We start from the raw sequence: 57,671 nt of genomic DNA, 5'->3' as shown, positions 1-57,671 counted from the left end.
GCCGGAATATCTCGATCCGCTCAAGGACGAGACCCCGGAGGGCTGGATCGTCACCGGCTACCCCTGGTATTCGATCAAGACGCCCGAGCACGACGCGTTCCTGAAGGCCTATCAGGCCAAGTACAACGACTATCCGCGGCTCGGCTCGATCGTCGGCTACCAGACCATCAAGGCGGCAGCGGCGATCCTTGCGAAAGCCGGCTCGACCGATCCGGAGAAGCTGATCGCTGCGGCTGAGGGCATCTCGATGCCGTCGCCATTCGGCGAGATCACCTTCCGCAAGATCGATCATCAGTCGACGCTCGGCGCCTTCACCGGCAAGACCGCGCTGAAAGACGGCAAGGGCATCATGGTCGACAGCGCCTATCGCAAGGGCTCGGACTATCTGCCTGGTGATGCCGAAATCGAGAAGCTGCGGCCGAAGGATTGATCTCTCTTCTCCCTCGCCCCGCTCTTGCGGGGAGAGGGCGTAGGCGGCCTACGGCCGCCGTCTAGAATGAACGCCGATGCGAAGCATCGGCTCTGGTGAGGGGCTGTCTCCACGAGTCCTGCTCGCGGAGAGTCCCCCTCACCCGAATTCAAGCTGGCGCTTGAATTCGACCTTTCCCCGCAAGCGGGGCGAGGTGAACGGAAACTCCAACGCGGACCGCCCATGGCCTTTTATATCGTCCAGTTCCTGACCGGTCTTGCCAGCGCGGCGTCGCTGTTCCTGGTCGCTTCGGGTCTGTCGATCATCTTCGGCGTGACGCGGATCGTGAATTTCGCGCATGGCGCGTTCTATATGCTCGGCGCCTATGTCGCGTTCACGCTGACCGAACGTTTCTCGGGCGCGCTGGGCTTCTGGGGCGGCATCGTCGTCGCGGCGCTGGCGGTTGCTGCGATCGGCGTGCTGGTCGAGATGGTGTTGCTGCGCCGGATCTATCACTCGCCCGAGCTGTTCCAGCTGCTCGCCACTTTCGGCCTGACGCTGATGGTCGAAGACCTCGTGGTGTTGATCTGGGGTCCGGACGATCTGGTCGGCCGCCGCGCGCCGGGCTTCAAGGGCGCGGTCGATTTCTTCGGCCAGAACATTCCAAGCTACGACCTGTTCCTGATCGTGCTCGGGCCGGTCGTGCTTGGCGTCCTCTGGCTCTTGTTCCAGCGCACCCGCTGGGGGGTCCTGGTGCGGGCGGCGACGCAGGATCGCGACATGGTCGCAGCGCTCGGCGTCAATCAGAAATGGCTGTTCACCAGCGTGTTCGCGGTCGGCGTCTTCCTCGCCGCGCTCGGCGGCGCACTGCAGATTCCGCGCGATGCCGTGCATCACGCGATGGACCTGCGTATCATCGTCGAGGTCTTCGTCGTGGTCGTGATCGGCGGCCTCGGCAGCATCATCGGCGCCTTTGTCGCGGCGGTGCTGGTGTCGGAGCTCAACGCCTTCGGCATCCTGATCTTCCCGAAGATCTCCATCATCCTGGTGTTCCTGGTGATGGCGGTGGTGCTGATCGTCCGTCCCTGGGGCCTGTTCGGCAAGCCGGAGGCGCCGGCGCGGCGCACGCCCGGCCTCACCGTCAATCCGTGGCGGCCTTTGACCACCAACGAACGCTTGGCCGCGATCGCGGCCCTGGTCGTCGCCGCCGCGCTGCCATTCGTCGCCGGCAATTACGTGCTCACGGTCGGCTCGGAGATCGCGATCTTCGTGATCTTCGCGGTCAGCCTGCATTTCCTGATGTCGGTCGGCGGGCTCGCCTCGTTCGGCCATGCCGCTTATTTCGGCCTCGGCGCCTATGGCGTGGCGCTGCTCGCCAAGATGGCGGGCTTGCCGATGATCGTCTGCCTGCTGCTCGGCCCGCTCCTTGGGCTGCTCGGCGCGGCCGTGTTCGGCTTCTTCGCGGTGCAGCTCTCCGGGGTCTATTTCGCGATGCTGACGCTGGCCTTTGCCCAGATCGTGTGGTCGATCGCGTTCCAGTGGGTGTCGGTGACCGGCGGCGACAATGGCATTCTCGGGGTCTGGCCTTCGAGCTGGGCGGCGAGCCCGGTGCACTTCTACTGGCTGTCGCTCGGCATCGCCGCGCTCGCGGTCGTGATCCTCCGCATCATCGTGTTCTCGCCGTTCGGCTTCGCGCTGCGCGCCACGCGCGACTCTCCGCTGCGCAGCGAAGCGATCGGCATCAACGGCAAGCGCGTCCAGTGGACCGCCTTCGTGATCGCGGGCACGGTCGCCGGGCTCGCCGGCGCGCTGTTCGCCTACCTCAAGGGCAGCGTGTTCCCCGACAACATGGGCATCTCGCTGTCGGTCGACGCGCTGGTCATGGTGCTGCTCGGCGGCGTCGAGACCGTGTCGGGCGCAGTGGTCGGGGCGATCGTCTACAAGGCGCTCAATATCTGGCTGGTCAGCCAGACCGATCTCTCCAAGCTCGTGCTCGGCGGCTTTGTCGTGCTGATCGTGGTCGCCTTCCCTAAGGGTATCGTCGGCACGCTGGAAGCATTGCTGCATCGCCGGCGCAAATCCGGATCGTCGTCGTCACCGCTGCTCACCTCCCGCATCGAGACCGCCGAATGAGCATGGCCCCCATATTGCTGTCGGTCGAAGGGCTGACGAAGTCCTATGGCGGCGTGCATGCCGTGCGCGGCGTCTCCTTCGAATTGCGCGCCGGCGAGATTCTGGCGCTGATCGGGCCGAACGGCGCGGGCAAGAGCACCTGCTTCGACATGCTCAACGGTCAGAACATTCCCGACTCCGGGCGCATCCGCGTGCTGGGGGCGGAGACCACCGGCAAGAAGCCGCGCGTGATCTGGCGCATGGGCGTCGGCCGCACCTTCCAGATCGCGGCGACGTTCCCGACCATGACGGTGCGCGAGAACGTGCAGGTCGCGCTGGTGTCGTATGGCGGGCAATTGTTCAATCTCTGGGCCTCGACCGCGGGCCAGGCGCGCGACGAGGCGGGACGGCTGCTCGATCTGGTCGGCATGGGCGCCTATGCGGAGCGACCCTGCGGCGAGCTCGCCTATGGCGACGTCAAGCGGCTCGAGCTTGCGATCGCGCTCGCCAACCAGCCGAAGCTGCTGCTGATGGACGAGCCGACCGCCGGCATGGCGCCGCGCGAGCGCGTCGAGCTGATGCGGCTGACCGCACGGATCGCGCGCGAGCAGTCGATTGGCGTTCTCTTCACCGAGCACGACATGGATGTGGTGTTCGAGCATGCCGACCGCATCCTGGTGCTCAACCGCGGCAGCCTGATCGCCGAAGGCTCGCCGGAAGAGGTGCGCGGCAATGCCCAAGTGCGGGCGATCTATCTCGGCGAAGGCTTGCTTTACGATGCGCGGCATCGCGAGGGAGCATCCGCATGAAGCTCACGGTGAAGGACCTCAACAGCTTCTACGGTCCGGCGCACATCCTGTTCGATATCGCGCTCGAGGTCGGCGAGGGCGAGGTGGTGGCATTGCTCGGGCGCAACGGCGCCGGCAAGTCGACCACGTTCCGCTCCATCGTCGGCCTGGTCGAGAACCGCTCCGGCCGCATCATGTTCGAGGGCAGGGATGTCTCGGTGCTGCCGACGCACGCGATCGTGCGCGGCGGCCTCGGCTATGTGCCGGAAGAGCGGCGCATCTTCACCGATCTGACGGTCGAGGAAAATCTCGAGGTCGGCCGCCAGCCGAAGCGGGCCGGCGCGCCGCAATGGGATCGCGACAAACTGTTCAAGCTGTTTCCGAACCTCGGCGAGATGCGGGGACAGCCCGGCGGCCGCATGAGCGGCGGCGAGCAGCAGATGCTGACGATTGCGCGCACGCTGATGGGCAATCCGTCGCTGGTGCTGCTCGATGAGCCCTCGGAAGGCCTGTCGCCGAAGATCGTCGAGCAGATGGTCGATGCGATCCTGGCGATGAAGCAAGAGGGCGTCAGCATCGTCGTCTCCGAGCAGAATCTGCATTTCGCCCGGCTGATCTCGGATCGCGCCTACATTATCGAGCGCGGTCGGATCTGTTTCGGCGGCACCATGGCGGAGCTCGATGCGCGTCCGGATGTCCGCGACGCGCATCTGTCGCTGTAAGGGCGGGGTAAAACAATGGCGAGGAGTGCTGCACAGAAGCGAAACGGGAAGGCGGCGAAGCCGGGTTACGTGCTGGACGAGCAGATCGGCTTCATCCTGCGTCAGGTGTCGCAGCGCCACGCCACGATCTTCGCCCGCGAGATCGGCATCAACCTGACGCCGACGCAATGGGCCGCGCTCTCGAAGCTGTCGGAGGTCGGCGCCTGCTCGCAGAACCAATTGGGGCGGCTGACCTCCATGGACGTTGCGACCATCAAGGGCGTGATCGATCGCCTGACCGCGCGCGGCCTGACCGAGACCTCGCCCGATCCCGACGACGGCCGCCGGCTGATGGTCAGTTTGACGCGCGCGGGCCAGCAGATGGCCGACAAGGCCGCGCCGAACGCGTTTACGATCTCCAAGGAGACGCTAGCGCCGCTCGACGCCAAGGAGCGCGAGACGCTGATGGCGCTGCTCGGCAAGTTGCGGTGATCTATCTATCACCGTCACCCCCGCGCAAAGGCTTCGCCTTTGTCGCTGGAGGAGCCGCGCGGAGCGCGGCGTCTCGAAGGGGCGACGGCCCGGCTGTTTGCCATGGGCCGTGCATCCTTCGAGGCTCGCCCAGCGGCGCAAGTGCGCCGCAAGGCTCGCACCTCCAGCGACAACGGCAGAGCCGTTGCGCGGGGATGACGGGTCATCTATCGCGCCTACGTCGCCACAACCTCCGCCACCTTGCTTGCTGACGGGCGCATCACGCGAGAATTATCTCGCAACACCAAGCGCCAGCGCGACGGCGCCGACCAGCACCAGGCTGAGCGCCCAAACCGTGTCCAGATTGAACCAGCTCCGCGCCACGAATTTGAGACCCAAATAGCGGTAGACCAGCCACGCCAGGCTTCCGCCGGCGGCGATCATCGCGCCGGCATGGACGAGGGAGACCAGCACGGCCATCGTGAGGCTGGTGTCGATCAGGCTGTTGGCGGCCGCGTGGCCCTGGTCCGGCTCAGCCTCGCGGCATAGCCCCAGATAGATCGGCACCAGCATCAGCGCCGCGCCGTGGGCGATCGCCACCGCGAAGGACCACAACCCGAGTTGCGTCGGTGGTATCCGCGCCAGGGCGCGCGGATGGCGCCGGTCGATCAGCCGATAGAGGCCGAACAAGATCACAAGCAGGCTGGCGCCGATCCGGATCGTGCGCTGCCATTCGACAAGAGTGACGAGCAATGCAAAGGGCAGGATCACGAGCAGCATCGCCAGCAGGTGGCCGATTGCGAGCGGGCCAAGCGCGGCCAGCAGCGCGCGCGAACTCCTTTGCATCAAACCCGCTGAAACCGCGAGCGGCCAGCCCATGCCCGGGTTGATCCCGTGGTAGAGGCCGCTCGCGATGACCGCCAGCCACAGCCAGGCCGGTGTCCAGTGGGCTGCACTCACATTCAGGCCGACGGATAGCAGAACGAATCCGTCGAGCAGTCGCCGCCGTCGAGCCGGATCTGGTGGGCGCGGTAGCCGTCGGGGAAGGTGACCCAGTAGTTCTTTGCCAGTTCAAGGCCGCCGCCTGGGCTCGCATTCGCCATCACCTGGGCGCCGGGAATGCCTTGCGGATAGAACTGGTCGTCCCAGGTCGAGTAGAGCGAATTGGTCCAGTAGACCCGCTTGCCGTCGCGGCTGATCTCGACCATTTGCGGACCGCCGGCAAATGCCTGGCCGTTGGGGTGCGGGGTGCGGCTGACGATACCGCCGACGCGGACCGATCCGGCGAGCTTCGGCTTGCGCGGATTGCTGACATCGTATTGGCGCATCTCGCCGGTCGCCCAGCAGGCGACATAAAGGAATTTGTCGTCCATCGACAGATCGATGTCGGTCACCAGCGGCGGCACGGCGCCGAAGCCCTGCAATAGCGGCGGCAGCTGCTCCTTCGGTGCGGGCTCGGGCGGTATCGTCACCGTCTTCTCGATGTGAAACTTGCCGCCCTCGCGCCACCAGGTCCAGATCGAACCCTCGAGGTTGGTGGTATCGACCACGACGCCGACGAAGCCGTATTCGCGAACCGGATCGTGCGCGGGACGCACTTCCAGCGCCATTTGATGGTTGGCGCCAAGATCGATGGTCTGGACATTGCGCCGCGCGCGCAGATCCCAGAAGTGGAGGCGATGGCCGTATTCGTTCGAGAGCAGGTCCTCCGGGACGATCCCGTTCTCGAATTGCGGCGGCAGCGCCCATTCGCTGCTCACCATGTAGTCGCGCGGCAGGTTCCACCAGAAGTCATAATGCTTGGTCTGGGGACCGCGATCGATCTCCCAGCGTCCGAGCACCTCGAATGTCTCGCAGTCCATGATGAAGACGCCGGGCGGCCCATCGGTGCCGTCCTTGCCGCCGCCGCCGAGCGTGGAGACGTAAATGCCGTCCGGTCCGCAGTGGATCGTATGCGGCCGCGAATAGCCGGTCTTCCTGAACACCTCCTCGGGCTCGATGATCTTGTGGATCTTGGCCTGCGTCGGATCCGGCTTGGTGTCGATGATGTAGATCCGCGACGACCGCATGCCGGGGACGATGAGATAGCGGCGCTCGATGAAGGCATGTCCCGCAAGCGGGGACAACGCCGACGAACACGCGTTCCAGCCGAAATGGTGAAACTCGTCGCCCTTGTTGGGCATCGTCACGGTGTGGACGATCTTGCTGTAGGTCGGCGAGCCCGGCTTGACGTCGATGACGGCGAGCGCGTCGGGCTTTGAAAAGTCCGGGCTGAGCAGCACGGTGTAGGCGAAGTTCTCTGCCGGAGCTTCCATCGCAAGCTTCGGCGACGCGTGAAACGTGGGATCTGGCCTCATCGTCATCGTGCTGCCTCCTGTTTGTCTGGTGTGGACCAACACGGCGCGGCGGCATGCGGCAGGAACTAATCCGGATCGTCGCGTGTCTCTTGTGAGTGCCGCCGGCTAGGTTCGCGTGCGGGCACGATACACCCCAATGGTGACAGGTGAAAGCAACGTCCCGGTGCGGTAAGATGGCACATAATGCACGGGTCACGTCATTCCGGGCGCGACGAAGTCGCGAACCCGGAATCCGGAAATTGTCGGTGGGAAATTCCGGGTCGGATTACTTCGCCACGATCTCCGGCACCTTGCCGGCGGGCGGGGTGTTGCGGCTGCGCTGGGTGCGGACGATGCCGTCGATGATGGTCATGCCGATGCCCGGGAGATCGCCGAGCTGAACGCTCTCCAGGATGTTCCTGCCCGGCGAGTGCTGGGCCTTGTCCATCAGCACGAAATCGGCGGAGCGGCCGACCTCGATCAGGCCGCAATCGAGCTCGCGCATCCGCGCGGTGTTGCCGGTGGCGAGGCAGAACGCCAGCTCGGCGGGCAGTTCCCCCAGCGAGGATAGCAGCGAGACCATCCGCAAAATGCCGAGCGGCTGCACGCCGGAGCCGGCCGGCGCATCGGTGCCGAGGATGACGCGGTGCAGGTCGCCCATCTCGCGCGCGATGCGCAGCGTGAACAGCGCCGAGCGCTCATTGCCGTTATGCACCAGCTCGAGCCCGCGCTTGCAGCCCTCGCAGATGCAGCGGATCTGGTCGTCGGGCAGCGCGGTGTGGCCGCCATTGATGTGACCGACCACGTCGGTGTCGGCTTCCAGAACCACGTCCTTGTCGATCAGGCCGGAGCCCGGAATCGAGGGGCCGCCGGTGTGGATCGTGCTCTGGATGCCGTATTTGCGCGCCCAGCCGACCATCTTGCGCGCGGTGGGACCATCCTTGACGCCGCCGAGCCCGACCTCGCCGAGCAGCTTGACGCCGGCGGCGGCCAATTCCTTGAAATCGTCTTCCACCATCTCGCATTCGATCACCGGCGCGCCGGCATGCACCTTCACGCCGCCCGGCCGCAGCGTCCAGAACGCGCGCTGCGCGAAGATCGCCATCGCCTTCAGTCCGACCACGTCGCGCGGCCGCCCGGGCATGTGCACCTCGCCGGCGGAGATCATGGTGGTGACGCCGCCATGCAGGTAGCTGTCGATCCAGTTGATCTGGTTCTGCCGCGGCGTCCAGTCGCCGGCGACCGGATGGACATGGCTGTCGATCAGGCCGGGCGCGACCGTCGTGCCATTGGCATCGACGATGGTGGTGGCGCCTTCGGTGTCGACGTCCTTGAGACGGCCGATCGCAGTGATCCTGCCGTTCTCGGCGACGATGGTATCGGCGTCCAGGATAGGCCTTTCCAGGGCTCCCGACAGCAGTAGCCCGATATTGCGGATCACCAGCTTGCTGGGGCCGGTGGCCTGGGGCGCGTCGTGAGCCATGGGTGTTTTCCTTCTGCTTCTGCCGAAATTGCCCGGGAATTTGAGCCCGGCTTGACTTTCGGATCAAGCCGGATTATTCGTTTGTATACGAATGATCGTATACAAACGATCCGGCCGGTCAACGGGGTTCAAGTCCCCAACCCGCCGCAGCACAGATCAGGGATTGGTGCGATGAGCAATTTCAACCAGGAAAGCGTCCTCAGCGTTCATCACTGGACCGACACGCTGTTCTCCTTCACCACCACCCGCAACCCGTCGTTCCGCTTCCGCAACGGCGAGTTCACCATGATCGGGCTCAAGGTCGGCGAGAAGCCGCTGCTGCGGGCCTACAGCGTCGCCAGCGCGAATTACGAGGACACGCTCGAGTTCTTCTCGATCAAGGTTCCGGACGGCCCGCTGACCTCGCGCCTGCAGCACCTCAAGGAAGGCGACGAGATCATTGTCAGCCGCAAGGCCACCGGCACGCTTGTCATCGACAACCTTGAGGACGGCCGCAACCTCTATCTGGTCGGCACCGGCACCGGCCTCGCCCCGTTCCTCAGCGTGATCAAGGATCCCGAGACCTATGACCGCTTCGAGAAGGTCGTGCTGCTGCACGGCTGCCGCCGTGTCAAGGAGCTCGCCTATGGCGAGATGATCACCGAGCGGCTGCCGCAGGACGAACTGATCGGCGATCTGGTGCGCGACCAGCTGATCTACTACCTGACCGTGACGCGCGATCCGTTCCGCAACCGCGGCCGCATCACCGACCTCATCACCTCGGGCAAGCTGTTCGCCGACATCGGCCTGCCAGCGCTCGATCCCGCGCATGACCGCGTCATGATCTGCGGCTCGCCGGCGCTGGTCGCCGACACCCGCACGCTGCTGAATGGCCGCGGCTTCGTCGAGGGCAATCACGGCGAGCCCGCGCAGTTCGTGGTCGAGAAAGCGTTCGCCGAGCGCTGATCTTCGCACTGATCTCCAGCCCCGTCATTGCGAAGAGTTCGCGACAAAATTGCAATGCAATTTTGCGCTGAAGCGACGAAGCAATCCATCTTCCGGTACAGCCGGAAGCAATGGATTGCTTCGCTCCGCTTGACAAAGCTGATGCGGCTTACGGCCGGACCGCCGGCGCTTCGATCGGCATGCCGCGCGCCCGCGACATCAGGTAGAGCTCGAGCTCGACGAGCTCCGGCGAACCATAGTCGTAGGCCTGCGCGCGGATGCCGGTGATGCAGGCGCGCAGCCGCCGCTGCAGCGACCCGAGCGACTGCCATTCCAGCCGATAGAGCGGATAGCCGGTCGGCTGCGCCTGCGTGATCGCGCTGCCCGCGAGCTTCTTGTCCCAACTATCGTCGTGGCAGTTGGTGCAGCCGAGATTGAGCTGGCCCTGCCGCTGCATGAACAGCGCGTGGCCCTTCTCGATAAACGGCGCGAGCTCCGGATCGTCGCCGGTTGCGATCGGCACACCACGCGACTGCTGCGCGACATAGGCTGATAGCGCTAGCAGCTCGCGGCTTTCATAGGCGAATGGCGACGCCTGCTGGTGGTTAGTGCGGCAGAGGTTGATCCGCCCTTCGAGGTCAACCGGCTTTCCCAACGCCTTCTCGAACGCCGGATAGTGTGCCGCGACGCCTTTCATGCTGACGCGGGCATCGTTGTGGCAATCGGCGCAGGCCTTGTCCGCGCTGCCGGCCTTGCGCTTCCACAGCGCCTCGCCGTCGAGCACAAAGAGCATGCCGGGATTGGCGGTGTCTTCGTCCTGCATCGCCCTGGTGTCCGCGCTCATGAAGCTATAGCCGGACCGGCGCTCGGATAGCGGAATCTCCGCGGCGAGCGCTGTGCCCGCCATCGCCGTCAGCAGCGCGATGCAGACCGCAATCTTCATTCGACCGTGATCGAAGCCTGCGCGGTCTCCGAAAATCCCTTGTCACCGATCCACTCGAATTCGAACTTGCCGCTCTCGGTCACCGTCGTGAAGAAGGTGATGAACGGATTGGCGGCGATCGCAGGATAAAGATCGGCGCGGAAGATCTCGGTGCCGTTGAAGCGGCAAATGAAGCTCGTGATGATGTCGCGCGGCACCACGTCGCCCGACGCGGTGTGGCGATAGCCGGTCTCCATGATGTGCGACATCAGCGTCTTGATCTCGATGACGCTGCCGCGCCTGGCCTTGGCCGGCACGTTGATCAAAGCCGACGGCATCAGATCGCCTCCTCGGTGCAGGCGGCGAGTGTCACCACGACGTCCGCGGTCGCCGACCAGAACGTGTCGTCGGAGAGCCGCGCAATGGCCGTGACCTTCTGGCTGTCGGCGAGGCGGATGCGGGCCGACACCTGAGCGCGGCCGGCGCGCGGTGTGAGATAGAAATTGCCGATGTTCGGCTGCGGGTTCTTCTCGTTGAAGATATGGATGCTCTTCACATACTCGTCTGCCGTCATCGGGCTCGCGACGCTGACCGTCATCGGCACGGTGTTGCCGTTCTCGACCAGCGGCGGGATGTCGAGCTTCACCTTGCCGGTCCGCACATCGGCTTCGCCGACGACATTGCGGATCGCGGACTGCAGCATCGCGGGCGTGGCGTCGGCCGGCCGCACGATCACCAGCACCGCGGCACCGCCGGTGAGGCTCAGGAACGTGCGACGTGTGGTGTGGTCCGAATTCGTCATTCCTAGGTCCTAGTTCCGCAGTGTTGCCAGGTAGGCCACGATATCCTCGATCTGCTCCGCCGACTGGATCGGCTTGTCACGCCATGAGGTGCCGACGCGCGTGAGCCCATCGACGCGATAGTAGGACGGCATGATCGTCGCCGCATTGAGATGCGCCGCATCGACCAGCCGGAGCCGCAACTGTCCTTCCGACCAACGGGCGCCGCTCCCAGTGAGGTTCGGCGCGAGGTCGCCCTGGAACGCCTGCTCCGCAAATGGGCCGCTGTGGCAGAGGATGCAAGTCGAGGAACGCTCGACGATCAGCGCACGGCCGCGCGTTGCGTCGCCTTTGGCTCCGGTCAGCGTTTGCGGGATCGCATCGCCGACCACGGTATAGGGGCGCAAGGCCTCGGCGCCGGCAGACACGTTAGCTGCGAACGCGGCTACCGCGAGCAACGCCATGAGGGAGAGCCTAGCCAAAGGCCTCTCCTGTGATGGTCCTGAACCAGTCGAGCGCCTGATCGGCCTCGCGTTGGCGCACCTCGCGCGAGGCGTCGACCGGGCTCGTGGTCACCTCGGCCTCGCCATATTGATCTTCCTTCGGCTGATAGATGCCCTTCAGGGAGAAGGCATAGCCCGGCGCGACTGTGTTGTAGCAGGCGCCATCGAGCCGCGGTGTCTCCGGCGCCTTGCCCGCAAGTGAATTGACGATCGCGGCTGCACAGGCCCGGCTTGCGCGGCCGCCGCGGAAGCGGATTTCGGAATCCCGCCGGCGATCGCGGCATCACCGATCACATGGATGTTGGGTACGAGCTTCGAGGCAAAGCTGACCGGATCGATCGGGCACCAGCCGGTGTGGTCGGCGGCACCGGCGATCTCGGGATGCGGCCGGCTCGCTGCGGCGGGATCACATTGGCGACCGCGGCGGTGTAGTTGCCGAAGTCGGTGACGATCGCGTTCGTCGCCGGATCGACCGCCGTCACCCGTCCACCCTGTGACAAGGCAATTCGTTCAATCATGCCGGGATAGAGTTCCGCCCAGGCCCTCTCGAACAGCTTTTGCTGCGAATAATTGTCCTTGGCGTCGAGCAGCAGGATTTTTGAGCGAGGCTTCTTCGCTTTCAGATAATGCGCGATCAGGCTGGCGCGCTCGTAGGGCGCCGGCGGACAGCGTAGCGGTGCGGCGGGAACGGCGATCACGACGAGGCCGCCATCGTCCATGGCTTCGAGCTGCCCGAGCAGCAGCATGGTCTGCGCGCCGGCCTTCCAGGCGTGGGGCATCTTCTCCGCCGCCGCTTCGTCATAGCCGGAGAGCGCGTCGAAGCGCATGTCGATGCCGGGGGCGAGGACAAGCCGGTCATAGGAGAGCGTTGTGCCATCAGAGAGAGCGATGGTGCGCGCCTGCGCATCGACCTTGGTGGCTGCCTGCGCGGCAACCGCGATGCCGTCGGCCGCAACCTTGCTATAGGTGAATTGCTGCGCGGAAAGCTCGCGCAGGCCTGCGATCACCTCGTTGCTGAACGGGCAGGCGGTGAAAATCTTGTTCGGTTCGACCAGCGTAACCTGAAGTTTTGCGTCGAGTCGCCGCAGCGCCCGCGCACAGGCCGCGCCGCCGAAGCCGCCGCCGATCACCGCGATCCGCGGCGCGCCTTGCGCCAACGACGGATGCGCCAACGCGGCCGCCGCTACGATAGTAGCGGCGCCACGGACGACATCCCTGCGCGTCTGAAGACGCGAGACGGCCATGCACGATAATCCTGGGGAGGGGGCGGCGGCCGCTCGGGCCGCCGCTTCTGGTTTGATCAGGCGAAGCTGATGTTCTGGTTGCGCAGCGGGAAGCTGCGGATGCGTTTTCCCGTCGCCGCGAAATAGGCGTTGAGCACTGCCGGCGCCGCGACGTCGATGGTCGGTTCGCCGACGCCGCCCCAGAACCCGCCGCTCGGCACCATCACCGATTCCACCTTCGGCATTTCGTTGATGCGCATCGAGTTGTAGGTGTCGAAGTTGGTCTGCTCGATGCGGCCGTCCTTCACGGTGCAGCCGCCGTAGAACAGCGCGCTGAGGCCGTAGACGAAGGAGCCCGCGATCTGCCGTTCCACCTGCGCCGGATTGACGACATAGCCGGGATCGGTGGAGGCGACGATGCGATGCACCTTGATCTTGCTGCCGTCGGTCACCGAGATCTCGGCGGCGCCGGCAACATAGCTGCCATAGCCCATCACCTGCGCGATGCCGCGATAGACGCCCTGCGGCGCCGGCGTGCTCCAGCCGATCTTCTCGGCCACGGCGTTGAGCACCGCGAGATGCTTGGGGTTCTTGCCCATCAGCTTGCGGCGGAATTCGAGCGGGTCCTGGCCGGCAGCCAGCGCCAGCTCATCCATGAAGCATTCCATGTAGATCGCGTTGTGATTGACGTTGACGCCGCGCCAGAAGCCGGGCGGGACGTGCGGGTTGCGCATCGAATGCTCGACCAGCAGGTTCGGCACCGAATAGCCGATCGCGGCCTCGCCGGCTTGCGCGACGCCCTGGAACGCGGCGGGGTCCATGCCGTTCTGCAGCGCTTCCGGGCGCACCGAGAACAGGATGGATTGGCCCGACAGCCGGTAGTGCAGCGCGACCAGATTGTTGTCGGCATCGAACGCGCCGGTCAGCTTGCACTGCGTGATCGGGTGATACTTGCCGTGCTGCATGTCCTCTTCGCGCGACCACAGCAGCTTGATCGGCGTGCCCGGCATCTGCTTGGCGATCGCCACCGCCTGCCGCACATAGTCGGTCATGCCGCGCCGGCCGAAGCCGCCGCCGAGCATCAGCTTGTGCACGTCGACCTTGTCCGCCGGCAGGCCGGAGGCCTCGAGCGCTGCGGCGAACGCCGCCTCGCCATTCTGAGTGCCGCACCACACCTCGCATCTATCAGGTGTGTACAGCACGGTGGCGTTCATCGGCTCCATCGTGGCGTGGTTCTGGTAGGGATAGCTGTAGACCGCCTCGACCTTCTTGGCTGCGGTGGCGATGGCCGCCTTGGCATCGCCGTTCTGGTTGCCGACATAGGCCGGCTGCGCATTGTCGAGACCTTCGGCGAGCCAATTTGCGATCGTCTCGCTGGAGACCTTTGCATTGGGGCCTTCATCCCAGACGATCGGCAGCGCATCCAGCGCGGTCTTGGCGTGCCACCAGGTGTCAGCGACGACGGCTACGGCACTGTCGCCGACCGGCACCACCTTCTTGACGCCCTTCATGTTGGCGATCTTGGCTTCGTCGAAGCTTTTCACCTTGCCGCCGAACACCGGGCAGTCCTTGATCGCGGCGTTCAGCATGCCCGGCAGCTTGACATCGATGCCGTAGGTCATCTTGCCGGTGGTCTTGTCGACGGTGTCGAGCCGCTTCAGACCCTTGCCGGCGATGGTCCAGTCCTTCGGGTCCTTCAGCTTGACGTCGGCCGGCGGCTCGAGCTTCGCTGCGGCCTCCGCGACCTTGCCGTAGGTCGTGGTCTTGCCCGAGGGCGTGTGAGTGATGACGCTGTTCGCCGCCTTGCATTCGGAAGCAGGCACTTTCCACTCATTGGCCGCCGCCTGGATCAGCATCACGCGTGCGATGGCGCCGCCCTTGCGGACATAGTCCTGCGAGGTGCGGATGCCGCGGCTGCCGCCGGTCGAGAAATCGCCCCAGGCGCGCTTGCGGGCGACGCTCTGGCCGGGCGTCGGATATTCGGTGGTGACCTTCGACCAGTCGCACTGCAATTCCTCGGCGACGAGTTGGGCGAGGCCGGTGAGCGTGCCCTGGCCCATCTCGGAGCGGGCGATGCGGATCACCACGGTGTCGTCGGGCCGGATCACGACCCAAGCGTTGATTTCGGGTGTGCCGTCGGCCGCGCGCACCACGGAGGGGCCGCCGAACGGAAGATCGAGGCCGAGCGCGAGACCGGCGCCGGCGGTTGCCGTGCCGATCACGAAGGCGCGGCGATTGAGCCGAGAAGAATGATTTGGCATGACGTGCTGATTCATTGCTGCTTCCTCATGCGTTCGCGGCAGCATGAATCGCCTCGCGCACCTGCTGGAAGGTGCCGCAGCGGCAGATATTGGTGATGGCGTCGTTGATGTCGTCGTCTGATGGCTTCGGGTTCTCCTTCAGCAGCGCCGCCACGGCCATGATCATGCCGCTCTGGCAATAGCCGCATTGCGGCACGTCGTCGGCGATCCAGGCGAGCTGCACCTTGTGCATGACGCCGTTGGCCGCGAGGCCCTCGATGGTGGTGATGTCCTTGCCGGCGGCTTCGCTCACCGTGACGCCGCAGGAGCGCATCGCGACGCCGTCGATATGAACGGTGCAGGCGCCGCATTGCGCGATGCCGCAGCCGTATTTGGTCCCTGTCAGTCCGACATTCTCGCGAATCGCCCACAGCAGTGGCGTGTCGTCCTCGACGTCTACATTGATTGTTTTGCCGTTTATTTTGAGATTTGCCATCGCTTTTCCCTGAATAGTCCAATCCACCGATTGGACTGCAGCGCGATGGTGGCCTTGAAACTGGAACGGTTCAAATCAAGAAAATGCGCTCGCAGCGCGGAAGAAAGTTGATGGCGCGGTGTTTGGTCGCGCATCGCGCTTTGCATGCCTGTTATGTCTTTTGCGACGAGGCGACCGCCAGGCGCAGGAAACTCATGACACTGCCGAGCGCGGCAAATCCGGCACCCAGTGCCAGCGCGACGGTGGCGCCCTCGCGGTCGGCCAGCGCAAAGCAGAGTGCGGCGAGTGCGGCACCCGTGGTCTGCCCGGTCAGCCTCGCGGTTGCGACAATGCCGCTGGCGCTGCCGCTGCGATGTGACGGGGCGCTCGACATGATCGCCTTCATGTTCGGGGTCTGGAAGAAACCGAAGCCGATGCCGCAGATCATCGTGCGCCAGACGATGTTGGCGACGCTGGGCTCGGCCGGCAGGGTCGCGAGCAGCACCATGCCAAGCCCGAGCAGCAGCATGCCGATGCCGCCGAGGATGCCGGCCGGATAGCGGTCGGACAGCCGGCCCCCGATCGGCGCCATGAAGGCGACCACCAGCGGCCACGGCGTCATGAAGAAGCCGGTCTCGACCTGCGAGCGGTGCAGTATGTCCTCGAAGTAGAACGGCAGCGAGACGAAGGCGAGTCCCTGCACAGCAAACGAGCAGACGGCGGTCGCGGCCGACAGCGCGAAAATCGGCCGGCGAAACAGGTCGATCGGCAGCATCGGCGCCGGATGATCGGCATGCCGCCGGGTCAGGATCCAGCCGAACAGGATCGCGCCGACAAGCTCGGCGATGACAAGCGCAGGCGCCGTCTTGTGGGCGGCGCTGCCGATGCCGATGATGAAGAGGCCGAGGCAGGCGCAGGCAAGCGCGGCGCCGGCGAAGTCGAAGGCGTGGGTGGCGCGCGGTGTCTTGGGCAGCGTCTTCATGCCGATCAGCAACGCTGTGATGCCGAAGGGAATGTTGACGGCGAACAGCCAGGGCCACGGGCCAAGCGCGAGGATTCCGGAGGCGATGGTCGGCCCGAGCGTAAAGGCGGTCGCGACCACGAGCGCATTGTGGCCGAAGCCGCGGCCGAGCATCCGACTTGGATAAACGAAGCGCACCAGCGCGGTGTTGACGCTCATCAGGCCGCTGGTGCCGAGCCCCTGCAAGGTGCGCGCGACCAACAGGCTCGGCAGCGACCACGCCAGCGCGCAGCCGAGCGACGCCAATGTGAACAGCAGGAGGCCGCCGAGATAGATCCGCTGGTGGCCGACGATTTCGCCGAGCGCGCCGAGCGGCAGCAGCGTCGCGACCAGCGCGATCTGATAGACGTTGACCACCCATACCACTTCGGCGGGGCTGACATGCAGATCGTTGGCGATCGCGGGCAGTGCGATGTTGGCGATCGCGGTATCGAGTGAGGCCATCGCCAGCGCCGTGAAGATCGCCGCCACCGCCCAGCGTCGGGTTTCCCACGGCAATCCATCGGTGATCGGCGCCGCAGCCGCGCCGGTGGTGGGGGTCTTTTCGAGCATGTCTGAAATAGTCTCCGGGGCGCCATGTACTACGCCGGCACCCCGTTCCCCAGCCGCGCCGCTGCATGATGCGTATGCGAAGCGGCCGGGCGCGGTCAGTGGTCCCGGTGCGGCCCGAACAGATAACCCTCGATCGCGCGCAGGACCCGGCGGTTCGCGGCGGCATGTGACAGGTCCTGTTGCAAGGCATGGTCGACCATGGCGCGGCTGATCACGATCAGGTCCTCGATGATTTCGTCGTCGACGGGCCTTGCGATCTGGCGACGGTGCCGGGCGAGCAGGGCGGCGACCAGCTCCTTCAATTCGCTGGCCGCCGAAGAGTCTGATGACGCCGGACGCAGGCGATCCTCCTCGGTCTCCAGGATGCGGTTGAGCCCGGCCCGCTCGGCATGCGCCTCGAGCTGGGCGCGAATGATGAGGTTGAGCGATGCGGTCAGGCTCTTGCCCTCGGACGCTGTGACCGCGTCCCGCACCTTGGCCAGCAGCGCGTCCTCGAACCTGGCGATCAGGGCCAGCGTCAGCGCGTCCTTGTTGGGGAAGTACTGGTAGACCGAGCCGACACTGATGCCGCCGCGCTCGGCGACTGCATTGGTGTTGTAACCCTCAAGCCCGCGTTGCTCCAAAACGCGAGCCGCCGCCTCCAGAATGACCGCCACGGTTTCCCGCGAACGCTGCTGCAGCGGCTGTTTCCGAGCCTTCATGCGCCGCTTCGCCGGCATGGAGAGCCGCTCCTGGAACGCGAGTTGTGGAATATGAGTAATTGCTCACATTATGGACGCGAAAGGAGAACCGATCAATGGTTACACTGCAAACGACGTCGTCCCCCGTGCTTCCCGAGCACGAGGACGATCCGCACAATTTTCACATCTTCGTCATGGTCAAGACCACGCGGCATTGGCTCGATCTGAAGACCGAGCAGCGCCTCGCCTTCCTGCACGAGGAGGTCATTCCGCTGCTCCGGCGCCGTCCCGAGCTGAAGGTGCGCTGGTTCGAGCCGGAGGCCTTCTCGACCAGGGCGACCGACGTCATGATCTGCGAAACAAGCGACCTCTCGGCCTGGGCCTGGTTCTGCGACCATTTGCGCGAGACGAGGTTTTGGGATCATTACTTCGAAGTGCTCGACATCATGCCGGCGCTCGAAGGCAATTATCTCGCCTAGGAGCTTGTCTGGATAGTCGCTGTTCAAATCTGGTCGGGTCTGATTCAACATTGGGCGATGAGCAAGTATTTTCGGCCTTGGAACATCGATCAGACGCTGCTTCTGCCGCCGAATGTGCAGGACTTCGTGCCGAAAGGCCATGTCTCGCGGTTTATGGTTGATCTGGTGCGGGAGAGCCTCGATCTCAGGGAGATCATGGGCAGCTATGTGAGCGGGCTTGGGCAGCCGCCGTTTGATCCGCGGATGATGGTGGCGCTGCTGCTGCATAGCTATGCGAGTGGGCTGTATTCGTCGCGTCGGATTGCCAAGGCCTGCCGGGAGCGGAACGATTTTGTGATGATCGTGGCGCTGGATGCGCCGGATTTTCGGACGATCAGCGACTTTCGCAAGCGACATTTGAAGGCGCTCGGCGCGCTATTCGTGCAGGTTCTGAAGTTGTGCGAGACGGCCGGGCTGGTCAAGCTCGGTCATGTCGCGCTGGATGGTACGAAGATCAAGGCGAACGCGTCGAAACACAAGGCGATGAGTTATGAGCGCATGAAGAAGCGCGAGGCGGAATTGAAGGCCGAGGTCGCTCGCATGCTGGCGGCCGCCGAGGCGGCGGATGCCTCGGAGGATGAGACTTTCGGCAACAGCGACGAACTGCCGGACTGGACCGTCGACAAGCAGAAACGGCTGGCGAAGATCCAGCAAGCGATGGCGGCGCTGGAAGCGGACGCCAAACTGGCGGCGGAGGAAGAGCGCCGCATCGAGGCCGAAAAGGAACAGCAGCGCCAGGCCGAAGGCCGCAAGAAGCCGGGCAAACCGGCGGCGCTGCCATCGGAGGAACCCAATCCCAAGGCGCAACGCAACTTCACCGATCCGGAAAGCCGCATCATGAAGTCGAAGGATGGCTTCGTTCAGGCCTATAATGCCCAGGCGGCCGTCGATGCACATGCCCAGATCATTGTCGCGCAAGAACTGACCCAGCACGGCAGCGATCAGGGCCAGTTGGTGCCCCTGATCGAGGCCATCGAGAGCAATCTTGGCCGCAAGCCGCGGCAGGCCTCAGCGGATTCCGGCTACTGCAGCGAAGCCAATCTCGAAGCGCTCGACACACGCAGCATCGATGGCTATGTCGCGCCCGGACGCGCCAAGCACCCGACAGTAGCGAACGGAAAAGTCGGCGGCCCGCTGACACAGGCCATGCGAAAGAAGATCGACGATGGCGGCTTCGAAACACCCTACCGATTGCGAAAGCAAGTGGTGGAGCCGGTGTTCGGGCAGATCAAACAGGCAAGAGGCTTCCGCCAGTTCCTGTTGCGGGGCATCGAGAAAGTGCGCGCCGAGTGGACAATGATCTGCACCGTCCATAACCTCCTCAAGCTGTTCAACCTCGCAAACGCAGCCTGAGCCTGCTACTCTACAACAAATGCCCGTCACGAAAACATATCTGGACGGGCTCCTAGAGCCGAACGCCGGCCCGGATCGTTTCGGGCCGGCGCGTCGGCAGGGGGCGGCCGAGAGCAGTCTTGCGGTGAAGCCTCTTCGCTTTTACAGAATTATCCCTCTGATCGAGAGAGGGTGAAACGAGAAGCAAACCTCGGACAAATCATGTCGCGAGAATGCGAAGCTCCGTCCCCACCAACACCGTCATCGCCCGGCTTGACCGGGCGATCCAGTACGCCGCGGCCTCTCGGCTCAGGCACCGGCGTAAGGAACACTGGATCACCCGCATGCGCGGGTGATGACACCGAACTAGCTGGTTGACAGTCGAATCAGAAAAGGCTGGACGGCCCCGCCGGTGGCCGTCGATCCTTCGAGGGCCGCCGAAGAAGCGGCCACCTCAGGATGACGGGTCCGATGGTCGCGTGTGCTGGGCGATAACCATGCCAGTGTCGTCCCCGCGAAAGCAAGGCCGCGCCCCCGCTGCGTCACAGAATCGCGCCGAGACGACTTTCGGATAGCTTGCGTCACAGTCGCGATCGACTACCCTTGGTATGCAAGCAGGCGCGACGTCAGATCGCGCCGCAAGAGGGGACGCGCGCATTGCACGGACAGGCCGACGGGCGCAGCGATGCCATGCGAAGCGCCGGCGAGGGAACTCGGCGCCGCGCATTCACCGGCCTTTGGGTCGCAACACTGCTGGCGATTCTCACCTTCCTGGTGATCTATCCCGTTTTCATGCTGCTGCTCGGCGCGCTCACCGACACCAATCCGGTGGTCGACGGCATCCGGCTCAGCCTGAGCCATCTGTCGATCGCCAATTTCCTCGCCGTGCTGGCCAATCCGAACGTCGCCGAAGCGCTGCTCAACACGCTGATCGCCTGCGGCGGCGGCACCGTGATCGCGGTCGCGATCGGGCTGTTGTTCTCCTGGATCGTGGTCCGCACCAACACGCCTTTCAAGGGCTTCATCGCCGCGGCCAGCATCCTGCCGCTGTTTGCGCCGCCGCTGGTCGCCGGCGTGGCCTGGGCCATCCTCGGCTCGCCAAAGACCGGGCTGATCAACACGATGTTCAAGTGGATGGGCTCCGACCTGCGCATCGATCTCTATTCGATGTGGGGCCTGGTGTTCGTGTTCGGCATCTACTACGCGCCCTATGTCTACATGTTCACGTCCTCGGCGCTGCGCAACATGGACCCGAGCCTGGAGGAGGCCGCGGAGATTTCCGGCGCCAGCGCGTTCGCCACCCTGTTCACGGTGACGTTCCCGCTGATCATGCCGGCGATCGTCTCGGGCATGCTGCTGTCGTTCATCGTGATGCTCGGCATCTACGGCATCCCGGCCGTGCTCGGCGCGCCGACCAACCTGAACGTGCTCACGACCTACATCTTCAAGCTCACCAACTGGTCGCCGCCGCTCTACAACACCGCAGCCGCCGTGGCGATCATCCTGATGGTGGTCACGGGCCTCCTGGTCTATCTCCAGCAGAAATTGCTGAGCGGACGCAGCTACACGACCGTGGCGGGCAAGGCGTTCCGGCCGCGCAGCCTCGATCTCGGGCCGTGGCGCTGGCTGACCTTCGCGCTCGGGATCGGTTATCTCCTCATCGTCGTGGTGCTGCCGTCGCTGGCGCTGATCGTCGCGGCGTTCCGCAAGTTCATGTTCATCCGCGACGCCGCGAGCCTGTTCGACATGCGGCAGTATTCGCTGGTGCATTTCGAGAGCATCTTCGACAATCCGCTGACGATGCGGTCGATCTACAACGCGGTCGAGGTCGGCGTCATCACGGCGGTGGTCGGCGGAGCGCTCGCCTTTGCGATCGGCTATACCATCCATCGCACCCGCGTCACCGGCCGCAGCGCCATCGATCTGATCTCGACGGTGCCGGTCGCGATCCCCGGGCTCGTGGTCGGCGTCGCCTATCTCTGGGCCTGGATCGGCGTGCCCGGCGGGCTCTACGGCACGATCTGGATTCTCGCGCTGGCCTTCATCGCGCGCTTCATGCCCGACACCGTGAAGGCGCTGTCGACCTCGTTCCTGCAGATCCATCGCGAGCTCGAGGAGGCCGCCTGGGTCTGCGGCCGGGGCATGCTCGGTACCATCAGGACGATCGTGCTGCCGCTGGCGCGGCCGGGCGTGCTGGCGTCGATGACGCTGCTGTTCGTGCTGGCGATCCGCGAGCTCGGCTCGTCGCTGTTCCTTTACACCAGCAACACCATGGTGATGTCGGTGCTGCTGCTCGACTATTACGAGGGCGGCAATATCGGAAAGACCGCGGCCTTCAGCCTGGTGCAGACGGTGCTGCTCGGTGTCCTGATCGGCGGCGCCAACTGGCTGTCGCGCGGTGCCGCACAGGGCAATGTGGCGCGGACCGGATAACAACAAGAAGAGGGAAGGATTGGCGATGGATAGACGGACCTTCACCACACTGGCCACTATACTCGCCTTGGCGGGCGTCGCGACATTCGCGCCGGCGCCGGCCGCATCGGCGCAGGAGTTCGGGTCGCCGGAATTGATCGCAGCCGCGAAGGCCGAAGGCAAGCTCGTCTTCTACACCGCGAACTTCGCCGAGATCGAGCAGCAGGTGATCAAGGCCTTCAACAAGCGCTTTCCGGAGATCAAGGTCGAGATGGTGCGCGCCCCCGGCGGCCAGCTCATCACCCGCGTGAAGACGGAGGCCGCCGCCGGCAAGCTGATCGCCGATGTCGTCGACCACTCCGATCGCGCGCTGATGCAGCCGCTGGACGATCTGTTCCAGGATTACGCACCGCCGAATGCGGCCGATTACGATCCGCATGCGCTGATCTCGCCAAAATACTGGCCGCGTGCGACGATCGCGTGGTCGATCGGCTACAACACCGAGCTGGTGAAGGATCCGCCGAAATCCTGGATGGATCTGACCAAGCCGCAATATGACAAGCTGATCGGGCAGGTGTTCGCGCAGTCCGGCGGCACGACGTGGACCCGGATCATGTTCGAGCGCCAGGTGCTCGGCGAGGGTTACTGGGCCAGGCAGGCCGCGACCCATCCCGTGCTTTATCCCTCCGGCGCGCCGACGGCCGATGCCCTGGTTCGCGGCGAGATCGCGATAGCGCCGCTGCTCTACAACGTGATCTATCAAAAGAAGAAGGACGGCGCGCCGATCGAGATCTTCTTCCCTCCGGAGGGAGCGCCGGTCAATCCCTATGCGAGTGGCATTCCGAAGACGGCGGCTCATCCCAACGCGGCAAAGCTGTTCCTGAACTGGTGCCTGTCGAAGGAAGGGCAGACCTTCATGATCAAGGAGCTCGGCAATCTCACCTCGCTCAAGGAGCCGCCGGCCTTCCCGGAGGGATTCGATCCCAAGGTGGTCAAGCTCTGGTATCCGAAGTTCGACGACTATGTGAAGCTGCACGCGGCGTGGGTCGCGGAGTGGGACAAGACGTTCGGTTACCGGCAATAGGTGCGGGTGAAGCGATGACGACGACGCTCGCGGTCACCGATCTCAAGAAGCAATTTGCGATCGGCCGCCCGGCGATCGACGGCGTCAGCTTTGCCGTGCCGGCCGGCGAGATCGTGGTGCTGCTCGGGCCGTCCGGCTGCGGCAAGACCACGACGCTGCGCTGCGTCGCCGGGCTCGAGCATCCGACCGGTGGCGAGATCAGCATTTCCGGGCGGGTGGTGTCGTCGCCGGCGCGCGGCATCCTGGTGCCGCCGCGCGCGCGCAACCTCGGCATGGTGTTCCAGTCCTATGCGGTGTGGCCGCATATGACGGTGCGGCAGAACGTGGTCTATCCGCTGAAGCACCGCAAGATCGGGCGTGCTGATGCCGGCCGCATGGTCGACGAGGCGCTGGCGCTGGTCGGACTGTCCGACTATGCCGACCGGCCGGTGGTGGCGCTGTCGGGAGGCCAGATGCAGCGCGTCGCGCTGGCGCGCAGCATGGTGTACCGGCCGCAACTCTTGCTGCTCGACGAGCCGCTGTCGAACCTCGATGCCAAATTGCGCCTGCGGCTGCGCGACGACCTCCGCGTCATTCTCAAGCAGACCGGGATGACGGCGCTCTATGTCACCCATGATCAGGCCGAGGCGGTCGTGCTTGGCGACCGGATCGGCGTGATGCGCGACGGCAAGCTGCTGCAGATGGACACGCCCGACATGATCTACAACCACCCGGCCGATCTGTTCGTCGCCAATTTCACCGGCGCGACCAACGAACTCGCCGGCACGCTGGTCGCGTGCAATGACCGGTTTGGCGTGGTCGATTTCGGCGACGGCAGGCAAGGCGAGGTCGCCCTGTGCCAGACGCTGAAACCCGACGAGAAGGTCCGCGTCGCGCTGCGGCCGGAGAATATCGCGATCGGCCGACCCGATGGCGCCAACACATTCTCGGCAAAAGTGCTCGACCGCCGCTATCAGGGCACCCAGACCGCCTACGGCATCGAGCTGTTCGGCAAACGGCTGGAAGCAATCGAGCTCGGCACCGCCGCGCGCCATCAGGTCGGCGTCGAGGCACAGGTCGCGCTGCCGCGTGAATGCTTGTGGGCCTATCGCGACAACGGGCAGTCATCGCATGATTAGCTGTGCGGAATCCGCCCCCTTCCGCAATCGTATTGACATCGGTTAATCTGCCACGGAACAGACATAAGAAACGGCTGAAACGAGGCGCCTTCCGATGACGATGACCGAGCAAGCCCGCGACGCAAAGCCCTCCGCGATCGACAAGGAACGGTTGCGCCTGAAATATCAGGAGGAGCGCAACAAGCGGCTGCGTTCCGACGGCAACGACCAGTATCTCCAGATCAAGGGCCGGCTCGCGCATTATCTGGACGATCCCTACACGCCGGTCACCGAGCGTGCGCCGAAGACCGACCACGTCACCTTCGCCTTCATCGGCGGCGGCTTTGCCGGGCTCGCCACAGCGGCGCGGCTGACCGAGGCCGGTGTCAAGGATGTCCGCATTGTCGAGAAGGGCGGCGATTTCGGCGGCACCTGGTACTGGAACCGCTATCCCGGCGCGCAATGCGACACCGCGTCGATGGTCTATATGCCGCTGCTCGAAGAGACCGGCCACATGCCGTCGGAGAAATACGCGCACGCGCCCGAAATCCTCGCGCATTGCCAGCGGATCGGCCGGCAATTCAATCTCTACGACAATGCGCTGTTTCACACCGAGGTGACGAGCCTCGATTGGGATGCGGCGCAATCGCGCTGGGTCATCCGCACCACAAGAGGCGATGCCTTCACCGCGCAATATGTCGGCATCGGCACCGGCCCGCTGCATGTGCCGAAGCTGCCCGGCATTCCCGGCATCGAGCGCTTCAAGGGCCACTCGTTCCATACCAGCCGTTGGGATTACGACTACACCGGCGGCGATCCCAAGGGCGCACCGATGACGAAGCTCGCCGACAAGCGCGTCGGCATCATCGGCACCGGTGCAACGTCGGTGCAGTGTATTCCGCACCTCGCGCGCGCCTGCAAGGAGCTCTACGTGTTCCAGCGCACGCCGTCGTCGGTCGACGTGCGCGGCAACGGCCCGATCGATCCCGACTGGTTTGCCGATATCGCGACGCCGGGCTGGCAACAGCGCTGGCTGGAGAATTTCACCGCCAACCAGGCCGGTGGATCGGCCGAGGAAGATCTGGTGCAGGACGGCTGGACCGACCTGTCGAAGCGGATCCGCGCCAAGGTCATGTTGCTGCCGCGCGAGCAGCGGACCCTGGAAAACATGCGGGCCGCCTTCGAGGATTCCGACTTCGAGAAGATGGAGGAAATCCGCAACCGGGTCGACACCATCGTCCGCGATTCGGAGACGGCCAAGAACCTCAAGGCCTGGTACGGCCAGCTTTGCAAGCGGCCGTGCTTTCACGACGCCTATCTTCAGGCCTTCAACACGCCGGGCACGCATCTGATCGATACCGACGGCAAGGGCGTCGAGGAGATCACCGAGAACGGGATCGTCATCGCGGGCAAGGAATACGCACTCGATTGCATCATCTACGCGTCGGGATTCGAGGTCGGGACCGAATATCGCAGGCGTGCGGGCTTCGATCTGACCGGCCGTGACGGCATCAAGCTGTCGGAGCATTGGGCCGAGGGCATGCGCACCAAGCACGGCATCCACGTCCACGGCTTTCCGAACGTGTTCTTCGTGCAGCCGACGCAGGGCGCCAATCTCATTTCCAACGTGCCGCACAATCTGACCGAAGCGGCGCGGACCATCGCCCTGATGGTCGGCCATGCCAGGGATAACGGCTTCAAGGAGATCGAAGTCAGCAAGGAGGCTGAGGATCGCTGGGTCGCGCTGCTGTTGACCAGCGTCGGCCGGATGATCGGCGGCCCCGATTGCACGCCGGGCTACTACAACAATGAGGGCCGCGAGCCGGGTCCCGCTGCCAAGCTCAATGTCGGCCACCCGGCCGGCGCGTTGGCCTACTTCAAATACATCGACGGCTGGCGCAGCAGCGGCCAGTTCGAAGGCGTGCAATTCCGCTGAGTACAGCGCGATCGGGACTGTCCGTGAGGTATAGGGAGTGCTTGAGTATGACCCAGACAACCGCAGCTGAAACGTCGCACGAACTTCCGAAGGCGGCGTCCGCGTCGGTCGTCGCGCAGCACGAGACGACGCTGAAGGCGTTGCCATTCACCGACACCGGGGATTTCGACGATGCCGCGCGCGGCTTTCTCGGCACCATCGAGAACGCGCGCGTCACCTCGGCCCAAGGCAGGGTGGTCTGGAGCCTCGAGCCCTACGGCTTCCTCTCCGACGAGAAAGCGCCTGCGACCGTCGATCCGAGCCTGTGGCGGCAGTCGCGGCTCAATATGCATCACGGCCTGTTCGAGGTGGTGCCCGGCGTCTACCAGGTGCGCGGCCTCGACATCGCCAACATGACGCTGATCGAGGGCGACAAGGGCGTGATCGTGGTCGATACGCTGACCTCGATCGAAGGCGCACGCGCCGCGATGGAATTGTATTTCCAGCATCGCGGCAAGCGGCCGGTCGCCGCCGTGATCTTCACCCACACCCACACCGATCATTGGGGCGGTGCGCGCGGCGTGCTCGACGACGCCATGCTGGCGGCGGGCGTGCCGATCATCGCGCCGAACCTCTTCATGGAGCACGCGGTCTCCGAGAACATCATCGCGGGGCCGGCGATGCTGCGCCGGGCGCAATACCAGTTCGGGCCGTTCCTCGCCAAGGGCGTGCGCGGCCAGGTCGATTGCGGCCTCGGCAAGACCATGGCGGCGGGCGGCGTGGCGCTGCTGCGGCCGACCGACCTGATCATCGCGACCGGCGATACGCGCATCATCGACGGCGTCGCGTTTGAATTCCAGATGGCGCCGAACAGCGAGGCGCCGGCGGAGATGCATTTCTTCATTCCGCGCTACAAGCTGCTGAACCTCGCCGAGAACTGCACGCATAATTTCCACAATCTGCTGCCGTTCCGCGGCGCCGATGTGCGCGATGCGCTGGCCTGGTCGAAATATCTCGGCGAGGCGCTGCAGATGTGGGGCGGCAAGGCGGAAGCGATGTGCGGCCAGCATCATTGGCCGGTGTGGGGGCGGGAGCGGATCGACACCATGATCCGGCAGCAGCGCGATCTCTACAAATACGCGCATGACCAGACCATCCGGCTGATGAACCACGGGCTCAACGCAGCCGAGATTGCCGAGACGATCCGGCTTCCGCAAAGCCTCGAAGGTGCCTGGCACGGCCGCGGCTATTACGGCCACATCAGGCACAATGTGAAGGCGATCTATCAAAAGTATCTCGGCTGGTACGACGCCAATCCGGTCAATCTCGATTCCTTGCCGCCGGTCGAGGCCGGGAAGAAGTACGTCGAGTATATGGGCGGCGCCGACGCGATCCTGAAACGGGCCGCAGCGGATTTCGCCAAGGGTGAATTCCGCTTCGTTGCGCAGGCCGTCAGCCACCTCGTGTTTGCCGACCCTGACAATCAAGCGGCCCGCGCATTGCTGGCCGATACGTTCGAGCAGCTCGGCTATGCCGCGGAAAGCTCGACCTGGCGCAACGCCTATCTGTTCGGCGCCCAGGAGCTGCGGCAGGGCATGCCGAAGACCCCGCCGCGCTCGCCGATGCCGCGCGAGACACTGGCTGCGCTGCGCACCGAGCAGCTCTGGGACGTGCTCGGCATCCGCCTCAACGGCCCCAAGGCCGAAGGCAAGCGCATCGTGCTGAACTGGAACTTTACCGACACCGGTGAGAGCTTTGCGCTCAATCTCGAGAATTCGGCGCTGACCTACGTCAAGGGCGCGCAGGCCGCTGATGCGCACGCGAGCTTCACGCTGGCGCGCAGCGTGCTGGACGAGGTGATCGCCAAGCTGACCATGTTCCCGGAAGCGGTCAGCGCCGGCAAGATCAAGGCGGCGGGTGATCCGTCGCGGCTCGATGAGTTGATGGCGCTGATGGACGAATTCCCGCGGATGTTCGAGGTCGTCGAGCCGAAGCGGACGATGGTGAGCTAGTACCCAGAATCAGAGCTGAGTGATACGGCGGCCTTTGAAACGGCGTTGACGGACCTTTTTCTTGGTCCAGACGAAGGGCTCGGCTCTGTCGTTGTATGCGTTGACGTAGGCATCGATGTGCTCCTGAAGCTGCGTGAGGCTTGTGAAGGAGGTGCCGCTGAGCGACTGCCCCTGCAAGATCGAAAACCATACCTCGACCTGATTGAGCCAAGACGCACTTGTCGGCGTGAAATGAAATTGCACGTTGGGGTGGGCCTTGAGCCAATGCTCGTTCTTCTTGTGGGTGTTGAGGTTGTCGAGGATGACGTGAAGCTTCCGGTTCGGAAAAGCCGCGGTGACGCTGTTCATGAAGTCGAGAAACTCGACGCGGCGTCGGCGTTTTGAATGCGCCGCGATGATCTTTCCGGTGGCGACTTCGAGCGCCGCAAACAATGTTGTGGTGCCATGCCGCTTGTAATCGTGGCTCTGGCCGGTCAAGGCGCGGCCATTGGGCAACTTCAGATAACCCTGCGCTCGCTCCAAAGCCTGGATCGAGGGCTTCTCGTCCACGCACAGCACAATGGCCTTCGCGGGCGGGGCGACATAGAGGCCGACAACATCGGCGGCTTTGGCCGTAAAGTTCGGGTCGTTGCTCTCACACCAGGACTTACGAGCCGCGAGGTCAATCTTGTGGCTGCGCAGGAACCGCCAGACATATTGGACGTCAACATCGCCCAGCGCCCCGGCCAGCAGGGGCCCGGTCCAGCGTGCGAACCCGTCCGGCGGCGGCTTGTCCAGCAGCTTCAGAATCCGCTTGTCGGTGGCCTTCGTATAGATTGGCTGCTTGCCCGGTCGCGGCTTGTCTTGCAGCCCTTCAAGGCCTTGGTCGGCATAGCGATGCCGCCAAAGGCTGACAATCCGCGGCTGGACCCCAACTTCCTTGGCGATCGACCGAGTGCTGCGTCCATCCGCCGCCAACAGAACTATCCGCGCCCGCTTCAAATCGCGCTGCAACGTCACCGGGGAGCGGCAACACGCCTCAAGCACCTTGCGATCTTTCCTCGAAAGGTGGACTTCTCTTGCTTCGGGTATCATCCCGACCTTGAATCACGACTCACGCTTTAAGAACAGTAGGTACTAGTACCCAGAATCAGAGCTGAGTGATACGGCGGCCTTTGAAACGGCGTTGACGGACCTTTTTCTTGGTCCAGACGAAGGGCTCGGCTCTGTCGTTGTATGCGTTGACGTAGGCATCGATGTGCTCCTGAAGCTGCGTGAGGCTTGTGAAGGAGGTGCCGCTGAGCGACTGCCCCTGCAAGATCGAAAACCATACCTCGACCTGATTGAGCCAAGACGCACTTGTCGGCGTGAAATGAAATTGCACGTTGGGGTGGGCCTTGAGCCAATGCTCGTTCTTCTTGTGGGTGTTGAGGTTGTCGAGGATGACGTGAAGCTTCCGGTTCGGAAAAGCCGCGGTGACGCTGTTCATGAAGTCGAGAAACTCGACGCGGCGTCGGCGTTTTGAATGCGCCGCGATGATCTTTCCGGTGGCGACTTCGAGCGCCGCAAACAATGTTGTGGTGCCATGCCGCTTGTAATCGTGGCTCTGGCCGGTCAAGGCGCGGCCATTGGGCAACTTCAGATAACCCTGCGCTCGCTCCAAAGCCTGGATCGAGGGCTTCTCGTCCACGCACAGCACAATGGCCTTCGCGGGCGGGGCGACATAGAGGCCGACAACATCGGCGGCTTTGGCCGTAAAGTTCGGGTCGTTGCTCTCACACCAGGACTTACGAGCCGCGAGGTCAATCTTGTGGCTGCGCAGGAACCGCCAGACATATTGGACGTCAACATCGCCCAGCGCCCCGGCCAGCAGGGGCCCGGTCCAGCGTGCGAACCCGTCCGGCGGCGGCTTGTCCAGCAGCTTCAGAATCCGCTTGTCGGTGGCCTTCGTATAGATTGGCTGCTTGCCCGGTCACGGCTTGTCTTGCAGCCCTTCAAGGCCTTGGTCGGCATAGCGATGCCGCCAAAGGCTGACAATCCGCGGCTGGACCCCAACTTCCTTGGCGATCGACCGAGTGCTGCGTCCATCCGCCGCCAACAGAACTATCCGCGCCCGCTTCAAATCGCGCTGCAACGTCACCGGGGAGCGGCAACACGCCTCCAGCACCTTGCGATCTTTCCTCGAAAGGTGGACTTCTCTTGCTTCGGGTATCATCCCGACCTTGAATCACGACTCACGCTTTAAGAACAGTAGGTACTAGAGCCGCGTCCTCAGAACGTCGACCGTCACCCTGAGGAGCCGCGCAGCGGCGTCTCGAAGGGCGACAGCCCGGCCGTGCATCCTTCGAGGCTCGCTCCGCTCGCACCTCAGGATGACGGGATGACCACGTGTGGGCAAGGCGTCATTGCGAGGAGTGCAGCGAGGAAGCAATCCAACTATCCCCGGGTCGAGCACTCCCGTCACCGTCACCCTGAGGAGCGCGCATCGCGCGCGTCTCGAAGGGCCGACGGCCACCAGCCGGGCCGTTCATCCTTCGAGGCTCGCACCTCAGGATGACGGTTCGAGTCCTCTCAAATCCCCAGATACGCCGCCTGCACCTGCTTGTTGTTGGCTAGCTCGGCGCTGCTGCCCTGCATGATCACGTTGCCGCTTTCCAGCACATAGGCGCGCTGGACAGTGCGCGGCTGACATTCTGTTCGACCAGCAGGATCGCGGTGCCCATCTTGTGGATCTCGCCGATCTTCTCGAAGGTGACGTCGGTCATCACGGGGGCCAGGCTGAGCGAGGGCTCGTCGAGCATCAACAGGCGCGGCTTGAGCATCAGGCCGCGGCCGACCGCGAGCATCTGCTGCTCGCCGCCGCTCATGGTGCCGGCGAGCTGTTTCTTGCGGTCGGCAAGGCGCGGGAAGATGCTGTAGACCAGCTCCATCGTGCGCGCGCGGTCCGCCTTGGCTTTGGGCGTATAGGCGCCGATCTCGAGGTTTTCCTGCACCGTCATTTCCGGGAACACCTGGCGTCCCTCCGGGACATGCGCGATGCCGAGCTCGGGAATTCGGTAGGGAGGCAGCGTGGCGAGGTCGACGCCGTCGAACGTGACCTTGCCGGCGAACAGTTTGACGAGGCCGGAGACGGCGCGCAGCGTTGTGCTCTTGCCGGCGCCATTGGCGCCGAGCAGGCCGACGGCTTCGCCCTCGCCAATGGAAATGCTGACGTCGGTGATGGCGGGAACGGAGCCATAGCTGGCGCTGACGCGGGAGAGCTCAAGCATGGGCGTCTCCCTGCGCCGGCGGATGCACGTAGGAGCCGAGATAGGCGCGGATCACCTCGGGATTCTCCACGATCTCCTTCGGCGCGCCCTCGGCGATCTTCTGGCCGTGGTCGAGCACCACGATGTGGCGCGCGAGCGCCATGATCGCGCGCATCACATGCTCGACGATCACGATGGTCAGGCCGCTGGCGGAAAGTTTTTTCACCAGCGCCACCGCCTGGTCGATCTCGGCCGGGTTGAGCCCGGCCATCACCTCGTCGAGCAGCAGGATCTTCGGCTGCGTCGCCAGCGCGCGCGCCATCTCCAGCCGGCGCTGGTCGATGGTTGTGAGGTCCTTGGCCGGCGTCTGCTCCCTGGCGCCGAGGCCGACAAACTCGATCGCCTCCAGTGCCTTGGTGCGTGCGGCAGCGACATGCCGATCGCGCAGGAAGGCCCCGGTCATCACATTGGCGAGCACCGTCATCGCACCGAATGGCTTTGCCACCTGGAAGGTGCGGGCGAGGCCGAGCGCGCAGACGTCATGCGGCTTGAGCCCCACGACCTCCTGGCCGAAGGCGAGCACCGAGCCGGAGTCCGGCCGGTGAAATCCCGTGATCAAGTGAAAGCTCGTGGTCTTGCCGGCGCCGTTCGGCCCGATCAGCGCCACCGTCTCGTTCTCCTGCACGGTGAAGCTGACGTCCTGCACGGCGCGCAAGCCGCCGAAGCGCTTGCTGAGGCCCTTGATGACCAGTGCTTCTGCCATCGCAACGACCTCAGGCGCGCGCCGGCTTGCGCCGGGCATAGCGATGATAGACGTCGGTCGCGAAGCCGATCAGCCCGGTCGGCCGCCACAGGATCACGGCCATCAGGATCAGGCTGTAGACCGTGAGCTGGATGCCGCCCACCGAGCTGCCGAGCCAGCTTTGCAGCAGCGCCGAGGTGGTCTCCAGCAGCACGGTGCCGATCACCGGACCCCACAGCGTGCCGATGCCACCGACGATCGACACCAGCGCGGCCTCGATCGAGACGCTGAAGGAGAACGCGGTCGCGGGATCGATGAAGTAGATGTACTGGGTGTAGAAGGTGCCGGCGAGTGCGGTCAGGAACGCGCTGATCATGTAGATGTCGCGCTTGACCTTCGGCGCGTTGACGCCGATCGCCTCGGCCGCGTCCTCGTCCTCGCCGATTGCGACGAGGTAGTAGCCGATCCAGGATTTCTCGATTCGGTGGGTGATCCAGAGGCCGACGACGAGCAGTCCGAGCACGACGTAGTAATAAGACGACTTCTCCTCGAACTGCATCATCAGCGGCGCGCTGCCGAGATTCGGGATCGTGGTGCCTTCGGCGCCCCAGGCGAAATCGCGGAATTTCAGGAAGATCAGCATCAGCACCTGGGCGGTGGCGATGGTCGCGATGGTGAAGTAGGGGCCGCGCAAACGGAGCAGAGCCAGCCGATCGGCAGGCTTGCGAGCATCGCCACCACGCCGCCTGCGATCATCCCGATCCAGGGCGAGATGCCGTAGTTCACCTGCATGATCGTCGAGGTGTAGGCGCCGAGCCCGAAATAGGCGGCGTGCCCGAGCGACAGCTGCTTGGCATAGCCGCCCATCAGGTTCCAGGCGACGCCGATGAAGGAGAACAACAGGATCCGGATGAAGATGTCGATCGCAAACGACGAGGTGACGAATTGGGGCAAAGCGAGCATGACGACGGCCCCGACCGCCAGCCACAGCCATTTCATATTGCTGGACGTCTGCATCAGCGGCCCCTCCTGGCGCCAAGGCCGCTCGGCCTGAAGGCGAGCGTCAGCAGCAGCAGCGCGAACACCACGATCAGGCCGGAATCGGCGCCGACGAACTGGATGCCGAGCGATTCCGCGACGCCCATCATCAGGCTCGCGACCAGCGCGCCCATCACATTGCCGAGCGTGCCCATCACGACCGCGACGAACGCCATCAGCACGAACACCTGGCCGACGAATGGATAGGCCGAATAGAACGGCATCAGCAGCGAGCCGGCGGCACCGGCGAGCGCAAGCGCAGTGCCGAACGCGACCGCGAACACCCGGTTGGGATTGATCCCCATCAGCATCGCGACGTCGCGGTTCTGCGAGGCCGCGCGCATCGCGCGGCCGAGGTCGGTGGTGTGCAGGAAGACCCAGAGCAGGCCGCTCAGCGCCATCGCGACCGCAAAGGCGATCAGTTTTGCGACCGGGATATAGAGTCCGCCGATGTGGAACGCTTCATCGGAGTAGGAGGTGTGGACGGTGCGGTAGTTGGCGGTGAAGAGCATCAGCGAGAGATTGAGCAGCAGCAGCGACAGCGCAAAGGTCAGGAAGATCTGCGGCATGTCGTTCGGTCCGAGCACCCTGCGGATCAGGAAGTGCTGGATCAGGACGCCGGCGAGGAACAGAACCGGCATCGAGACCACAAGCGATACCAGTGGATCGATGCCGAACTGGGTGGCGAGGAAGAACGAGATATACATCCCGATCATCACGAACTCGCCCTGGGCGAAATTGACGATCTTGACCACGCCGAAGATCAGCGTGACGCCGATGCTGACAAGCGCGTAGATGCCGCCGATGAGCAGGCCGTTGATCACGGCCTGGGCCAGTGTCTCCCACATGCGATACGACCGCGGCTCAGGTCTTGATCAGCGGGGCGCGGGCGTCTTCCTTGGGGAAGATGCTGGCGAGGTCGGCGTTCTGCCACTGCACGCCGACTGGACGGCCATAGACGTTCTTGCCGTCGGGGCCGAACTTCACCTTGCCGCCCGGCGCCATCGCGGCAAAGCCCGAGGAGACGTCGAGCGTCGAGAGCGCCTCGCGCACCTTCTTGGGATCGGCGGAGGCGGCGCGCTCCAGCGCGTCGGCCAGCATGAAGGTCTGCGCGACGAGGCCGCCGGCATATTCGAAGGCGAACTCGCCGGTGCGCTTCTTGAATTCGGCGTTGACCTTTTGCGCGTCGTCGTTGACGTCGTGGTTCCAGTGCGCGACGCCCTGCAGGCCTTCGGCTGCCTTGCCGACATTCTTGTAGAAGTCCGGCATCACGAAGCCGCCGGAGCCGCCATTGATCGCGATGTTGAGCCCGACCTGCTTCACGGTGCGGACGATCAGGATGAGGTCGTTGAGATAGGACAGCGAGAACAGCGTGTTGGCGCCGGAGGCCTTGACCTTGTTGATCAGCGGGCTCGCATCGGTTAAGCCGGCCGAGTAGGGCTCGAACATCACGATCTCGACGCCTTCGCCCGGCGCCAGTTCCTTCAGCCCGTTCGAGGTCGAGGTGCCGAACGCGGTGTTCTCGAAGATGACGGCGACCTTGGCCTGCTCGTGAAGGTGTAGGTGCGGCCCTTGTTGAGCTGGTCGGAGCTCGATCCTGATATGATCGGAACCTTGGCGCGCTCGCAGACCTCGCTCGCGATCAAGGTCAGCGCGCTGGCGTAGCAGCCATGGATCGCCGACAGCTTGTTGCCTGATATCAGGCGGTCGGTCTCGGTGCGCGTCACCGTGGTGTCGCTCTGCACGTCGGAGACGATCAGGTTGAGCTTGGCGCCGCCGAGCGACTTGATGCCGCCGGCCTCGTTGACCATGTCGACCGCGAGTTTGGCCGCGGCGACGCAGCCAGTGCCGATCTGCGCCATGCTGCCGGTGGTCGGATAGAGCGCCCCGATATTGATCGGATCGGCGGCCCAGCCCCGCAGTGGAACGGCGCCGAACGCGCCGGCAGCGAGCACGCCGCCGGTTTTGACCAGGAATTTGCGGCGGTTCAGCTTGTTCTGCGAGGCTTTGGCCGCCGCGGCATTATTAATGGCCGACGGCTTGCGGTCCCCTGTCATGGCGTTCCCCCTGCGCGACCGCGGCACGGTTGTCCCGTCCGCTCGCTTATTATTTTTTGCTCAAGCAGGAAGCATAAGAGCACGTAATTCGGCAATCGCAAAGGCGATATCGGCCAAACGCATGGGGAAAGCTGTCACGACTGGTGCGTCGCAGCAACCGCGCGGCGCGCGCATGTGGATGGCTTCGCTGCGCGGGAGTTGTCGCCGGTTACGGCGGTATTATTGACAATCGAATGACCCGACGGACCGGCGCGGTAGTGCCGGCCGGCCCGCCGGATCATTCGATCGGCCGCTGCAACTCCTACTCCGCGCTCGACACCAGCTTGAAGCGCGGCTTGGCTTCCATCAGGCCGCGATAGGCGGCGAGATAGTCCAGCGCCATCCGGCGCGCGGTGAAGCGGGTCTCGAACTGCTTGCGGATCGCGTCGCGATTGAGCGTCGCAAGGCGGCCGACGGAGGAGATCGCGCTGATCTCGTCCTCGACGATGAAGCCGGTCAGGCCATCCTCGATGATCTCGGGCACCGAGCCGCGGTTATAGGCGATGACCGGCGTGCCGCAGGCCATGGCTTCGATCATCACGAGGCCGAACGGTTCCGGCCAGTCGATCGGAACCAGGAGCCCGATCGCGCCGCTGAGAAAATCCGGTTTCTCGCGATCGCTGATCTCGCCGATGAACTCGACCAGCGGATTGCTCGTGATCAAAGGCTTGATCAACTCGTCGTAATATTCCTGGTCGGCACGATCGACCTTGGCTGCGATCTTCAGCGGAATGCCGCAGCGGGTCGCGATCTTGATCGCGCGATCGACGCCTTTCTCCGGCGCGATGCGCCCGAGCACGGCGAGATAGGATGGCTTGATCGGTTGCGGCGTCAGCAAATTCTCCGGCAGGCCGTGATGGATGGTGCGCACCCAATGCGCCTGCGGCACCGGTCGCCGCTGCGCGTTGGAGATCGAGATCACCGGGATCTTGGAGAAGGTGTTGAAGACGGGCTGGTGCTCCGGCAGGTCGAGCCGGCCGTGCAGCGTGGTCACAAACGGCGTCGGCTGCCGCGAGAACAGCGACCACGGATAATAGTCGAGATGGAAATGCAGGAAGTCGAACTCGTCGTCGTCGGCTTTCTGCCGCACGCGTTCCAGCATCACCATGTGCAGCGCGTTGGGATCGCGGACGGAGCCGTCGAGGCGCAGTGCCTTCGGCCAGGTCGCATCGAGCTTCGCGGAGGTTTGTGAATCCCCACTGGCAAACAACGTCACGTCATGTCCAAGCGTTACAAGTTCTTCGGTCAGCCAGTGCACGACCCGTTCGGTGCCGCCGTAGAGCTTGGGGGGAACAGCCTCCGTCAGCGGGGCAACCTGCGCGATGCGCATTTCTCCGTCTCCTGTTTTGTAGTGTGGGATAAACCAGACCCCTCAGCCCTGTGATGGCACTGACATGCCGAAGACGGGAACGTTCTCGCACGTGCGAGGTTCCTTATGAGTGTGTGAATTCCCGCTTCTTTCTTCCATCACACTGTGGTCTTGCTGATGCCATCACGCTCCAACACGTTTTTGCCGACGCCAGCGTTGCAAAATTGTTGCGCAGTGATGGCTGCATCAAGGAACCCCGCCGCTGCTCTTCACGTCATCGTGCACGAGAGTTTCGACTAAAAATTTCTCGTTCACCCTCAACAGGTTTTGCAGGACGTCATGGACCATCTGTCAGGCTATGCGCATCGCCCCTTTCCCTTCGTGCTGCGCTATCTGCGCCGAAGGCTCCCGTCGCATGTCGTCATTCTGTCGGCGGTCGTCGCGGCGGTTGCCTGCTCGGTAGGCACGCAATACGGCGTCAAGAACCTGGTCGACGCCTTGTCGGCGGGGCCGTCGGCCGCGAATGGCGTATGGCTGGCATTCGCTCTGCTCATGTCGCTGATCGCCGCCGACAACTTCATGTGGCGGATCGCGAGCTGGACCGCGAGTTACACCTTTGTCAGCGTCACCGGCGATCTTCGCCGCGACATGTTCCGCCATCTCACCGGCCACGCGCCGAGCTATTTCACGGATCGGCTGCCGGGCATGCTGACCAGCCGGATCACGGCGACGTCGAACGCGGTGTTCACGGTCGAGAACATGTTCGTATGGAACGTGTTGCCGCCTTGCATCGCGACCTTCGCGGCCATCACCCTGGTTGGAACCGTCAGCGTGACAATGTCAGCGGTGCTGATCCTGATCGCAGGAACCATGGTGGCGATCATGTTCCGCTTGGCGGCCGCCGGCCGGCCGCTGCATGACGATTTCGCCAACAGAGCCGCGGCCGTCGACGGCGAAATGGTCGATGTCATCAACAATTTGCCGCTGGTGCGCGCGTTCTGCGGCCTCGGCTACGAGCACGACCGCTTCGACGCGACCGTCAATCGGGAACTCGTCGCGCGCGGCCGTTCCCTGCGCTACCTTGAGAAGCTTCGCCTTTTTCACGCCGGCGTGACCGTGGTCCTGACGATCGCGATGCTGGCCTGGGCCCTCTCGCTCTGGCAGCAGGGCGCGGCGACCACCGGCGACGTCGTGCTGGTCTGCACGCTCGGCATCTCGATCCTCAGCGCCACCCGCGATCTCGCCGTTGCGCTGGTCGACGTCACCCAGCATGTCGCCCGGCTCACCGAGGCGCTGGCGACGCTGCTGCAGCCGCACGAGCTGAAGGACCATCCGGAAGCCGAAGCGCTGGTGAAGAGCGGCGCGGCGATCGCCTTCAACAATGTCGGGTTCCGCTATCCCGGCGGACTTCAGGTGTTCGATCGCTTCAGCCTGCGCATCCAGCCCGGCCAGCGCGTCGGCCTGGTCGGCCAGTCCGGTGGTGGCAAGTCAACATTGTTTACCCTTCTGCAGCGCTTCTACGACGTCGAGCAGGGCAACATCACGGTCGACGGCCAGGACATCTCGCGCGTCACCCAGCAGAGCCTGCGCGCGGCGATCTCGGTGGTGCCGCAGGACATCTCCCTGTTCCACCGTTCGATTCTGGAGAACATCCGCTACGGCCGGCCCGATGCCACCGACGACGAGGTGCTGCGGGCGGCGATCGCGGCGCGCTGCGATTTCATCGAAACCCTGCCCGAGGGCATGAACACCATCGTCGGCGATCGCGGCGTCAAGGTCTCCGGCGGCCAGCGCCAGCGGATCGCGATCGCGCGCGCCTTCCTGAAGGACGCGCCGATCCTGCTGCTCGACGAAGCCACCGCGGCGCTCGATGCGGATTCCGAGGAGGCGATCCGCGAGGCGTTGTCGCGGCTGATGCGCGGGCGTACGGTGGTGGCGATCGCGCACCGTCTCGCGACGCTGCGCAGCTTCGACCGCGTGCTCGTGCTGCAGGGCGGCCGCATCGTCGAGGATGGTCCGCCCGATATCCTCGTGAAGGGAAGGGGCCCCTACCGCGACCTGGTCGCGCGCGAAATGGGCCGCCTGTCCACCAGCGCGGCCTGACCCCGCGTCATCAGGCCTGTTCTTGCGTTCCGGTGCGTTCGTTCGAGTCAGGAAAACGGCAATAGAAGTCGCCAGAGGTTCAGATGGCAGCTGACGTCGTTACGCAGATCATCACTGCTCGCATCACTGAGCACGTCGCCGAATCGCCGTTCTACATTCCGATGACCGGGCCCGCGGCGCGGCCGCGGCGCTCGCTCAAGCATGACGACACCTTCATCGTGCTCGACAGCCATGGCGATATCGGCGCATCGGCCGGCGGGCCGGACGGCCTGTTCAACGCCGACACGCGCTACCTCGCGCGGCTGGAAATGGTGCTGGAGGACGTGCAGCCGCTTCTGCTCGGCTCCAACATGCGCGACGACAATTCGGCGCTGACGGTCGACCTCACCAATTCCGACGTCTATCGCGACGACCGCCTGACGCTGCAGAAAGACACGCTGCACATCGTCCGCTCGATCTTCCTGTGGCGCGGCACGTTCTATCAGCGCATCGGCCTGCAGAACCACGGCGATCATACCGCGAGCTTCGATCTCACCCTGTTGTTCGACAATGATTTCGCCGATCTGTTCGAGGTGCGTGGCGAGCGCCGGCCGAGGCGTGGCATCGGCTCGAGCAAGCTATTGGGGCCGACCGACGTCGTGCTGGAATATTGCGGGCTCGACGAGCAGTCGCGGATCACCGCACTGCATTTCGATCCGCGGCCGACGCGGCTGTCGGTCAATGCGGCGACCTATCATTTCGAGCTCGAACCCGGGCACGTCACCTCGCTGTTCGTCGCGGTCTCCTGCAACAAGCCGATCATGCAGAAGCCGGTGCCGTTCTTCCGCGGGCTCCTGGCGCACCGCCGCGAGATGCGGAATTCAACGGCCGGTGCGGCCAGCATCGAGACCTCGAACAACATCTTCAACGAGGTGCTTTGCCAGGCGATGGCCGACCTCAACATGCTGATGACGGAGACCCCGCAGGGCCGTTACCCGTATGCCGGCATTCCCTGGTATTCGACGACATTCGGCCGTGACGGACTGATCACCGCGCTGCAGATGCTGTGGCTCGATCCTCGGATCGCCAAGGGCGTGCTGAAGCGGCTCGCGCTGTTTCAGGCCAAGACGGTCGATCCGCTGGCCGATGCTGCGCCGGGCAAGATCCTGCACGAGATGCGCGGCGGCGAGATGGCCGCGCTTCGTGAGGTGCCGTTCGCGCATTATTACGGCAGCGTCGATTCGACCCCGCTGTTCGTGCTGCTCGCCGGGCTCTACCTGGAGCGCACTGGCGATGTGGAGACGCTGCGCGAGCTGTGGCCGGCAGTCGAGGCCGGCTTGCAATGGATCGACGGCCCGGGCGATCCCGACCGCGACGGTTTCGTCGAGTACCAGCGCGCGACCGACGATGGCCTTCGGAACCAAGGCTGGAAGGATTCCTTCGACGCCATCTTCCATGCCGACGGAACGCTTGCCGAAGGCAAGATCGCGCTGTGCGAAGTGCAGGCCTATGTGTTCGCGGGCAAGCAGCTTGCCGCCCGTGCGGCGCGCAAGCTTGGCTTTGCCGAAAAGGCCGCAAAGCTGGAAGCCGAGGCCGAGCGGCTGCGCGAGCGGTTTGAGGCGGCGTTCTGGTGCGAGGAGCTCGGTACCTATGCGCTTGCGCTCGACGGCGCCAAGCGGCAATGCAAGGTGCGCACGTCCAATGCCGGACAAACCTTGTTTTCCGGCATGGTGCGCGAGGACCGCGCGCGACGGGTCGCTGCCGACCTGATGAGCCAGAAATTCTTCTCGGGCTGGGGCATCCGCACCGTTGCCGCGGGCGAAGCGCGCTACAACCCGATGTCCTATCACGACGGTTCGATCTGGCCGCATGACAATGCGCTGATCGCGCTCGGATTGGCCCGATACGGCCTCAAGCATTCGGTCGCGCATCTGTTCAAGGGCCTGTTCGACGCCGCGAGCTATATGGAGCTGCGGCGGCTGCCGGAGCTGTTCTGCGGCTTCCGCCGCGAGCGCCGGCGCGGCCCGGTGCTTTATCCGGTGGCTTGCGCGCCGCAGGCCTGGGCGAGCGCGACGCCGTTCACGCTGCTGGAGGCGGCGCTGGGCCTCGAATTCGATACCACGCGCGGCGAGATCCGCCTGCGCGATCCGCGGCTGCCGGAATTCCTCAACGACGTGGTGTTGCGCGACCTCAGGCTCGGTGCGTCCAGCGTCGATTTGAGGCTGCGCCGCCACGGCGACGAAGTGTCACTCGAAGTGTTGCGCACGCGCGGCCAGATCCAGGTGTCGATCGTGCTGACGCATTGAGCGTCGTCACACGGCACGCGCGCGCCAGGAAATCGCGGGGAGAGGTACATGGGTCCGAGGTTCATGCTCATGCTGGTCGCAGCCGCGCTGCTGACATTCGCTGGTGTCCGCGCCGCCGACGATGAGACGCCGCCGGCAGCCCAGACGCCGCCAGCGGCTCCTGTGGTACCGAAGGAGCAGGCCAAAGAGCCGTCGAAGGAGCCTTCGCCGCCGCCGTCGGTCACCGTGATCGGCGCGCGCGATGCGCACGGCATTCTCGGGCGCGATGTGCGCAGCTCCGCCAATGAGGACATGGGCCGCATCGTCGACGTCATCGTCGATCGCGACGGCAAGGTCCGCGCCGCCGTGATCGATTTCGGCGGGTTCCTCGGCGTCGGCAGCCGCAAGATCGTGGTCGACTGGAACGCCCTGCGTTTCGCCGGCGTTTCCAGCAAGAGCGACAGTATCACGCTGGACCTGAACAAGCAGCAGGTGAGCGCTGCGCCGGAATACAAGGAAGACACGCCGCTGATCGTGCTGGGCGCGGCCGGCAGTCTCCATCCATGGGATTACGAACATTAGGGGGCTCGAGCTGGTCGCGCGTCCGAACTCTTCCTTCGAGACGGTTGGCGACGGTCGTGGCGAGCGATCAGCCGGCGGCACCAAAATTGTGCCGCGTGTCCCCGATCAGCCCAGTCCCGAGGAATCGCGCACGCCGTCGCGCGAAAGCCAGCGCGGGCTCGACTGGTTCATCTTCTTTCTGGCCGACGTGCAGACCGGCTTCGGCCCGTTCATCGCGGTCTATCTGACGACGCAGAAATGGACCCAGGTCGAGATCGGCTTCGTACTTTCGATCGGCGGTATCATCGGCCTGCTTGGCCAGATGCCCGGTGGGGCGATCGTCGATGCGGCACGCTCGGAGCGGGTGGTGGCCGGCTGTGCGGTGGCCGGGATCGGCGCCAGCGCGCTGGCCTACGCGCTGTGGCCGATCTTTCCCGTGGTGACGCTCGCCGCGACATTGCACGCGCTCGCAAGCTGCGTGCTCGGTCCGGCGATCGCCGCGATCAGCCTCGGGCTGGTCGGACCGCTTGCGATCGGCGAGCGGCTCGGCCGCAACGCACGCTTCGCCTCGCTCGGCAGCGGCTCGGCCGCGGCGCTGATGGGCGCCTGCGGCTACTTCCTGTCGAGCCGCTCGGTGTTCCTCGTGACCTTCATCCTGGTGATCCCGACATTGTTGTCGCTGGTGCGGATCCGCGAGCGCGAGATCGACATCGCGCAGGCCCATGGTGAGGTGAAGCGCGAGGTTCCGGACAAGCGCGCCACCAGCGTCGTCGGCCTGGTGCGGCAGCGGTCGCTGCTGATCTTTGCCGGCGCGATGATGCTGTTCCAGCTCGCCAATGCCGCGATGCTGCCGCTGATGGCGGGCGTGGTCACGACGCGGTCGAGCCAATGGGCGCCGGTCCTGATCGCCGCCTGCATCATTGTGCCGCAGGCGATTGTCGCGTTGTGCTCGCCCTCGGTCGGCCGCAAGGCTCAGGCCTGGGGCCGCCGGCCGCTGCTCCTGATCGCGTTCGCCTCGCTGGTGATCCGCGGCCTGCTGTTCGCGACGGTGCGCGATCCCTATCTGCTGGTTGCGGTGCAGATTTTCGACGGCATCACTGCGGCGATCTTCAGCGTGATGGTGCCGCTGATCGTGGCCGACGTCGCGTTCGGCAGCGGCCATTTCAACCTGGCGCAGGGCATTGTCGGCACCGCGGTCGGCATCGGGGCCTCGCTCAGCACGGTGCTGGCCGGCTATGTCAGCGACAAGCTCGGCAGCAGCACGGCCTTCATGGGCCTGGCCGGCGTTGCCGGGTTCGGGCTGTTCGTGATCTGGCTGGTGATGCCGGAGACGCGGCGGACGGCATGACGGCGAGGCACTGCCGCGGCGCCATGGGCCGCTGCCTTCCAGACCAGGGATATCCGCGGCGGTGGGCCGGTTTTGACCGCGCCGCACCCTTCCTCCTGCGTGCGCCGTCATATATGAGTGATTTGCTGCTGGAACGCGCCGATGCTCCGCCGGATTAATCAATCCAAAATCGCGATCTGGTACGGATCGACGCAGCGCGAGCAGGCATTTCGACCGAGGAATGGCATGGTAAATCGAACGACGACGGCGCAGACCACCGGAGCGATGCGGCGTTGGGGGCATCCCGCCTTTGTGACCTTCGCGGCGATGGTCACATTTGCGGCACTGACCGGCGGCGCCGCCGCGAAGCAGCAGCGTCCCGAGCCGACCGTCGAGGCGACGGCGCCACGCACCGCGGGCGAGCCGATCATGGCGATCGTGTCGATCAAGGCCCAGAAGGTCACCTTCTACGACGCCGACGGCTGGATCTATCGCGCGCCGGTGTCGAGCGGCGTCAAGGGACGCGAGACGCCGGCCGGTGTCTTTGCGCTTCTTGAAAAGGACAAGGACCACCACTCGACCCTCTATGACGATGCCTGGATGCCGAACATGCAGCGCATCACCTGGAACGGCGTCGCGCTGCATGGCGGGCCGCTGCCGGGCTATGCGGCCTCGCATGGCTGCGTGCGGATGCCCTACGACTTCGCCGAGAAGCTGTTCGACAAGACGCGGATCGGGATGCGGGTGATCATCGCGCCGAACGATCCGGCGCCGGTCGATTTCACCCACCCGGCGCTGTTCGTGCCGAACGCGCAAGCCATCGCGGCTGCTCCGGCGCGCGCCCAGACGCTTGCTCGCGAGGCCGCGGATGCCGCGAAGGCGGCCGACGAGGCGAAGAAGGCCTCCACAGCCGCGACAAAGGAAGCTGCACTGTTCACGCCTGCGTCACTGCGCAAACTGGAAAAGGCCAAGACTCGTGCCGATGCCGAACTTGCGTTCGCCGACAAGACGCTCGCCAATGCCAAGACCGATCAGACCCGGGCGCGCGCCGAGGATCTGAAACAGAAGGCCGCCGCCAGGGCCGCGGAAGCGACCACGCAGTTCGAAGCGGCCCAGGGCGACGCCAAGCCGAAGCTCGACGCCGCGGCAGCCGCAAAGGACGCCGCCAAGGCGGCCGAGACCAAGAAGGCCGACACCGCGAAGGCGGCGACCGAGGCGAAGCTCGCACTCGAGCCGGTCTCGGTCTACATCAGCCGCGCGACGCAGAAGCTCTACGTCCGCCGCAACACCCACAAGCCGTGGGCTGATGGCGGCGAGGTGTTCGATTCAAGCATCGAGGTTCCCGTCACGATCCGCGATCCGGACAGGCCGATCGGCACGCATATCTTCACGGCGATGGCGCGTAACGACACCGGCCTGCGCTGGACCGAGGTGACGATCGACGAGGGCGACAACGCCAAGGATGCGCTCGACCGCGTCACCATCCCGCAGGACGTGCTGGATCGCATCGCGCCGACCGTGGTGCCGCGGTCTTCGATCATCATCTCGGACGAGCCGCTGAGCAGCGAGACCAACTACCGCACCGAATTCGTCGCCGTGCTGAGCAACCAGCCGCAGGGCGGTTTCATCACGCGCAAGCCCACCCGGCCCATGATGCCCGACGACATGGTTGCGAGCAACGAGGACGGTTTCGGCTTCTTCTATCAGCGCAGCTGGAATCCCCAATCCGGCACCCAATACGGCGTGCCCCAGTACGGCAGCCGCCAATACAGCAATCCGCAGTACGGCAATCCTCAGATTTATGGCAATCCTCAAGCCGCCAATCCGCGCCGGCGCGGCGGCCAGCCCTACTGGCAATCGCAACAGGACTGGTAGCAGGGCGCCGACGGCGTAGGACGCCAGCCGAGGAATCCGACTAACCCTGTGTGCATGGGACGGCGGCGTGATGCCGCCGTCCAACTGCGCAGTCCGGTAGCCTCCGCGTTACGGGCGAGCTTCCAGGATCAAATTGAACGGCGTTTCCGCCGCGCGGCGGAAGCGGGAGAAGCCGCCCTGGCGCGCCACCTCGCGCAGTCTTGCCTCTCCGGCCTGTGCGCCGAGCGCAAGCCCGACCTCCTGGTCCAGCGAGGCGGGGGTGCAGATCATCGTCGAGGCGGCATAGTAGACCCGCCCGATCGGATTGAGGTTGTCCTCCAGCCGGTCGTTGGCGAACGGCTCGATCAACAGGCACGTGCCGTTATTGGCGAGGGTGGAGCGGGTGTGCTTGAGGGCGCCGACCGGATCACCCATGTCGTGCAGGCAGTCGAAGAAGCAGACCAGGTCATACCCCTTGGCCGGGAATGTCTTCGCGGAATGCGTTTCGAAATGGACGCGGTCCGACAATCCCGCCTCCTTCGCCGACATCAGCGCCGCCTGGATCGAGCCGTCGTGATAGTCGAAGCCGTAGAAGGTGGACTTCGGAAACGCCTCCGCCATCAACCGCGTCGAGACGCCGTGGCCGCAGCCGACGTCGGCGACGACGGCACCTTTCTTCAGCTTGTCGACGACGCCCTCGAGCGCCGGCAGCCATTCCTGGACCAGATAGTGCTTGTAGCTGGTGCGGAAGAAGCGGGCGGTGCCGCAGAACAGGCACTCGCTGCGCTTGTTCCAGCCGACGCCCTTGCCGGTCTTGAACGCGTCGGTAATTTTCGGCTCGTCGAGGAAGGTCGCGCCGACCAGGCTTCCGACGGCACCGAGGAACACCGGGCTCTCCTCGTCGGCGAGCGCGAGCGCCTGCTCGGGCAGCATCGAGAATTTTCCGGACGCCTTGTCGTATTCGATGTAGCCGGAGGCGGCTTGCGCCGAGAGCCATTCCTGAACGTAGCGCTCGGCCGTTCCGGTTGCCTTGGCCAGCGCCGCGGCATTCATTGGTCCTTGCTGCGCAAGAGCCTTGTAGAGTCCGAGCTTGTCTCCCAGCAGCATCAGCGAGGCGTTCATCGCCGCGCCGACATCGCCGATCATCTTTCCCATGAATGAATTAAGGCGCTCCTCGTTGACGTCCATGATGTTCCTCCATCGCAATCGCGTTTGGCCAAAAGTCCATCATTCGCAATTTCACGCATGCGTCGTCGTACAGCCATGGGGCGACGCGATCGCATGAAAGGTTCGCTGCAATGAAGCGATTGTTACTGGGCTGCTGGGATCCCAGATGGGCTCGATGTCACAGGCTTGCGAAGCGGGCGGCCTACGCCGCCGCCCGCAGCATGACCAGCCTCTTGTACAGCGCGCTGTAGCAGGCGGCCGACAGGTCCCAGCTATAGGACTTGGCCATCGCGCTGGAGCGCATGGCGTTGAGGCGGTCCTTGGCTCGATAGGCGTCGAAGGCGCGCCTGACCCCGCCGAGGAAGGATTCCGCCGACGGCTGCGGGAACAGGAAGCCGGTCTCGCCGTCGGCGATGGTTTCGGCAAGGCCGCCGGTCTGGTGGCCGATCGGCTGCGAGCCGAAGCGCTGCGCATACATCTGGCTGAGACCGCAGGGCTCAAAGCGCGACGGCATCAGGGTGAAATCGCTGCCGGCGAAGATCCGGCGCGCCTGCGCGTCGTTGAAGCCGATGATGACGCCGATCGCGTCCGGCCGGCGCCGGTGTGCGGCGACCAGCGCGTCCTCGAGGGCGGGCTCGCCACTGCCGGTGACCACGATCTGGCCGCCATCCCCGATGATCTGATCGGCGGCCGACAGCACGAGGTCGACGCCCTTCTGATGCACGAGCCGCGCAACCAGGCCGAAGATCGGCCCGCGTGAGACCGCAAGCCCGAACTGCCGGCGGACATAATCGGCGTTGGCCTGCTTGCCCTTCCAGTCGCCGGCGCCGAACGGCTGCGCCAGCTGCGCGCAATGACGCGGGTCCCAGCTCTCGTCGATGCCGTTCAGGATGCCGGTCAGCTGGTCGGCGTCGGAGCGGACGCGCAGCACGCCCTCCAGCCCGCAGCCGAGCTCCGCGGTCGTGATCTCCTTCGCATAGGTCGCGCTGACGGTGGTCAAATGCGAGGCGTAGACGAGACCGCCCTTGAGGAAGGACAACTGGTCGTAGAACTCCAGCCCGTCGATGTGGAAGGAAGCCTCCGGTGCGCCGATCCGCCGCTTCGGAAACAGGCCCTGATAGGCGAGATTGTGGATGGTCAGGATCGACGGAATCCGCAGCTGACGCCATGCGAGGTAGGCCGGTGTGAGCGCGGCCTGCCAGTCGTTGGCGTGAACGAGGTCGGCTGCCCAATTCTTGTCCAGCGTTCCGGCTGCAAGTTCGGCAGCGGCGGAGGCAAAGCGGCCGAACCGGATGTCGTTGTCCGGCCAGTCGCGGCCGGACTCAGCGCCGTAGGGATTGCCCGGCCGGTCGTACAGTTGCGGGCATAGCAGCACGTAGACCGGCATGCCGTCCTTGGTCGATGCGCGCCCGAGCGTGCAGGCGGGCATCTCGGCAAGCGCAGGGCATTGTCCAACGATTTCAATGTGAGTGAATTGCTCGACCACGTCCCGGTAGCCGGGAAGCATGATCCTGACGTCGCTCCATGGGCGGAGCGCCCGGGGAAGTGCAGCGGAAACGGCGGCAAGCCCGCCCACGCGGACGAAATCGTCCATCTCGGTCGTGACGAATAAGACCTTCAACAAGCGCCCTCGTTCCAGCCCGTGACAGGGCTATGCAAGATCGGGTCCAATCTGCCTTTGAGTAAAATGCAAGACGGCCCGCGGGTCCGGTCTGGACGAGACGCTTTCCTGTCAGGGCGGCTCACTTTAGGGTCGCGCGGCGCCGAACAATGAGAACCATGCGGTGGAGGAAGCCTTGGCCACGACAATAGCTGCTGACGATGAGGGGAATTTGACACGAAGCTTCGACGGCCTGCGCGTGCTGGATTTTTCGACCACGATCGCCGGACCTCATTGCACGCGGATGCTCGCCGACATGGGCGCGGTGGTGATCAAGATCGAGTCCGCCGAGGGCGAGACGATGCGAACGCGGCCGCCGCTGCGCAACAATTGCTCGACGGCGTTCGGCCAGCTCAACGTCGGCAAGAACAGTCTTGTGCTCGACCTGAAGTCGCCCTCCGGCGTCGAAGCCGTGCGCCGGCTGATCGCGACCGCAGACGTGCTGGTGGAGAATTTCCGCCCCGGCGTGATGCGGCGGCTGAAGCTCGACCATGCCTCGATCAGGGACATCAACCCGAAGCTGATCTACTGCTCGATCTCCGGCTACGGCCAGACCGGCCCGTCGGCGGAATTGCCGGCCTACGCGCCGGTGATCCATGCGGCTTCGGGTTATGAGATGGCGCATCTCGCCTATCAGCCGGGCCGCAGCCGGCCGGACTATTGTGGCATCTATCACGCCGATGTGCTCACCGGCGTCTATGCCTTCGGTGCGATCTCGGCGGCGCTGTATCAGCGCAGCGCCAGCGGCAAGGGCCAGCATATCGACGTCTCGATGCTGGAATCGATGCTGAGCCTGACCCTGAACGAGTTGCAGTGGTCACAATTCGAGGTGAAGCAAACGCAGCGCCCGATGTTCGGCCCGATCGAAACCACCGACGGCTATGTGATGGTGGCGATCGCCAGCGAGAAGACGTTCCAGAACCTGATGCAGGTGATCGGCCATCCCGAATGGGTCTCCGATCCGCGCTTCGCCAGATATTCCGATCGGCGGGAGAACTGGGCAGGCCTGATGGAGGGCGTCGAAGCGTGGTCGCGCGCGGTGAGCACGCAGGCCTGCCTCGCCGCGCTCAATGAATATGGCGTGCCGTCGTCGGCCTATCGCACCGTGCGCGAAGCGCTCGCCGATCCGCAAATCGCCCATCGCGGCGCGCTGGCCGAGGTCGAGGACGGCGGTGGCGCCTTCAAGGTGCTCAACCTGCCGTTCCGCATGTCGGGCGCGACGGTCGGCGCGGCCAAGCGGATGTCGACGCTCGGTGAGCACACGCTGTCTTATTTGAAGGAGATCGGCCTCTCCGACGATCAGATCGCGGGCTTCGCAGCGCAACCGGCAAAAGCCGCGCGCAGTTAGAGCATGATCCGGACCCGGAGGGCCGCGTTAGCGCAAAGTGGATACCGGTTTTCCGAAAGGTCATGCTCAAACAAGTCAATGAGATCATGATGCGGTCTTGCGTGATCGCATCGTGATCTCCCTGCGGCTTTTCATCCGTATTACGGTCTTGTCGCGCGCGGCGATTCCGGACAAGCTGCCGCCCAACACACGACGATCCGGAACACCGGACGTCGCCCACCTGGGAGGGAGCATCGATGAATCTGGCCGGGCGCGCGCACGCCGTTGCGCGCATATTTCTTGTGGCGGGATTAGCTGCAGCAGCGTTCGCTGTGCCCGCCAGCGCGCAGAAGCAGAGCGGCACGCTCTCCGTCGGCCAGGAGCTGGACATTCCAGGCTTCGATCCGCTCAAGGTCGGCGTCTACGACACATCGGCCAACACCGCAGCAGCCGCGATCTTCGACACGCTGACCTCGCTCGACGCCAAGGGCGAGGTGCAGCCGAAGCTTGCCGTATCGTGGGAACATTCCGAGGACTTCAAGACCTGGACCATCAAGCTGCGTCCCGGCGTCAAATTCCATGACGGCACGCCGTTCAATGCGCAGGCGGTGAAGGAGAATTTCGACCGCCAGAAGGACCCCGCCAACAAATGCCGCTGCGCGTTCTACATCACGAACATCATCAGCGTGAACACGGTCGACGACCTGACGGTGGTCTACAATTTCACCGACCCGGCGGTGAACTTCCCGGCGACGCAGACCATTCAAAGCTCCAACAACGTCATGCAGTCGCCGACCGCATGGAAGACCAAGGGTGACGACTACAACCGCAATCCGGTCGGCACCGGTCCCTACATCCTGAAATCCTGGACCGCCGGCGACCGTATGGTGCTGGAAAGGAACCCGGACTACTGGAACAAGGGCAAGCCTTATCTCGACCGCATCATCCTGAAGCCGCTGCCTGACGCGCAATCGCGCTTTGCTTCGCTGCAATCCGGCGAGGCCGATATTATCTGGGACGACGAGTACGACGCTGACAATATCATCAAGGCGCAAAAGGATCCGAGCCTGTTCGTGAATTCCTATGCGGGCTCCGGCGCACAGGTCTACGCGTTCAATACCAAGACGCCGCCGTTCGACGACGTCCGCGTGCGCCAGGCGCTGGTGATGTCGCTCGACCGCAAGAAGATATCGCAGGCGATCACCAACGGTCTCGCCCGGCCAGCCAGCAATCCCTATGGCGATGGCTCCTGGGTCAAGTGCAAGGACGACGGCGCGCTGCCGGAAGACGCCGCGAAGGCCAAGGCGTTGATTACGGACTACGGCAAGCCGGTCGAATTCAAGATGATCGTGTCGGCGACGCCGCGCGGCCGCACCGTCGGTCAGGTGCTGCAGCAGCTCTGGAAGCGGGTCGGCGCCAACATGGAGATCGAGCAGGTCGACCAGGCGACCATCGTGCCGCGGGCCTTCATGCGCCAGTTCCAGCTGACGCCGTGGCGCATCGTCGATCTCGCCGATCCCGATCCGCAGATGTATGCCAATTTCCGCACCGGCAGCCCGGTGGCGCTCGCGAACTACTCCAATCCGGAGCTGGATCGGCTGCTGGACCATGCGCGAACCACGGCCGACGTCGCCCAGCGCACCGAGGACTATTGCGCGATCAGCCGTCTGATCAACAAGGAGGCGATCTGGTTCTGGACCTTCCAGAACACCTACTACTCGATCTCGAGCGCGAAGGTGAAGGGCGTACCGAAGATGTTCAACGGCGTGCTCGACGTTTCCGAGGCCTGGAAGGAATAGCGCTTCATGCTGTTCTTCGTCGCGCGAAGGCTCCTTTACCTGGTGCCGGTGCTGATCGCGGTCTCGGTACTGACCTTCGTGATTGCGTCGCTGTTGCCGGGCGATCTCGCTTACGTGATCCTCGGCGACCAGGCGACGCCTGAGAACGTCGCGGCCCTGCGTCACGACATGGGACTCGATCAGCCGATCTGGCTGCGCTATCTCGGCTGGCTTTGGCATATCCTGCAAGGTGATTTCGGGCGTTCGTTCCGCACCGGGCAGACCGTGTTGCAGGCGGTCAGCGAGCGTCTGCCGGTCTCATTCGAGCTGATGATCCTAGCCGAACTGATCGGGCTAGCAATCGGTGTGCCGCTCGCGATCGCCTGCGCGGCCAAGGCCGGCAGTGCCTTCGACCGGCCGATGACCGGCTCGGCTTTCGGCATGCTGTCGGTGCCGACCTTCCTGTCCGCGATCCTGCTGATCTATCTGTTTGCCGTCGAGCTGCGCTGGCTACCGGCGACCGGCTATGTGCCGCTCGGCGAGGATCCGCTCGCCAATCTGCGCTTCATGGTGCTGCCGGCGCTGACGCTCGCGCTTGCGGAGTGGCCGGGCATCATGCGCGTGCTGCGCTCCGACATGATCGCAGCGCTGCAGGAGGATTATATCGCGCTCGCCAAGGCGAAAGGCCTGAAGCCGTCGCGTATCCTGTTCGTGCATGCGCTGAAGCCGTCGTCGCTGACGCTCGTCACCATCACCGGCATCAATATCGGCCGCCTGATCGGCGGCGCGGTGATCGTCGAGACCATCTTCGCCTTGCCCGGGATCGGCCGTCTCCTGGTCGGCGCGATCTATACCCGCGACCTCATCATCCTGCAGGGCGTGGTGCTGCTGGTCGCCGCGGGCTTCGTGATCATGAACTTCATCGTCGACCTGCTCTACGCCGTGCTCGACCCGAGGATCCGCCATGGCCACGCTTGAGCTCAGCCTCGACGAGACCACCGCGGCCCCGGCACGGCGCAGGCGCCGGGTCGGCACGCTGTTCTGGTGTGCGATCGGCTGGATGGTGCTGGTGTTCGCGGTCGCGATCCTTGCCGATTTGTTGCCGCTGCCGAGCCCGACCGACATGGACATGCTGGAGCGGCGGGCGCCGTTTTCCGCCGAGCATTGGCTCGGCACCGACGGCCTCGGTCGGGACGAGTTGTCGCGGCTGATCCATGGCGCGCGGATCTCGCTGATTGTCGGCCTTTGCGCGCCGGTGATCGGGGTCACCATCGGTGGCGCGCTCGGCATGCTCGCCGGCTATTTCCGAGGCCGTTTCGAATCCATCGTGGTCGGCAGCATGGACGTGCTGCTGGCGTTCCCGCCGCTGATCCTGGCGCTGGCGGTGACCGCCTATCTCGGCCAGTCGATCTTCAACCTGACCTGCATCCTCGGCGTGCTCGGCATTCCCGCCTTCATGCGGGTGGCGCGGGCATCGACCCTGACGCTGGCGCGGCGCGAATTCGTCATCGCGGCGGAGGCGCTCGGCGCCTCGCATGCGCGCATCCTGCTACGCGAATTGTTGCCGAATGTGCTGCTGCCGCTGCTCGCCTTCTTCCTGCTCGGCGTCGCCGTCACCATCGTGGTCGAGGGCGCGCTGTCCTTCCTCGGCCTCGGCGTGCCGCCGCCGATCTCGAGCTGGGGCAGCATGATCGGGGAGGGCCGTGAAAGCCTCGACGTGGCGCCGCGGCTCGCCTTCATTCCGGCGATTGCGATGTTCCTGACCGTGCTCTCCTTCAACCTGATCGGCGACACTATTCGCGCGCTGACCGACCCCAGGCAGGGTGCGCTATGAGCGGCACGCTGCTTTCGGTCGAGAACGCGGTGGTCGACCTGCCGACGCCGCGCGGCAATCTGCGGGCGGTCGATCACGTCGATCTCGCCGTCGGTGCGGGCAGGACGCTCGGCATTGTCGGCGAGTCCGGTTGCGGCAAGACCATGCTGTCGCGCGCTGTCCTGCAACTGCTGCCCAAGAAGGCGAAATTGTCGGGCCGGGTGATGTTCGACGGGCAGGACCTGACAAGACTGCCGCCGGAGAAACTGCGCAAGCTGCGCGGCCGCTCGCTCGCAGTGGTGTTCCAGGATCCCATGACCTCGCTCAATCCGGTGCTGACCATCGGCACCCAGCTGATCGAGACCATTGTGGAACATCTCGAGCTCAATTTTGCCGAGGCTAGGCAGCGCAGCGTCGAGCTCCTCGCAGCCGTCGGCATTCCCGCGCCCGAACAACGCCTGACGCAATATCCGCATCAGCTCTCCGGCGGCATGCGCCAGCGTGTGGCGATCGCAGTTGCGCTGTCCTGCGAACCAAAACTCCTGATCGCCGACGAGCCGACCACCGCGCTCGACGTCACGATCCAGGCGCAGATCCTCGACCTGCTGGCACGCGAGCAGCAGCGCCGTCATATGGCGATGATCATCATCACGCATGACCTCGGCGTGGTCGCCGGCCGCACCGACGAGGTCGCGGTGATGTATGCCGGGCGCGTTGTCGAGCGCGCGCCGACGCCGGCATTGTTCAAGCAGATGCGGATGCCCTACACCGAGGCGCTGCTCGCCGCGCTGCCGAAGCTCGACGTCCCGCCACATACGCCGCTGCCGGCGATTTCGGGGCGACCGCCCGATCCGACCCGGCCGCTCAAGGGCTGCTCGTTCTCGCCGCGCTGCCGCTATTCCGCCGGGCGCTGCGGCACGGAGAAGCCGCCGCTCTGCGCGGCGGAGACATCAGACCATCTCTATGCCTGCTTCCATCCGATCGCGGCGGGGGTCGGCGTATGATGCAGCAGGCCGCATCCGATCCGCTGATGAAGGTGGAAAACCTCGTCGTCGAGTATTCGGTAGGGGGCAAGACCATCCATGCCGTGTCCGACGTCAGCCTCGAAATCGCCCGTGGCGAGACGCTGGGGCTGGTCGGCGAATCCGGCTGCGGCAAGTCCACGCTCGGCCGCGCCGTGCTCCAATTGCGCCAGGCCGTTTCGGGCAAGGTGCTGTTCGACGGCCACGATCTCACCGCCCTGCGCGGCGAGGCGCTGCGCATGATGCGCCGGCGCGTGCAGCTGATCTTTCAGGATCCGATCGCTTCCCTCAATCCGCGGCGCCGGATCGGCGATATCGTCGCCGAGCCGCTGGTGATCGCGGGCGTCAAGGATCCCGAGGAACGAGGGCGCCGCGTCAACGAGGTGCTGTCGGCGGTCGGCCTCGATCCGGTGCTGGTGAGCGGACGCCTGCCGCATGAATTCTCCGGCGGACAGTGCCAGCGCATCTGCATTGCCCGCTCGCTGGTGCTCAATCCGGAATTCGTGATCTGCGACGAGCCGGTGTCCGCGCTCGACGTCTCGATCCGCGCGCAGATCCTCAATCTGCTGGAGGAGATGAAGGCGCGCTACGGCCTGACCCTGCTGTTCATCGCCCACGACCTCGCGGTGGTGAAGGCGGTCAGCGATCGCGTCGCGGTGATGTATCTCGGCCGGCTCTGCGAAGTCGGCCCGTCGGAGCAGCTTTTTGCACAGCCGGCGCATCCCTATACCGCGCTGCTCATCGAAGCGATCCCGGTGCCCGATCCGGATGTCCGCCCGACCCAGAGCGTGCCGGTCGGCGAGCCGCCGTCGCCGATCGCGCCGCCGTCCGGCTGTCGCTTCCGCACCCGCTGCCCGCGGGCCGATGCGCGCTGCGCCAGCGAGGTGCCGGAACTGCGCACGGTTGCGCCCGGCCAGTTCGCGGCTTGCCATCATCCCTTGATCTAAATATGGGGAGACCAACACCGCGTTTGTCCCCGGCGGGCAGGCGTGGCAAGGTCCGCCGCAAGAACAAGCTTCGGGAGAGCAGCGATGAAGAGTTTCCAGGTCGTCGATTTCAACGCCCCATTGAAAGAGGTCGATCAGCCGACGCCGCAGCCGTCGGGCACGCAGGTGCTGATCAAGGTCAAGGCCGCCGGTGTCTGCCACAGCGACCTGCATATCTGGGAAGGCGGCTATGATCTCGGCCATGGCCGCAAACCGCTGTCGCTGAAGGATCGCGGCGTCTCGCTGCCGCGCACGATGGGCCACGAGACAGTCGGCGAAATCGTCGCCTTCGGTCCCGACGTCAAGGATGCCGACAAGGGCGGTCTCAAGCTCGGCGATGTCGCGCTGGCATATCCCTGGCTCGGCTGCGGCAAATGCCCGACCTGCCTCGGTGGCGACGAGAACATGTGCGCGATCAAGCCGAATGCGCTCGGCGTCTACTGCGACGGCGGCTACGCCGACCACATGACGGTGCCGCATCCGAAATATCTGCTCAACCTCAACGGACTCGATCCGGTCACGGCGGCGCCTTACGCCTGCTCCGGCGTCACGACCTACAGCGCGCTGAAGAAGGTCGAAAAGGACCTCGATACGCCGATCGTGATTTTCGGCGCCGGCGGTCTTGGCCTGATGGCGCTCTCGCTGTTGAAGGCGATGGGCGGCAAGGGCGCGATCGTGGTCGATATCGACGCCAGGAAGCGCGAGGCGGCCGAGGCCGCCGGCGCGCTCGCCACCGTCGACGGCAAGGCGCCCGACGCGCTGGAGCAACTCGTCAAGAAGGCGGGCCAGCCGATCCGTGCCGCGATCGATCTGGTCGGCAACGCCCAGACCTCGCAGCTCGGCTTCGACTGCCTGACCAAGGGCGGCAAGCTCGTGATCGTCGGCCTGTTCGGCGGCGGCGCGACCTGGGCACTGCCGCTGATCCCGATCAAGGCGGTCACCATCCAGGGCAGCTATGTCGGCAATCTGCGCGAGACGCAGGAGTTGCTCGATCTGGTCCGGACCAAGAAGATTCCGGCGATCCCGGTCACGCCGATGCCGCTGGCGAAGGCGAACGAGGCGCTGACCAATCTGCAGAAGGGCCAGCTCGTCGGCCGCGCGGTGCTGACGCCGTAATCTCTCTGCCGTCATTCCGGGATGGTGCGCAGCACCAGACCCGGAATCTCGAGATTCCGGGTTCGATGCTGCGCATCACCCCGGAATGACGATTGTGTTCAGGAGATCCCCATGTCCGCCAACGACGCCCTTCACATCGCAGTTCTCGGTGGCGACGGCATCGGCCCCGAAGTGATGGCGCCGGCGCTCGAGGTGCTGCGCAGCATCGAGGCGTCGGCCGGCCTCAAATTCCGCTTCACCGATGCGCCGGCCGGCGCCGGTCATTACAAGGAAACCGGCAAGTCGATGCCGGAGAGCACGATCCGGCTGTGCGAGGAGGCCGATGCGATCCTGCTCGGGGCCTGCGGCCTGCCGTCGGTGCGCTACCCCGACAACACCGAGATCGCGCCGCAGATCGAACTGCGCATGATCTTCGATCTCTATGCCGGCGTGCGGCCCGCCCGGCTGATCCCGGGCGTGCCGAGCACGATCGTCGGCGCCGATCAGAAGGGCATCGACCTCGTCGTGATCAGGGAATCCACCGAGGGCCTGTTCGCTTCCATGGGTAAGGGCGTCGTCACCGACAGCGAGGCGCGCGAGACGATGCTAATCACGCGCCGCACCTCCGAGCGGCTGTTCGAGTTCTCGTTCAGGCTTGCCGAACGCCGCAAGGCGCGCGGCCGCGTCGGTGGTGGGCTGACCTGCGTCGACAAGGCAAACGTGTTCAAGGCGTTCGCGTTCTTCCGCAACATCTTCGACGAGACGGCGAAGCGTCATCCCGACGTCAGGGCAGATCACCTCTACATCGACGCGACTGCCGCCGCGCTGGTGAAGCGTCCCTGGGACTTCGACGTCATGGTGACCGAGAACATGTTCGGCGACATCCTGTCCGATCTCACCGCCGGCCTGATCGGCGGCATGGGCATGGCGCCGTCGGCCGACATCGGCGATCGCTACGCGGTGTTTCAGCCTTGCCATGGCACGGCGCCCGACATCATGGGGCAGGGCAAGGCCAACCCGACCGCGATGATCCTCTCGGCCGCGATGATGCTGGACTGGCTCGCCGACAAGCACGGTCTCGAAGGCGCTGCCGAAGCCGGAGAGCGGATCGAGCGCGCGGTCGACAAGGTCTATGCCGACGGCATCAAGCCGTTCGAGTTCGGCGGCAGCAATGGCACGGCCGATGTGGCGAAGGCAGTGCTGGCGGCGCTTTAGCGCGCTGGCGCGCTCAATCCCCAACCCGTCATCCTGAGGTGCGAGCTCTTGCGAGCCTCGAAGGATGCACGGCCCGGCTGGTGGCCGTCGATCCTTCGAGACGCCGCTTCGCGGCTCCTCAGGATGACGGGAGGGTGAGGGGGCCGGAGCCCCCTCGTTGATGATCAGCGCGGTGTCCGCCGTGATGCCCGCCGCCATGGTGTCCGCCGCCGTGATGGCCGCCATGATGCCGCGGCCCGTGATGATGGTGGCGATGGTGGTAGTGCGGACGATGATGCCATCCGTGATGGCGCGGTCCGTAGTAGCCGTAACCGCCCGGCTGCCAGGTGCAGCGGCCCCAGCGATCGCAGACCTGGCGGACCTTGTCGATATTGGACGTTTCGCCTGCGATGTGGCCGGCCTGCGGCAGCCCGTTCGGCATCGCTGACGCCGCACCCGACATCAGCGCTGCGCTTCCGAGCGCGGCCAGTCCAATAACAGCAAGCTTGATATTCATCGAGATCTCCTTGGTTGAAGCCTGAAAACGTCCATGCGGCCACTTCGTTGCTGCGACAAAAAAGACGCTGCACTTGGTTCTAAGGGACGCCGGTTCAACGCAGGGAATGCGGGAGTTGTGAGGTCGCGCTATGTTCGGGCGGCAATTGGCCGCGCGACAGAATGGCGGCGCGTCCCTCGTGCATGTGCCGCATGAGATGTGCAGTCAAAGCGTGAGCTGGAAAGGCCTGCGCTGATACGCAACGGTGTGCACGAAGACCGTGCTCAAGTCGAGTTGCGAGATCATGACGCCATGCTTGCCTCGCTCCATGACCGCGCATTCGGACGCGGGACTGAAGAAGCTCGCCTCGATCACAAATCCTTGAGTGACGGCCTCGGCAAAAGAAAAAGCGCCGCCATCGCCGATGGCAGCGCTTTGTCATTTCCCGGCCCGACCGGCGTATGGCGGCCGCGGTGACCGGCAACCGGCCGATGCGGCGTGGTGGATCGCGTTCGCGGCGTCGCGACCCGACCCGCGGCTCAGTCTTCGTTGGCGGCGATCGATTCCATCAGCGACACCAGCTGGCGCTGTACGGTCTGATCCTTGATCTTGCTGTAGGCGCG

46 protein-coding genes and 4 pseudogenes (2 of these 50 cut by a window edge) are annotated in these 57,671 nt (G+C 64.8%); 26 read left to right on the top strand and 24 right to left on the bottom strand.

Annotated elements, in window-relative coordinates; genetic code table 11:
- The 5 genes from HAP54_RS45720 to HAP54_RS45700 all read left to right on the top strand — a co-directional run.
- Window positions 1–430: the 3' end of an ABC transporter substrate-binding protein gene (locus HAP54_RS45720; protein ID WP_166297934.1), read on the top strand. The gene continues 785 nt to the left of window position 1, outside the view; only the last 430 of its 1,215 coding nucleotides appear in the window; its start codon lies off the left edge, out of view; its stop codon occupies window positions 428–430.
- A gap of 222 nt (window positions 431–652) precedes the next feature.
- A complete protein-coding gene (locus HAP54_RS45715; RefSeq protein ID WP_166297933.1) occupies window positions 653–2,542 on the top strand; it encodes an ABC transporter permease in 1,890 nt (629 codons plus the stop codon).
- Window positions 2,539–3,330 (top strand): ABC transporter ATP-binding protein, encoded by a 792-nt coding sequence (locus tag HAP54_RS45710; RefSeq protein WP_166297932.1) that lies wholly within the window; start codon window positions 2,539–2,541, stop codon window positions 3,328–3,330. The genes HAP54_RS45715 and HAP54_RS45710 overlap by 4 nt, the downstream gene beginning before the upstream one ends.
- On the top strand, window positions 3,327–4,031 hold the full coding sequence (locus tag HAP54_RS45705; protein ID WP_166297931.1) for an ABC transporter ATP-binding protein: 705 nt from the start codon (window positions 3,327–3,329) through the stop codon (window positions 4,029–4,031). The genes HAP54_RS45710 and HAP54_RS45705 overlap by 4 nt, the downstream gene beginning before the upstream one ends.
- A gap of 15 nt (window positions 4,032–4,046) precedes the next feature.
- Window positions 4,047–4,502 carry a MarR family winged helix-turn-helix transcriptional regulator gene (locus HAP54_RS45700; protein WP_166297930.1) on the top strand — a complete coding sequence of 152 codons (456 nt, stop codon included), beginning with the start codon at window positions 4,047–4,049 and terminating at the stop codon, window positions 4,500–4,502.
- A 270-nt stretch (window positions 4,503–4,772) separates the two neighbouring features.
- On the opposite strand, the gene HAP54_RS45695 is transcribed toward HAP54_RS45700, so the two are convergent.
- The 3 genes from HAP54_RS45695 to HAP54_RS45685 all read right to left on the bottom strand — a co-directional run bounded on the left by HAP54_RS45695 (window position 4,773) and on the right by HAP54_RS45685 (window position 8,300).
- Window positions 4,773–5,441: a hypothetical protein gene (locus HAP54_RS45695; RefSeq protein WP_166297929.1), complete on the bottom strand. Its 669-nt coding sequence runs from the start codon at window positions 5,439–5,441 to the stop codon at window positions 4,773–4,775.
- Window positions 5,442–5,443: 2 nt separating this feature from the next.
- Window positions 5,444–6,844 (bottom strand): selenium-binding protein SBP56-related protein, encoded by a 1,401-nt coding sequence (locus HAP54_RS45690; protein ID WP_166297928.1) that lies wholly within the window; start codon window positions 6,842–6,844, stop codon window positions 5,444–5,446.
- Window positions 6,845–7,103: 259 nt separating this feature from the next.
- A complete protein-coding gene (locus tag HAP54_RS45685; RefSeq protein WP_166297927.1) occupies window positions 7,104–8,300 on the bottom strand; it encodes an amidohydrolase family protein in 1,197 nt (398 codons plus the stop codon).
- Window positions 8,301–8,471: 171 nt separating this feature from the next.
- Here HAP54_RS45685 and HAP54_RS45680 point away from each other — a divergent pair, with 171 nt between their 5' ends.
- Window positions 8,472–9,245 carry a ferredoxin--NADP reductase gene (locus HAP54_RS45680; RefSeq protein ID WP_166297926.1) on the top strand — a complete coding sequence of 258 codons (774 nt, stop codon included), beginning with the start codon at window positions 8,472–8,474 and terminating at the stop codon, window positions 9,243–9,245.
- Between the two features lie 148 nt (window positions 9,246–9,393).
- Here the strand turns inward: HAP54_RS45680 and soxA are convergent, their stop codons facing one another.
- The 9 genes and pseudogenes from soxA to HAP54_RS45635 form a co-directional block, all read right to left on the bottom strand.
- Complete coding sequence (soxA, locus tag HAP54_RS45675; protein WP_166297925.1) at window positions 9,394–10,167, bottom strand: sulfur oxidation c-type cytochrome SoxA; 774 nt, start codon at window positions 10,165–10,167, stop codon at window positions 9,394–9,396.
- Window positions 10,164–10,484 carry a thiosulfate oxidation carrier complex protein SoxZ gene (gene soxZ / locus HAP54_RS45670; protein ID WP_166297924.1) on the bottom strand — a complete coding sequence of 107 codons (321 nt, stop codon included), beginning with the start codon at window positions 10,482–10,484 and terminating at the stop codon, window positions 10,164–10,166. Before soxZ ends, soxA begins: the two co-directional genes overlap by 4 nt.
- Window positions 10,484–10,948: a SoxY-related AACIE arm protein gene (locus tag HAP54_RS45665; RefSeq protein WP_166297923.1), complete on the bottom strand. Its 465-nt coding sequence runs from the start codon at window positions 10,946–10,948 to the stop codon at window positions 10,484–10,486. The genes soxZ and HAP54_RS45665 overlap by 1 nt, the downstream gene beginning before the upstream one ends.
- Window positions 10,949–10,957: 9 nt before the next feature.
- Window positions 10,958–11,389: a sulfur oxidation c-type cytochrome SoxX gene (gene soxX / locus HAP54_RS45660; RefSeq protein WP_166297922.1), complete on the bottom strand. Its 432-nt coding sequence runs from the start codon at window positions 11,387–11,389 to the stop codon at window positions 10,958–10,960.
- A gap of 10 nt (window positions 11,390–11,399) precedes the next feature.
- Window positions 11,400–12,672 (bottom strand): annotated as a pseudogene (locus tag HAP54_RS45655) (FAD-dependent oxidoreductase).
- A gap of 56 nt (window positions 12,673–12,728) precedes the next feature.
- On the bottom strand, window positions 12,729–14,927 hold the full coding sequence (locus HAP54_RS45650; RefSeq protein ID WP_166297921.1) for a xanthine dehydrogenase family protein molybdopterin-binding subunit: 2,199 nt from the start codon (window positions 14,925–14,927) through the stop codon (window positions 12,729–12,731).
- A gap of 10 nt (window positions 14,928–14,937) precedes the next feature.
- Complete coding sequence (locus HAP54_RS45645) at window positions 14,938–15,387, bottom strand: (2Fe-2S)-binding protein (RefSeq protein ID WP_166297920.1); 450 nt, start codon at window positions 15,385–15,387, stop codon at window positions 14,938–14,940.
- 151 nt (window positions 15,388–15,538) lie between these two features.
- Window positions 15,539–16,939: an MFS transporter gene (locus HAP54_RS45640; protein ID WP_166297919.1), complete on the bottom strand. Its 1,401-nt coding sequence runs from the start codon at window positions 16,937–16,939 to the stop codon at window positions 15,539–15,541.
- A 95-nt stretch (window positions 16,940–17,034) separates the two neighbouring features.
- The gene (locus tag HAP54_RS45635; protein ID WP_166297918.1) at window positions 17,035–17,658 is read right to left on the bottom strand and encodes a TetR/AcrR family transcriptional regulator; all 624 of its coding nucleotides are present in this window, start codon (window positions 17,656–17,658) and stop codon (window positions 17,035–17,037) included.
- Window positions 17,659–17,735: 77 nt separating this feature from the next.
- Between HAP54_RS45635 and HAP54_RS45630 the strand changes: the two genes are divergently transcribed.
- From HAP54_RS45630 to HAP54_RS45600, 7 genes are all read left to right on the top strand, one after another.
- On the top strand, window positions 17,736–18,098 hold the full coding sequence (locus tag HAP54_RS45630; protein ID WP_166297917.1) for a darcynin family protein: 363 nt from the start codon (window positions 17,736–17,738) through the stop codon (window positions 18,096–18,098).
- Between the two features lie 57 nt (window positions 18,099–18,155).
- Window positions 18,156–19,490, top strand: a complete 1,335-nt coding sequence (locus tag HAP54_RS45625; RefSeq protein ID WP_166202952.1) for an IS1182 family transposase — start codon at window positions 18,156–18,158, stop codon at window positions 19,488–19,490.
- A 669-nt stretch (window positions 19,491–20,159) separates the two neighbouring features.
- Window positions 20,160–21,902, top strand: coding sequence for an ABC transporter permease (locus tag HAP54_RS45620; protein ID WP_166297916.1), 1,743 nt, complete (start codon window positions 20,160–20,162; stop codon window positions 21,900–21,902).
- A gap of 25 nt (window positions 21,903–21,927) precedes the next feature.
- Window positions 21,928–22,965, top strand: coding sequence for an ABC transporter substrate-binding protein (locus HAP54_RS45615; protein WP_224741509.1), 1,038 nt, complete (start codon window positions 21,928–21,930; stop codon window positions 22,963–22,965).
- 14 nt (window positions 22,966–22,979) lie between these two features.
- A complete protein-coding gene (locus HAP54_RS45610) occupies window positions 22,980–24,083 on the top strand; it encodes an ABC transporter ATP-binding protein (protein ID WP_166297915.1) in 1,104 nt (367 codons plus the stop codon).
- Window positions 24,084–24,177: 94 nt separating this feature from the next.
- Window positions 24,178–25,998 (top strand): flavin-containing monooxygenase, encoded by a 1,821-nt coding sequence (locus HAP54_RS45605; RefSeq protein ID WP_166297914.1) that lies wholly within the window; start codon window positions 24,178–24,180, stop codon window positions 25,996–25,998.
- Between the two features lie 47 nt (window positions 25,999–26,045).
- Entirely contained in the window at window positions 26,046–27,989 is a 1,944-nt protein-coding gene (locus HAP54_RS45600; RefSeq protein ID WP_166297913.1) for an alkyl/aryl-sulfatase, read from the top strand.
- A 9-nt stretch (window positions 27,990–27,998) separates the two neighbouring features.
- On the opposite strand, the gene HAP54_RS45595 is transcribed toward HAP54_RS45600, so the two are convergent.
- The 8 genes and pseudogenes from HAP54_RS45595 to HAP54_RS45560 all read right to left on the bottom strand — a co-directional run bounded on the left by HAP54_RS45595 (window position 27,999) and on the right by HAP54_RS45560 (window position 36,422).
- Window positions 27,999–29,063: an IS630 family transposase gene (locus HAP54_RS45595; protein ID WP_166204319.1), complete on the bottom strand. Its 1,065-nt coding sequence runs from the start codon at window positions 29,061–29,063 to the stop codon at window positions 27,999–28,001.
- A 55-nt stretch (window positions 29,064–29,118) separates the two neighbouring features.
- Window positions 29,119–30,183 (bottom strand): annotated as a pseudogene (locus HAP54_RS45590) (IS630 family transposase).
- A 424-nt stretch (window positions 30,184–30,607) separates the two neighbouring features.
- On the bottom strand, window positions 30,608–31,237 hold the full coding sequence (locus HAP54_RS45585; protein ID WP_422653185.1) for an ABC transporter ATP-binding protein: 630 nt from the start codon (window positions 31,235–31,237) through the stop codon (window positions 30,608–30,610).
- Window positions 31,230–31,979 carry an ABC transporter ATP-binding protein gene (locus HAP54_RS45580; RefSeq protein WP_166297912.1) on the bottom strand — a complete coding sequence of 250 codons (750 nt, stop codon included), beginning with the start codon at window positions 31,977–31,979 and terminating at the stop codon, window positions 31,230–31,232. The genes HAP54_RS45585 and HAP54_RS45580 overlap by 8 nt, the downstream gene beginning before the upstream one ends.
- A 10-nt stretch (window positions 31,980–31,989) precedes the next feature.
- Window positions 31,990–32,825, bottom strand: a pseudogene (locus HAP54_RS45575) (branched-chain amino acid ABC transporter permease).
- A 149-nt stretch (window positions 32,826–32,974) separates the two neighbouring features.
- Window positions 32,975–33,844 (bottom strand): branched-chain amino acid ABC transporter permease, encoded by an 870-nt coding sequence (locus HAP54_RS45570; protein WP_166297911.1) that lies wholly within the window; start codon window positions 33,842–33,844, stop codon window positions 32,975–32,977.
- Window positions 33,845–33,860: 16 nt separating this feature from the next.
- Window positions 33,861–34,858 (bottom strand): annotated as a pseudogene (locus HAP54_RS45565) (ABC transporter substrate-binding protein).
- 496 nt (window positions 34,859–35,354) lie between these two features.
- A complete protein-coding gene (locus tag HAP54_RS45560; RefSeq protein WP_166297910.1) occupies window positions 35,355–36,422 on the bottom strand; it encodes a glycosyltransferase family 4 protein in 1,068 nt (355 codons plus the stop codon).
- Between the two features lie 318 nt (window positions 36,423–36,740).
- Between HAP54_RS45560 and HAP54_RS45555 the strand changes: the two genes are divergently transcribed.
- From HAP54_RS45555 to HAP54_RS45535, 5 genes are all read left to right on the top strand, one after another.
- Window positions 36,741–38,504 carry an ABC transporter ATP-binding protein gene (locus HAP54_RS45555; RefSeq protein ID WP_166297909.1) on the top strand — a complete coding sequence of 588 codons (1,764 nt, stop codon included), beginning with the start codon at window positions 36,741–36,743 and terminating at the stop codon, window positions 38,502–38,504.
- Window positions 38,505–38,587: 83 nt separating this feature from the next.
- Complete coding sequence (locus tag HAP54_RS45550; protein WP_166297908.1) at window positions 38,588–40,789, top strand: amylo-alpha-1,6-glucosidase; 2,202 nt, start codon at window positions 38,588–38,590, stop codon at window positions 40,787–40,789.
- Window positions 40,790–40,837: 48 nt separating this feature from the next.
- Entirely contained in the window at window positions 40,838–41,350 is a 513-nt protein-coding gene (locus HAP54_RS45545; protein ID WP_224741510.1) for a PRC-barrel domain-containing protein, read from the top strand.
- 88 nt (window positions 41,351–41,438) lie between these two features.
- Window positions 41,439–42,677, top strand: a complete 1,239-nt coding sequence (locus tag HAP54_RS45540; RefSeq protein ID WP_166297907.1) for an MFS transporter — start codon at window positions 41,439–41,441, stop codon at window positions 42,675–42,677.
- A gap of 225 nt (window positions 42,678–42,902) precedes the next feature.
- Complete coding sequence (locus tag HAP54_RS45535; protein ID WP_166297906.1) at window positions 42,903–44,531, top strand: L,D-transpeptidase; 1,629 nt, start codon at window positions 42,903–42,905, stop codon at window positions 44,529–44,531.
- A 108-nt stretch (window positions 44,532–44,639) separates the two neighbouring features.
- Here HAP54_RS45535 and HAP54_RS45530 read toward each other — a convergent pair whose 3' ends face one another.
- Both HAP54_RS45530 and glgA read right to left on the bottom strand, forming a co-directional pair.
- Entirely contained in the window at window positions 44,640–45,698 is a 1,059-nt protein-coding gene (locus tag HAP54_RS45530; protein WP_166297905.1) for a class I SAM-dependent methyltransferase, read from the bottom strand.
- 181 nt (window positions 45,699–45,879) lie between these two features.
- Window positions 45,880–47,298: a glycogen synthase GlgA gene (glgA, locus tag HAP54_RS45525; RefSeq protein WP_166297904.1), complete on the bottom strand. Its 1,419-nt coding sequence runs from the start codon at window positions 47,296–47,298 to the stop codon at window positions 45,880–45,882.
- Window positions 47,299–47,509: 211 nt separating this feature from the next.
- On the opposite strand from glgA, the gene HAP54_RS45520 reads away from it, so the two are divergent.
- From HAP54_RS45520 to HAP54_RS45485, 8 genes are all read left to right on the top strand, one after another.
- On the top strand, window positions 47,510–48,685 hold the full coding sequence (locus HAP54_RS45520; RefSeq protein WP_175619324.1) for a CaiB/BaiF CoA transferase family protein: 1,176 nt from the start codon (window positions 47,510–47,512) through the stop codon (window positions 48,683–48,685).
- A gap of 236 nt (window positions 48,686–48,921) precedes the next feature.
- Window positions 48,922–50,463: an ABC transporter substrate-binding protein gene (locus tag HAP54_RS45515; protein ID WP_166297903.1), complete on the top strand. Its 1,542-nt coding sequence runs from the start codon at window positions 48,922–48,924 to the stop codon at window positions 50,461–50,463.
- Between the two features lie 6 nt (window positions 50,464–50,469).
- Window positions 50,470–51,420 (top strand): ABC transporter permease, encoded by a 951-nt coding sequence (locus tag HAP54_RS45510; protein WP_166297902.1) that lies wholly within the window; start codon window positions 50,470–50,472, stop codon window positions 51,418–51,420.
- Window positions 51,407–52,276 (top strand): ABC transporter permease, encoded by an 870-nt coding sequence (locus tag HAP54_RS45505; RefSeq protein WP_166297901.1) that lies wholly within the window; start codon window positions 51,407–51,409, stop codon window positions 52,274–52,276. The genes HAP54_RS45510 and HAP54_RS45505 overlap by 14 nt, the downstream gene beginning before the upstream one ends.
- Window positions 52,273–53,259: an ABC transporter ATP-binding protein gene (locus HAP54_RS45500; RefSeq protein WP_166297900.1), complete on the top strand. Its 987-nt coding sequence runs from the start codon at window positions 52,273–52,275 to the stop codon at window positions 53,257–53,259. Before HAP54_RS45505 ends, HAP54_RS45500 begins: the two co-directional genes overlap by 4 nt.
- Window positions 53,256–54,224 (top strand): ABC transporter ATP-binding protein, encoded by a 969-nt coding sequence (locus HAP54_RS45495; protein WP_166297899.1) that lies wholly within the window; start codon window positions 53,256–53,258, stop codon window positions 54,222–54,224. Before HAP54_RS45500 ends, HAP54_RS45495 begins: the two co-directional genes overlap by 4 nt.
- Before the next feature lie 84 nt (window positions 54,225–54,308).
- Window positions 54,309–55,379 (top strand): alcohol dehydrogenase, encoded by a 1,071-nt coding sequence (locus HAP54_RS45490; RefSeq protein WP_029078158.1) that lies wholly within the window; start codon window positions 54,309–54,311, stop codon window positions 55,377–55,379.
- Window positions 55,380–55,490: 111 nt separating this feature from the next.
- Window positions 55,491–56,573 (top strand): isocitrate/isopropylmalate dehydrogenase family protein, encoded by a 1,083-nt coding sequence (locus tag HAP54_RS45485; RefSeq protein ID WP_166297898.1) that lies wholly within the window; start codon window positions 55,491–55,493, stop codon window positions 56,571–56,573.
- Between the two features lie 118 nt (window positions 56,574–56,691).
- Here the strand turns inward: HAP54_RS45485 and HAP54_RS45480 are convergent, their stop codons facing one another.
- Together HAP54_RS45480 and HAP54_RS45475 are read right to left on the bottom strand one after the other, a co-directional pair.
- Window positions 56,692–57,069 (bottom strand): hypothetical protein, encoded by a 378-nt coding sequence (locus HAP54_RS45480; protein WP_224741511.1) that lies wholly within the window; start codon window positions 57,067–57,069, stop codon window positions 56,692–56,694.
- Window positions 57,070–57,587: 518 nt separating this feature from the next.
- Window positions 57,588–57,671, bottom strand: partial view of a helix-turn-helix domain-containing protein gene (locus HAP54_RS45475; protein WP_094194089.1) — the final stretch only. The gene runs 312 nt beyond the window's last position; the window shows 84 of its 396 coding nt (coding positions 313–396); its start codon lies off the right edge, out of view; its stop codon occupies window positions 57,588–57,590.

Origin of the sequence: Bradyrhizobium sp. 2S1 (genome assembly GCF_011516625.5) — a bacterium.
In the GTDB taxonomy this organism is placed as follows: domain Bacteria; phylum Pseudomonadota; class Alphaproteobacteria; order Rhizobiales; family Xanthobacteraceae; genus Bradyrhizobium; species Bradyrhizobium septentrionale.
This window is presented reverse-complemented; position numbering and strand designations above follow the sequence as displayed.

Bases quoted from the DNA above. Each gene is read 5' to 3' on its own strand.
- HAP54_RS45715 (WP_166297933.1), top strand. From the start codon at position 653: ATGGCCTTTTATATCGTCCAGTTCCTGACCGGTCTTGCCAGCGCGGCG.
- HAP54_RS45710 (WP_166297932.1), top strand. From the start codon at position 2,539: ATGAGCATGGCCCCCATATTGCTGTCGGTCGAAGGGCTGACGAAGTCC.
- HAP54_RS45705 (WP_166297931.1), top strand. From the start codon at position 3,327: ATGAAGCTCACGGTGAAGGACCTCAACAGCTTCTACGGTCCGGCGCAC.
- HAP54_RS45700 (WP_166297930.1), top strand. From the start codon at position 4,047: ATGGCGAGGAGTGCTGCACAGAAGCGAAACGGGAAGGCGGCGAAGCCG.
- HAP54_RS45690 (WP_166297928.1), bottom strand. From the start codon at position 6,844: ATGACGATGAGGCCAGATCCCACGTTTCACGCGTCGCCGAAGCTTGCG.
- HAP54_RS45685 (WP_166297927.1), bottom strand. From the start codon at position 8,300: ATGGCTCACGACGCGCCCCAGGCCACCGGCCCCAGCAAGCTGGTGATC.
- HAP54_RS45680 (WP_166297926.1), top strand. From the start codon at position 8,472: ATGAGCAATTTCAACCAGGAAAGCGTCCTCAGCGTTCATCACTGGACC.
- soxA (WP_166297925.1), bottom strand. From the start codon at position 10,167: ATGAAGATTGCGGTCTGCATCGCGCTGCTGACGGCGATGGCGGGCACA.
- soxZ (WP_166297924.1), bottom strand. From the start codon at position 10,484: ATGCCGTCGGCTTTGATCAACGTGCCGGCCAAGGCCAGGCGCGGCAGC.
- HAP54_RS45665 (WP_166297923.1), bottom strand. From the start codon at position 10,948: ATGACGAATTCGGACCACACCACACGTCGCACGTTCCTGAGCCTCACC.
- soxX (WP_166297922.1), bottom strand. From the start codon at position 11,389: ATGGCGTTGCTCGCGGTAGCCGCGTTCGCAGCTAACGTGTCTGCCGGC.
- HAP54_RS45650 (WP_166297921.1), bottom strand. From the start codon at position 14,927: ATGAATCAGCACGTCATGCCAAATCATTCTTCTCGGCTCAATCGCCGC.
- HAP54_RS45645 (WP_166297920.1), bottom strand. From the start codon at position 15,387: ATGGCAAATCTCAAAATAAACGGCAAAACAATCAATGTAGACGTCGAG.
- HAP54_RS45640 (WP_166297919.1), bottom strand. From the start codon at position 16,939: ATGCTCGAAAAGACCCCCACCACCGGCGCGGCTGCGGCGCCGATCACC.
- HAP54_RS45635 (WP_166297918.1), bottom strand. From the start codon at position 17,658: ATGCCGGCGAAGCGGCGCATGAAGGCTCGGAAACAGCCGCTGCAGCAG.
- HAP54_RS45630 (WP_166297917.1), top strand. From the start codon at position 17,736: ATGGTTACACTGCAAACGACGTCGTCCCCCGTGCTTCCCGAGCACGAG.
- HAP54_RS45625 (WP_166202952.1), top strand. From the start codon at position 18,156: ATGAGCAAGTATTTTCGGCCTTGGAACATCGATCAGACGCTGCTTCTG.
- HAP54_RS45620 (WP_166297916.1), top strand. From the start codon at position 20,160: ATGCGAAGCGCCGGCGAGGGAACTCGGCGCCGCGCATTCACCGGCCTT.
- HAP54_RS45615 (WP_224741509.1), top strand. From the start codon at position 21,928: ATGGATAGACGGACCTTCACCACACTGGCCACTATACTCGCCTTGGCG.
- HAP54_RS45610 (WP_166297915.1), top strand. From the start codon at position 22,980: ATGACGACGACGCTCGCGGTCACCGATCTCAAGAAGCAATTTGCGATC.
- HAP54_RS45605 (WP_166297914.1), top strand. From the start codon at position 24,178: ATGACGATGACCGAGCAAGCCCGCGACGCAAAGCCCTCCGCGATCGAC.
- HAP54_RS45600 (WP_166297913.1), top strand. From the start codon at position 26,046: ATGACCCAGACAACCGCAGCTGAAACGTCGCACGAACTTCCGAAGGCG.
- HAP54_RS45595 (WP_166204319.1), bottom strand. From the start codon at position 29,063: ATGATACCCGAAGCAAGAGAAGTCCACCTTTCGAGGAAAGATCGCAAG.
- HAP54_RS45585 (WP_422653185.1), bottom strand. From the start codon at position 31,237: ATGCTTGAGCTCTCCCGCGTCAGCGCCAGCTATGGCTCCGTTCCCGCC.
- HAP54_RS45580 (WP_166297912.1), bottom strand. From the start codon at position 31,979: ATGGCAGAAGCACTGGTCATCAAGGGCCTCAGCAAGCGCTTCGGCGGC.
- HAP54_RS45570 (WP_166297911.1), bottom strand. From the start codon at position 33,844: ATGTGGGAGACACTGGCCCAGGCCGTGATCAACGGCCTGCTCATCGGC.
- HAP54_RS45560 (WP_166297910.1), bottom strand. From the start codon at position 36,422: ATGCGCATCGCGCAGGTTGCCCCGCTGACGGAGGCTGTTCCCCCCAAG.
- HAP54_RS45555 (WP_166297909.1), top strand. From the start codon at position 36,741: ATGGACCATCTGTCAGGCTATGCGCATCGCCCCTTTCCCTTCGTGCTG.
- HAP54_RS45550 (WP_166297908.1), top strand. From the start codon at position 38,588: ATGGCAGCTGACGTCGTTACGCAGATCATCACTGCTCGCATCACTGAG.
- HAP54_RS45545 (WP_224741510.1), top strand. From the start codon at position 40,838: ATGGGTCCGAGGTTCATGCTCATGCTGGTCGCAGCCGCGCTGCTGACA.
- HAP54_RS45535 (WP_166297906.1), top strand. From the start codon at position 42,903: ATGGTAAATCGAACGACGACGGCGCAGACCACCGGAGCGATGCGGCGT.
- HAP54_RS45530 (WP_166297905.1), bottom strand. From the start codon at position 45,698: ATGGACGTCAACGAGGAGCGCCTTAATTCATTCATGGGAAAGATGATC.
- HAP54_RS45515 (WP_166297903.1), top strand. From the start codon at position 48,922: ATGAATCTGGCCGGGCGCGCGCACGCCGTTGCGCGCATATTTCTTGTG.
- HAP54_RS45510 (WP_166297902.1), top strand. From the start codon at position 50,470: ATGCTGTTCTTCGTCGCGCGAAGGCTCCTTTACCTGGTGCCGGTGCTG.
- HAP54_RS45505 (WP_166297901.1), top strand. From the start codon at position 51,407: ATGGCCACGCTTGAGCTCAGCCTCGACGAGACCACCGCGGCCCCGGCA.
- HAP54_RS45500 (WP_166297900.1), top strand. From the start codon at position 52,273: ATGAGCGGCACGCTGCTTTCGGTCGAGAACGCGGTGGTCGACCTGCCG.
- HAP54_RS45495 (WP_166297899.1), top strand. From the start codon at position 53,256: ATGATGCAGCAGGCCGCATCCGATCCGCTGATGAAGGTGGAAAACCTC.
- HAP54_RS45490 (WP_029078158.1), top strand. From the start codon at position 54,309: ATGAAGAGTTTCCAGGTCGTCGATTTCAACGCCCCATTGAAAGAGGTC.
- HAP54_RS45485 (WP_166297898.1), top strand. From the start codon at position 55,491: ATGTCCGCCAACGACGCCCTTCACATCGCAGTTCTCGGTGGCGACGGC.
- HAP54_RS45480 (WP_224741511.1), bottom strand. From the start codon at position 57,069: ATGAATATCAAGCTTGCTGTTATTGGACTGGCCGCGCTCGGAAGCGCA.